The sequence below is a fragment of the Phenylobacterium sp. genome (assembly GCF_030693405.1).
Classification (GTDB): Bacteria; Pseudomonadota; Alphaproteobacteria; order Caulobacterales; family Caulobacteraceae; genus Phenylobacterium.
The window spans coordinates 1-40,594 of record NZ_JAUYAW010000074.1; the positions used below are offsets into that span (position 1 = coordinate 1).

The 40,594-nt window shown below is 67.1% G+C and carries 36 protein-coding genes; 11 read left to right on the top strand and 25 right to left on the bottom strand.

Annotated elements, in window-relative coordinates; translation table 11 throughout:
- Window positions 1–266: 266 nt before the first annotated feature.
- Window positions 267–1,511: a hypothetical protein gene (locus Q8N19_RS15975; protein WP_305592374.1), complete on the bottom strand. Its 1,245-nt coding sequence runs from the start codon at window positions 1,509–1,511 to the stop codon at window positions 267–269.
- A 421-nt stretch (window positions 1,512–1,932) separates the two neighbouring features.
- Window positions 1,933–2,415, bottom strand: coding sequence for a hypothetical protein (locus Q8N19_RS15980; protein WP_305592376.1), 483 nt, complete (start codon window positions 2,413–2,415; stop codon window positions 1,933–1,935).
- A 657-nt stretch (window positions 2,416–3,072) separates the two neighbouring features.
- Between Q8N19_RS15980 and Q8N19_RS15985 the strand changes: the two genes are divergently transcribed.
- Complete coding sequence (locus Q8N19_RS15985; RefSeq protein ID WP_305592378.1) at window positions 3,073–4,692, top strand: Na/Pi cotransporter family protein; 1,620 nt, start codon at window positions 3,073–3,075, stop codon at window positions 4,690–4,692.
- A gap of 174 nt (window positions 4,693–4,866) precedes the next feature.
- Here Q8N19_RS15985 and Q8N19_RS15990 read toward each other — a convergent pair whose 3' ends face one another.
- Entirely contained in the window at window positions 4,867–5,145 is a 279-nt protein-coding gene (locus Q8N19_RS15990; protein ID WP_304752677.1) for an HU family DNA-binding protein, read from the bottom strand.
- A gap of 200 nt (window positions 5,146–5,345) precedes the next feature.
- Between Q8N19_RS15990 and Q8N19_RS15995 the strand changes: the two genes are divergently transcribed.
- The 4 genes from Q8N19_RS15995 to mazG all read left to right on the top strand — a co-directional run bounded on the left by Q8N19_RS15995 (window position 5,346) and on the right by mazG (window position 8,995).
- Window positions 5,346–6,116, top strand: coding sequence for a TIGR00730 family Rossman fold protein (locus tag Q8N19_RS15995; protein WP_305592380.1), 771 nt, complete (start codon window positions 5,346–5,348; stop codon window positions 6,114–6,116).
- 85 nt (window positions 6,117–6,201) lie between these two features.
- Window positions 6,202–6,738 (top strand): hypothetical protein, encoded by a 537-nt coding sequence (locus Q8N19_RS16000; protein WP_305592382.1) that lies wholly within the window; start codon window positions 6,202–6,204, stop codon window positions 6,736–6,738.
- A gap of 66 nt (window positions 6,739–6,804) precedes the next feature.
- Window positions 6,805–8,208: an MFS transporter gene (locus Q8N19_RS16005; protein WP_305592384.1), complete on the top strand. Its 1,404-nt coding sequence runs from the start codon at window positions 6,805–6,807 to the stop codon at window positions 8,206–8,208.
- The gene (gene mazG / locus Q8N19_RS16010) at window positions 8,183–8,995 is read left to right on the top strand and encodes a nucleoside triphosphate pyrophosphohydrolase (RefSeq protein WP_305592386.1); all 813 of its coding nucleotides are present in this window, start codon (window positions 8,183–8,185) and stop codon (window positions 8,993–8,995) included. The genes Q8N19_RS16005 and mazG overlap by 26 nt, the downstream gene beginning before the upstream one ends.
- Here mazG and hflX read toward each other — a convergent pair.
- From hflX to dusB, 8 genes are all read right to left on the bottom strand, one after another.
- Complete coding sequence (hflX, locus tag Q8N19_RS16015) at window positions 8,992–10,329, bottom strand: GTPase HflX (protein ID WP_305592388.1); 1,338 nt, start codon at window positions 10,327–10,329, stop codon at window positions 8,992–8,994. The two genes, mazG and hflX, sit on opposite strands and share 4 nt — an antisense overlap.
- Window positions 10,326–10,571, bottom strand: a complete 246-nt coding sequence (hfq, locus tag Q8N19_RS16020) for an RNA chaperone Hfq (RefSeq protein WP_293318910.1) — start codon at window positions 10,569–10,571, stop codon at window positions 10,326–10,328. The genes hflX and hfq overlap by 4 nt, the downstream gene beginning before the upstream one ends.
- Before the next feature lie 99 nt (window positions 10,572–10,670).
- Window positions 10,671–11,534 carry a D-amino-acid transaminase gene (locus Q8N19_RS16025; protein WP_305592391.1) on the bottom strand — a complete coding sequence of 288 codons (864 nt, stop codon included), beginning with the start codon at window positions 11,532–11,534 and terminating at the stop codon, window positions 10,671–10,673.
- A gap of 2 nt (window positions 11,535–11,536) precedes the next feature.
- The gene (locus Q8N19_RS16030; RefSeq protein ID WP_305592393.1) at window positions 11,537–12,928 is read right to left on the bottom strand and encodes a sigma-54 dependent transcriptional regulator; all 1,392 of its coding nucleotides are present in this window, start codon (window positions 12,926–12,928) and stop codon (window positions 11,537–11,539) included.
- Window positions 12,918–15,158, bottom strand: a complete 2,241-nt coding sequence (locus tag Q8N19_RS16035) for an ATP-binding protein (RefSeq protein ID WP_371133882.1) — start codon at window positions 15,156–15,158, stop codon at window positions 12,918–12,920. The genes Q8N19_RS16030 and Q8N19_RS16035 overlap by 11 nt, the downstream gene beginning before the upstream one ends.
- A 92-nt stretch (window positions 15,159–15,250) precedes the next feature.
- Window positions 15,251–16,672, bottom strand: a complete 1,422-nt coding sequence (locus Q8N19_RS16040; RefSeq protein WP_305592397.1) for a sigma 54-interacting transcriptional regulator — start codon at window positions 16,670–16,672, stop codon at window positions 15,251–15,253.
- A complete protein-coding gene (locus Q8N19_RS16045; protein ID WP_305592399.1) occupies window positions 16,669–17,784 on the bottom strand; it encodes a nitrogen regulation protein NR(II) in 1,116 nt (371 codons plus the stop codon). The genes Q8N19_RS16040 and Q8N19_RS16045 overlap by 4 nt, the downstream gene beginning before the upstream one ends.
- Complete coding sequence (dusB, locus tag Q8N19_RS16050; protein WP_305592400.1) at window positions 17,781–18,788, bottom strand: tRNA dihydrouridine synthase DusB; 1,008 nt, start codon at window positions 18,786–18,788, stop codon at window positions 17,781–17,783. The genes Q8N19_RS16045 and dusB overlap by 4 nt, the downstream gene beginning before the upstream one ends.
- 90 nt (window positions 18,789–18,878) lie before the next feature.
- Here dusB and Q8N19_RS16055 point away from each other — a divergent pair, with 90 nt between their 5' ends.
- Entirely contained in the window at window positions 18,879–20,027 is a 1,149-nt protein-coding gene (locus Q8N19_RS16055; protein WP_305592402.1) for a bifunctional 2-C-methyl-D-erythritol 4-phosphate cytidylyltransferase/2-C-methyl-D-erythritol 2,4-cyclodiphosphate synthase, read from the top strand.
- A 128-nt stretch (window positions 20,028–20,155) separates the two neighbouring features.
- Here Q8N19_RS16055 and Q8N19_RS16060 read toward each other — a convergent pair whose 3' ends face one another.
- Window positions 20,156–22,411 (bottom strand): spermidine synthase, encoded by a 2,256-nt coding sequence (locus Q8N19_RS16060; RefSeq protein ID WP_305592404.1) that lies wholly within the window; start codon window positions 22,409–22,411, stop codon window positions 20,156–20,158.
- Window positions 22,412–22,506: 95 nt separating this feature from the next.
- Between Q8N19_RS16060 and Q8N19_RS16065 the strand changes: the two genes are divergently transcribed.
- On the top strand, window positions 22,507–22,998 hold the full coding sequence (locus Q8N19_RS16065; protein WP_305592406.1) for a CinA family protein: 492 nt from the start codon (window positions 22,507–22,509) through the stop codon (window positions 22,996–22,998).
- A 4-nt stretch (window positions 22,999–23,002) separates the two neighbouring features.
- On the opposite strand, the gene Q8N19_RS16070 is transcribed toward Q8N19_RS16065, so the two are convergent.
- Complete coding sequence (locus Q8N19_RS16070; RefSeq protein ID WP_305592408.1) at window positions 23,003–23,464, bottom strand: type II toxin-antitoxin system RatA family toxin; 462 nt, start codon at window positions 23,462–23,464, stop codon at window positions 23,003–23,005.
- 10 nt (window positions 23,465–23,474) lie between these two features.
- Complete coding sequence (gene lipA / locus Q8N19_RS16075; RefSeq protein ID WP_305592410.1) at window positions 23,475–24,461, bottom strand: lipoyl synthase; 987 nt, start codon at window positions 24,459–24,461, stop codon at window positions 23,475–23,477.
- An 88-nt stretch (window positions 24,462–24,549) separates the two neighbouring features.
- Between lipA and Q8N19_RS16080 the strand changes: the two genes are divergently transcribed.
- Together Q8N19_RS16080 and Q8N19_RS16085 are read left to right on the top strand one after the other, a co-directional pair.
- Window positions 24,550–25,578 (top strand): alpha/beta hydrolase, encoded by a 1,029-nt coding sequence (locus Q8N19_RS16080; protein ID WP_305592411.1) that lies wholly within the window; start codon window positions 24,550–24,552, stop codon window positions 25,576–25,578.
- A gap of 117 nt (window positions 25,579–25,695) precedes the next feature.
- Entirely contained in the window at window positions 25,696–27,252 is a 1,557-nt protein-coding gene (locus Q8N19_RS16085; RefSeq protein WP_305592412.1) for an AMP-binding protein, read from the top strand.
- A 19-nt stretch (window positions 27,253–27,271) separates the two neighbouring features.
- Here the strand turns inward: Q8N19_RS16085 and lpdA are convergent, their stop codons facing one another.
- Genes lpdA through Q8N19_RS16115 form a run of 6 tightly spaced genes read right to left on the bottom strand, consistent with a single transcriptional unit; the run spans window position 27,272 to window position 33,183 of the window.
- A complete protein-coding gene (gene lpdA, locus Q8N19_RS16090; RefSeq protein ID WP_305592414.1) occupies window positions 27,272–28,672 on the bottom strand; it encodes a dihydrolipoyl dehydrogenase in 1,401 nt (466 codons plus the stop codon).
- Between the two features lie 13 nt (window positions 28,673–28,685).
- Window positions 28,686–29,978, bottom strand: coding sequence for a pyruvate dehydrogenase complex dihydrolipoamide acetyltransferase (locus tag Q8N19_RS16095; protein ID WP_305592416.1), 1,293 nt, complete (start codon window positions 29,976–29,978; stop codon window positions 28,686–28,688).
- Window positions 29,975–30,385: a GFA family protein gene (locus Q8N19_RS16100; protein WP_305592418.1), complete on the bottom strand. Its 411-nt coding sequence runs from the start codon at window positions 30,383–30,385 to the stop codon at window positions 29,975–29,977. Before Q8N19_RS16100 ends, Q8N19_RS16095 begins: the two co-directional genes overlap by 4 nt.
- Entirely contained in the window at window positions 30,382–31,785 is a 1,404-nt protein-coding gene (locus Q8N19_RS16105) for a pyruvate dehydrogenase complex E1 component subunit beta (protein ID WP_305592420.1), read from the bottom strand. Before Q8N19_RS16105 ends, Q8N19_RS16100 begins: the two co-directional genes overlap by 4 nt.
- The gene (gene pdhA, locus Q8N19_RS16110) at window positions 31,782–32,810 is read right to left on the bottom strand and encodes a pyruvate dehydrogenase (acetyl-transferring) E1 component subunit alpha (protein ID WP_305592422.1); all 1,029 of its coding nucleotides are present in this window, start codon (window positions 32,808–32,810) and stop codon (window positions 31,782–31,784) included. Before pdhA ends, Q8N19_RS16105 begins: the two co-directional genes overlap by 4 nt.
- Window positions 32,811–32,868: 58 nt before the next feature.
- Window positions 32,869–33,183, bottom strand: coding sequence for a septum formation initiator family protein (locus Q8N19_RS16115; RefSeq protein WP_305592424.1), 315 nt, complete (start codon window positions 33,181–33,183; stop codon window positions 32,869–32,871).
- A 212-nt stretch (window positions 33,184–33,395) separates the two neighbouring features.
- Between Q8N19_RS16115 and Q8N19_RS16120 the strand changes: the two genes are divergently transcribed.
- Window positions 33,396–34,508 carry a sugar MFS transporter gene (locus tag Q8N19_RS16120; protein WP_305592426.1) on the top strand — a complete coding sequence of 371 codons (1,113 nt, stop codon included), beginning with the start codon at window positions 33,396–33,398 and terminating at the stop codon, window positions 34,506–34,508.
- On the opposite strand, the gene eno is transcribed toward Q8N19_RS16120, so the two are convergent.
- The 5 genes from eno to tpiA all read right to left on the bottom strand — a co-directional run bounded on the left by eno (window position 34,505) and on the right by tpiA (window position 39,412).
- On the bottom strand, window positions 34,505–35,785 hold the full coding sequence (gene eno / locus Q8N19_RS16125; protein ID WP_305592428.1) for a phosphopyruvate hydratase: 1,281 nt from the start codon (window positions 35,783–35,785) through the stop codon (window positions 34,505–34,507). The genes Q8N19_RS16120 and eno overlap by 4 nt on opposite strands.
- Before the next feature lie 155 nt (window positions 35,786–35,940).
- On the bottom strand, window positions 35,941–36,123 hold the full coding sequence (gene rpmF / locus Q8N19_RS16130) for a 50S ribosomal protein L32 (RefSeq protein WP_293409299.1): 183 nt from the start codon (window positions 36,121–36,123) through the stop codon (window positions 35,941–35,943).
- Window positions 36,124–36,261: 138 nt separating this feature from the next.
- Window positions 36,262–37,902, bottom strand: coding sequence for a CTP synthase (locus tag Q8N19_RS16135; RefSeq protein ID WP_305592430.1), 1,641 nt, complete (start codon window positions 37,900–37,902; stop codon window positions 36,262–36,264).
- 151 nt (window positions 37,903–38,053) lie between these two features.
- A complete protein-coding gene (secG, locus tag Q8N19_RS16140; RefSeq protein WP_305592432.1) occupies window positions 38,054–38,503 on the bottom strand; it encodes a preprotein translocase subunit SecG in 450 nt (149 codons plus the stop codon).
- Window positions 38,504–38,659: 156 nt separating this feature from the next.
- Window positions 38,660–39,412: a triose-phosphate isomerase gene (gene tpiA, locus Q8N19_RS16145; RefSeq protein WP_305592434.1), complete on the bottom strand. Its 753-nt coding sequence runs from the start codon at window positions 39,410–39,412 to the stop codon at window positions 38,660–38,662.
- A 128-nt stretch (window positions 39,413–39,540) separates the two neighbouring features.
- Between tpiA and Q8N19_RS16150 the strand changes: the two genes are divergently transcribed.
- The coding region (locus Q8N19_RS16150; protein WP_305592436.1) for a peptidylprolyl isomerase at window positions 39,541–40,594 on the top strand (1,054 nt) is incomplete at its 3' end.

Below are 40,594 nucleotides of genomic sequence, written 5' to 3' on the forward strand. Positions count from 1 at the left end.
GGGCGATATCCCCATAGCCGCATCCAGCATCACCAGCGCTCCGCCAGCTGACCGCGGCTTCCTCCCCTGAAGGCTTCCGGACGCCAGCCCGCAGCCGGACCCATCAGCATGCGCTGGGGCCGGCATCCGAAACCCTCAACATTAGCGGGTGTTGGCACCGCTCCAGAAACACGACCTTCAGCCTGCGTCCGGCATGCGGACGTTCGGAACCGGAAGTTCGCCAGCTGTGTAGGCAGACGCGCAGCAGGTGGCATTGCCAGTGTGGCCTAGGCTTCCTGGGGTTCATCGCCGAGCGCATCGCCTAGGGCCTCAAGCACCTTGGCGAAATTTACCGACGGGTCGGCCATGGCGGGCGTGAAGTCGCGATGGGCCAAAAAATCGTCCTGAGCGGCTTCGATCAGGAGCTGGGATATGGCCCTACCAAGAGCAGAATCGGCGGTATGGGTAAAAGGGACCACCCGCTTTTCCTCCTCCTTGGCTGCCAGGGTGACGAAACATTTCGTCGGCGTCAGCGGGACGATCAGGCGATGTTCGCCGTCGATCGAGCCGCGTGCACAGAAGGTGTCCGGCAGAACAAAGACCGGCTCTTGCGCCGTCAAGATCGCCCACTGGCTCCACATGATTGGGCGCGAGTAGACGTCGTAGATTTGGTTTTCCGTGAAGAGGGTCGCGTAAGCGCGGCGCGCCATCTCATCGAACTCGATGCCGGCCCCGCGAGCGGCTTCGTCGAGCATATCGCGCATCGACACCCGAAGCTGGCCGATGAAGCGCGGACTTCGCAGCAGATGGATCACGAGATAGCCGACGAATGCCCGCTGCTGAGGCTGGTTGAGTGGGATGGTCTGCAGCAGCATCTCGATTGGCTGCTTGCCGTCTTTCTCCAGCAGAGCGAAATAGGCCTCGACGCGGTCGTCCCATAGGCCGGTGCGATGGCCCCATTGGGCGAACAGGATCGCGTCCCTCGCCCATTCCCCGTCCTTGCGTTTCCACCGCGTCGCGGACGGGCCGTCGGCCCAAAAGTCGCGAATGAACCAGCGGCTAATGAAATGCTTGTGCGTGACGGGCTTGACCGCGAGCTTTCCTGGCGGGCGCGGCATCTTCTCAAGCTCAAGGGCTTTTCGCGACTTGGGCGTCCACCGCTCGTCCATCTTCTTGGACCAGATCTGCTCGTGGCCGATCCGAGCGGTCTCCAGGATGATCCCCTCGCCCTCCGGGCCAAGGCATTCCGCCCGCTCGGCTTCCGGGTCAATGTCCTGCAAGCAGCGTTCGCCGACGCGCTTGTCGACGACCCGCTCGCTGTAGAACAACATCAGCCGGGCCAGTTCGAACGCCATCTCGGCTTTTATGTTGATATGCAGTTCGCGTTCGACTGCCTTTTCGAGATCGAACAGGGCTTTAATGATCCGCTGGACAACCTCGTCCCACACCGCGGCCAGCGCCTGGACCTGGGCTTCGGCAAGGGTCGGATCCCTCTTGCGGATCAGGGTTTCGGTGTAGAGGTTTGCTGGCATGGTTCGCGCGGGGATGACGGGCCAAGCCTAGCACCCACCCCGAATTGGCTCAGCAGAAAATGCGGTTTCGACTCGCCCGGGTCATCTCGTCGGCGTCCGCGCCGCGAGCTTGCAGACCACCAAGAACCGCATTGCGATCCTGGAGCTTGTAGGGGACCAAGTGAAGCAATCTCACCATCACGCTAGAGGGGCTACCGCCCCCGACTAGGCGGTCTGGCTGTGCAAATCCCAGGCATCGCCACGCGGATCTGCGTCGCGCCAGAAGCGGGCGTCGCCGCCCCTCCGGAACAGCGACCTTCACTTGATAGGCATGAGTGTCGGTGCCGTTTATATTGTCTTCTAGTGATAGGTGTCACCAACGTCTTTGTGGCCGCCCTAGACCAACACTCTGGATTCGTCGTCCCAGCCTGAGGCTAATCTGTCAGGCGTCCGGCGTCTCGGGCGGCTTCTGATAGTCCGACGCCACCTTCAGCAGCTTCTCGACCTCTTCGACTGAACGACCCTCGGCCTCCAGTGCGCCGATCTTCAGACGGACCTTCCGCCCATAGCGCGTCTGGACCCAGGCTCCGGCCGCAAGAGCGACTGCACCGATCGCTGGCCCGCCCAAGGTCTTCAGCACGGCAATGAACTCCCCCAGCGGATAGCCTTGGGCATCGACCGAATCCATGGCGATGGCCCTCTGGCTGTAGCGGACGCCATTGGCTTTCAGCGCCGCGCCGAAGGTCGAAAGCCCAACCTGGAAATCCTCGCTGGCCGGCTCGGCGTCTTCCTCGGCCGCCACAAGCTCGATAGAGACCTCGCCGCGGTCGGCAAGCTGCTGGCGATGCAAGGCGTCCTGCCGGGCCAGACTGGCGAGGTAGTTGGCGTAGGCCTCTTCCTTCCAATCCTTCGGTTCCGAGGTCATCGTCGCGTCGTCCTTTCTGAGCCGGCCCCACCCTGGCGCCTGGTGATTGTAGAGGAAGCGGCCTTGCCTTACCCGCCGGAAGTCGTGGAGCAGCTTTTGGAAAATGGGGACACGCACGACTTCTACCGCCAGCTGAACGGAAAGCAGCGCGTGTCGACACTTCCGCGATCATCCAGCGTCACCGGAAGCAGCCCTTCTGAAGGTCGCCTCAGAGCCCAACGCGGTCATAGCGGATTGTGCCCGAGGCGAAGTGCAGCTTCGACTGCCCCGCGGCGCACTGACGGGATAGGAACCGCTAACGAGACGCCGATCTCATCGCCAACCTGACATGGCAGACATGCCCATCCTCGACGCTCAGGAGGCCGCGGAGAGTACCACGCGGTCGAAGGCATACCCATCAACATGCGAATCCGCGCTGCGCCCTAGAAGGAGTCTCTCTCGCGATCTTCGAGATGAACCAGGAAATCCTCATGCGTTTGAGGTGTGCGACAACGAAAATGCTGAAGGATTTCAGGGGCGTGGATTCTCAAAGTCTAAGAGGACCCACAGCTTTGTGACTGACCATCGCCTTGACTGGCCATCGCCTCACCGGACGTTGCGCTGCTAGGCTCATGGTCCTCGGTAGCTGGTCATGGGTGAGACGCCTTGAGTCTGAGTGTGTTGGCTTCCCTGCTTGGCGGAATAGGCCTGTTTCTGCTCGGCATGTGGTTGATGACCGAGGGGTTGAAGCTGGCGGCCGGCGGCGCTTTGCAGACGGTTCTGGAGTCCTGGACCCGTTCGGCGCCACGCGGCTTTCTGGCTGGCGTGCTGATCACGGCCCTGTTGCAGTCCTCCAGCGCCGTGACCGTGGCGACCCTGGGATTCGTGAACGCAGGGCTGCTCAATCTGGCTCAGGCGGTCTGGCTGATCATCGGGGCCAATGTCGGGACGACCATGACCGGCTGGCTGGTCGCCCTGGTGGGCGTGAAGATCGATGTAGGAGCGCTGGCCCTGCCGTTGATCGGACTTGGCATGCTGGGGCGGCTGGCGTTCCGAGGTCGCTCCCGTCTCTATGGCGCCGGCCAGGCCATGGCCGGGTTTGGGGCGTTCTTTCTTGGGGTGGGTGTGCTGCAGGGGGGCTTTTCGGACCTCCTGCATGACGTGGGGCCTCTGGTTCCGAGCGAGGCCACGCTGATCAGTCTGCTGGTCGCACTGTCTGTTGGGGTGGTGGTCACGGTGCTGACCCAGTCCTCCAGCGCCGCCATCGCCTTGACCCTGACCGCCGCGGCCAGTGGCGAGGTTCCGCTCCCTATCGCCGCCATGGCGGTGATCGGGACCAATATCGGCACCACTTCGACGGCGATTCTGGCCGCCCTCAGCGCAACGCCTGCGGCGAGGCGGGTGGCGGTGGGGCACGTGATCTTCAACGCCGTCGCTGCGCTGGCCGCCCTGGCGCTGCTGTCCCCGCTCCTTTGGCTGAGCGCGTGGTTGACCGCAAGTATCAACCCGCACGGTGAGACCCCGGCCATCCTGGCCATGTTCCATACCCTGTTCAATCTGCTGGGCGCCCTGATCATGGCCCTGATGGGATCGAGGCTGATCGCCTTCCTGCAGGGTCGTTTCGTGACCGCCGAAGAAGATCTGGCCAGGCCCAGATACCTCGACGCCACCCTCGCCTCGGTGCCCGCTTTGGCCCTGCGGGGCGTGGTTCTTGAGGTGGAGCGCATGCGGGACGCCGCCTTCGAGATGGTCGCCCATCGACGTCGCCTAGGGCCTTCCGGGGGCGCGGCGGCCGGAGGCCAACTCCTGCCGCTTGGGCGAGCCATCCGGAGCTTTTTGGGGGAAATGAGCGCCGGTCCCCTTCCCGCTCCCGTAACGGAGGCGCTGCCCGACGTGATTCGCGCTGTCCAGCACCTGGAGGAAATCGAGCGGATGAGCCTGCGGCTGAGGGCGCCGCCCGCAGACGCAGAGGGGGCATCCCAGAGCTGGAGCGAGTTAAGGCGGGCTTTGGCCGATAGCCTGGAGGGGCCTGGCGCTGAGGTCTCCGACCTGGAACTCGCCTACGCAAATTTGATCAGCGACGCGGAGCGCGCCTATCAGCAGGTCAAGACCGATCTGTTGCAGGCCACCGCCAGGGGCGTCCTGCCCGTCGGCCATCTCGACAGCGCTCTTGAGCTTGCCGACGCCCATCGGCGATGCGCCGAGCTGGCGGCGAAAACCCATCGACGCCTGGGGCCTTGGGAGGGCCATCCCGACGCCGCTCATGCGGAGGCGGAAGGTCACAGGGCCGGGGACTAGAAGGCTCAGGCCGCCCGATCCAGGGCCAGCGCAAGAGGCGCCTGCCAAGCGACGGCTCTGGCCCACCAGGTGGATCAGCCGCTGACATGACAAAGGCCGGCGCCGCTAGGGACGCCGGCCTTGATCGTGATGCTAGCCCATCAGCCGGGCGCAGCGTCTCTGGTCCGTAAGGCCTCAGCCGTTCACAGCGTCCTTGAGGGCCTTGGCCGGCTGGAACGACACCTTCTTGGAGGCGGCGATCTGCACGGCTTCGCCGGTCTGGGGGTTGCGGCCCGTGCGCGCCGGCTTGTTCTGCACCTTGAACTTGCCGAAGCCCGGCAGGGACACTTCCTCGCCGCTGATGGCGGCGTCGCGAATCGCGGCGAAGACGCCGTCCACGATCTGCTTGGCTTGCGCCTTGGTCAGCTTGTCGTCGGCCGCGGCGACGCGATCGATGATGTCGGAGGTGTTCATGGATGGCTCCAGGTTGGGAATCAGCTTTCGACACTGCCAAGGGCGGGCGCCGGTGTCACCTGAGCAAATGGCCCAATCGCCGTCGATTCAAGGGAATTTTGCACCCTTAGGGTGAACGATGGTACACGATGTCCATCAGGCGTCAGGGTTGCGGCGAGGTCAGGTGGACCGCACCGGGCGACTCCCGGCAAGCTTAAGCCATGTCAGAAACCCCGAAATCGCCGCCGAATCCCGACCTCCAACTCGGCTCGCCGTCCTACAGGCTGGCGGCTTTGGACCAGGAATTCCTTCTAGGAGACTCGATGCGTGGGGTGAGGTTTCTCCTGGAGTACTCCAAGGCGGAAGACGCCTTGCGGGCCTGGGGGGTCGTCTCGACGATCGTGGTGTTCGGCAGCGCCCGTGTGGCCCCCGACGGCCCTGGACGCCAGGCGCAATGGTACGACACGGCCCGACGGTTCGGCGCGCTGGCCTCCCTGACCGGCGGCGCCCTGCTCAATGGCCGCGAGGGGCGTCATAACGTCATCGCCACAGGGGGCGGGCCCGGCATCATGGAGGCGGCGAACCGAGGCGCATACGAGGTCGGCGCTCCCTCGATCGGGTTCAACATCACCCTGCCCCACGAACAGGTCCCCAACCCCTACTCCACCCCGGAGCTCACCTTCCAGTTCCACTATTTCGCCATGCGAAAGATGCACCTGGCCATGCGCGCCAGCGCCCTGGTGATCTTTCCCGGGGGGTTTGGCACACTGGATGAGCTGTTCGAACTGCTCACCCTGCGCCAGACGCATAAAAGCCCCCCCATCCCGATCGTTCTCTGTGACCAGGCTTACTGGTCCAGGGTCATCAATTTCGAGGCCTTGGCTGAGCACGGCATGATCTCCCCTCAGGACCTGGACCTGTTCGGGTTCGCCGAAACCCCAGAGGAGATTTGGGCGATGCTGGAGGCCAAGGGCTTACACGCCGTGGATTGAGGTTCCTCGTCCTGAGATAAGCCCCGGCGCCACAGTCGCGCCACGGTCTTGCCTCAACCCTACGGCGATCCAGAGGAGGCTGTTCATGCCCGCCGTTTCACATCTGATCCTCGCCGCGAGCCTGGTCCTGGTCCCTGCCCTGGCTTCGCCCGCCCTGGCGGGCCAGGGGGATGTCCCGACCGTTTCCGCGGCGGCTGCGCCTCTGGTGAGTGTCCGGCTGGCGCCCGCCCTCATTGAGAGCGCGGAGACGACTTATGGGCTGACCGAGGTGAAAGATCAGGCCGAGCGGCTCAAGGCGCTGGTCACCGCCGACCTGGAGCAGATGGGGGTGATGGCGGGGGGCCGAGTTGATCTGGTCCTGGTTGATCTGAAACCCAGCCGACCGACCCGTCAGGAGATGATCTCCCGTCCGGGTCTCTCCTTCCGCAGCGCGTCCCTCGGCGGCGCCCGGATAGAGGGGGAGATGACCACCTTTGACGGTGAAGTGATGCCGGTGAGCTTCACCTGGTACGCCTCTGACCTGACCGATTCCCGGCGGCAGGCGGTCTGGGGCGACGCCCAGTGGGCGTTCGAGCGGTTCAGCCATCGACTGAGCCGAGGTCAGCTTTACGCCCTGCGCTGACCCAGGCTTGCCTTGTGCGGCGGCGCGGGGTCAGATCGGGGACCAGTAGTTCCCGTGAGATTTCGAATGTCGTCTGAGCGCCGCTCTAGCTGGATCCTGGCGGCGCTGGCCGCGCCCTGCCTGCCCCTGGCGGGCCTTGGGCTTCCCCTGGTGGTCTACCTCCCGGAATTCTACGCCAACGAACTGGGCCTGAGCCTCTCAGCCGTCGGGGCCGCCTTCATGGGCGTGCGCCTCCTCGATATCGCCTTCGATCCTTTCATCGGCGGGGTGATGGACAAGACCCGGACCCGGTTCGGACGCTTCCGGCTGTGGTTCGGCATCGGCATCCCGATCCTGATGCTGGCGGCCTATATGTTGTTCATGGCGCGGCCAGGGGTCGGCGTCGGCTATCTCTGGCTGTGGCTGCTGGTCATCTATGGCGGCTTTTCCATCGCCACCCTGGCTCACCTGTCGTGGGGCTCGGTGCTGTCGCCAGGCTATGACGAGCGATCACGCATCTATTCCTGGTGGCAGGGGGGCAATGTGGTGGGGATGATCCTGGTCCTCACCCTACCCCCGCTGCTCGGCCTGCTGGGCGTGCCCGGTCACGCCATGGGCGTGGAGGCCATGGGATGGTTCATCATCCTGCTCCTGCCGCTGACCGGTCTCCTGGCGCTGTGGAAGGTGCCCGAGCCTTTCATCGTGCGGCCTCAACAGAGGTCAGGCTTGAAGGAGTATCTCGGCCTCTTCAAACGCAACAGCGTGCGGCGCCTGCTGGCCGCCGACCTCGCCATCGGCACCGGGCCGGCGATCACCGGGGCGCTGTTCTTCTTCTACTTCGAGCGGATCAAGGCCTTCGACAAGGCCGAGGCCGGAGGCCTGCTGCTGGTCTATTTCATCGGCGGCCTGGTAGGCGGCCCCATCTGGACGCGGCTGTCCTACAAGATGGGCAAGCACCGCGCCCTGGCGGTCTCGACCGTCTTCTACGCCATCGTCACCGCCGGCGCCCTGGTCATCCCTCCGGGCGCCTGGCTGATCGCCGCCGGCTTGATGTTCCTGATCGGCCTGCCCTTCTCGGCCGGCCCCTTCCTTCTGCGGGCGATGATGGCCGATGTGGGCGACGAGGAGCGGCTGGAATCTGGCGCTGATCGTACAGGCCTGCTCTACGCTCTGCTGAGTGGGACGGTGAAGATCGGCTCGGCCGCCGCCATCGGCATCACCTATGTGGGCCTCGACCTGGTGGGCTTCGACGCCCGGGCGGCGGACTCCACCTCCGGCCTCCTGGGGTTGCAGGTGATGTTTCTCGCGGCTCCGGCCGTCCTGTCTCTGCTGGCCGGCTGGATCATCATGAACTACCCCCTGAATGCGGAGCGGCACGCCGAAATCCGGAGCGCCCTGGAGGCCCGGGACCTGGCCGAAGCCGCGCCGGAGTTCGGCGCCGAGCCCAAGACCTCCGAGGAGATCCATGCCGTCATCCGCCCCGCCCAGTGACCTGCCGCCCCTGGAGCGTCTGCTGGCCATCATGGCGCGGCTGCGCGACCCGGTGGATGGCTGTCCCTGGGACCTTGAGCAGAGCTTCGCCACCATCGCCCCCTATACGGTGGAGGAGGCCTATGAGGTGGCCGACGCCATTGAGCGCAACGATCTGGCGGACCTGAAGGAAGAACTCGGCGACCTGCTGCTGCAGGTGGTGTTCCACGCCCGCATCGCGCAGGAGCAGGGGGCCTTCGCCTTCGAGGACGTGGCCCGCGCCATCAATGACAAGATGATCCGCCGCCATCCCCACGTCTTCGGCGAGGAGACCTATGCCACCGGCGAGGCGCAGACGGCGGCCTGGGAGGCGATGAAGGCGCAGGAGCGGGCCGGCAAGGGCCGCGACCGCAGCCTGCTGGACGATGTGCCCGCCGGGCTTCCGGCCATGACCCGGGCCGTGAAGCTGACCAAGCGCGCCGCCCGGGTGGGCTTTGATTGGCCCGAAGTGTCCTTTGTGCTGGAAAAGCTGCGCGAGGAGATCGGCGAGATGGAGGCCGAGATCGCCACGGGCGACAGGGACGCCCTGCGCGGGGAGATCGGCGACGTCCTGTTCGTCATGGCCAATCTGGCCCGCAAGCTCGACATCGAGCCCGAGGACGCCCTGCGGGCCACCAACGCCAAGTTCGCCCGCCGTTTCCACTTCATCGAAGCCGCGCTGGCCGAACGGGGCCGAACGCCTGAGGAGTCCGACCTCGCCGAGATGGACGCCCTTTGGGACGCCGCCAAGGCCACTGAGCGCGGCTAGAGGTCGTCCGCGCCCGGCGAGACGGCGCCAAGGTCGATCCGCGGGAACAACTGCTCGAACTGTCCGAGGGCCTTGGGCGTCAGGCGCACGGCCATGCGTACGGCGCCGTCATCATCGGTCTGGCGATCGACCACCCGGCCGTTCTGATAGAGCCAGGCGATCGCCGCCCCCTCCCCGGCCGGCAGATGGGCCTCCACCGCGGGCGACTCGTCCACCAGGTCGGCCACGGCGAGCAGCAAGGGGGTGACCCCCTCCCCGGTCACCGCCGAGACCAGCAGGGCCGGCGGATGGGCGCGCCGCGCGTCCCCCTCCAGCATCGGCCGGTCCTCTTCGGGCGTCAGGTCGATCTTGTTCCAGACCTCAAGGACGCGGCGCTCATCCATATCGACGCCGAGACGTTGCAGCACTTCGCGGACATCGGCGGCCTCAGCCGCGCTTTCCGGGCTGGCGATGTCGCGGACGTGCAGGATGACGTCGGCTTCTTTGACCTCTTCCAGGGTGGCCCGGAAGGCTTCCACCAGTTCGTGCGGCAGGTCTGAGAAGAAGCCCACCGTATCCGACAGGATGGCCGGCCGTCCGTCGGGCAGGTTCAGCATCCGCAGGGTCGGGTCGAGGGTGGCGAACAGCATATCCTCGGCCATGACCTTGGAATCGGTCAGGCGGTTGAACAGGGTGGACTTTCCCGCATTGGTGTAGCCGACCAGGGCCACCACCGGATAGGGCCGGCGCTTGCGGGCCGAGCGCTGAAGGGTGCGGGTGCGGCGCACCTCCACCAGCTCCTTCTTCAGGCGGCCGATCTTTTCAGCCAGCAGGCGGCGGTCGGTCTCGATCTGAGTTTCGCCAGGCCCGCCCATGACCCCGAAGCCGCCGCGCTGGCGTTCCAGGTGGGTCCAGGTGCGGACCAGGCGCGAGCGCTCATAGGACAGCCTGGCCAGCTCCACCTGAAGCCGACCCTCCCGCGTGCGGGCCCGCCTGGCGAAGATCTCCAGGATCAGGCCGGTGCGGTCGATGACCTTCACCTTCCAGGCCTTTTCCAGATTGCGCTGCTGGACCGGCGTCAGGGCGTCGTCGACGACCGCCACATCGATCTCGAGCTCTTCGCAGAGCTCGCCGATCTCGGCCACCTTGCCCTTGCCGAACAGGGTGGCGGGCATGCGCTTGCGCACCGGGGCGACCATGCCCCGGCGGATTTCGAGATCAAGAGCCAGGGCGAGACCTTCGGCCTCTTCCAGGCGCGCCTGGGAGGACCGGGCGCCGCCACGGCCCTCGCGTTCGGGATGGATGATGAGCGCGCCCTGGACGGGCGTCTCATGGTCGATGGATGGGGAACTCAATCGGTCTCGTCTTCCGCCGGCTCATACAGCTGAACAGGCTGGGCCGGCATAATGGTGGAGATGGCGTGCTTGTAGACCAGCTGGGACTGGCCATCGCGGCGCAGGAGCACGCAGAAATTATCGAACCAGCTGACCACGCCCTGCAGCTTGACGCCGTTGACGAGGAAGATGGTCAGGGGGGTCTTGGCCTTGCGGACGCTGTTGAGGAAGGTGTCCTGCAGGTTCTGCTTTTTTTCGCTCATGGCTTTTCGCCCTTTTCTCCGATTGAGGGGCCACGCGCCCCCACACACATAAGGCAAGCTAGTCCAACCTTGAGCCGCCGTGCAATCACGGTCGGCTACTCAGACGGCGGTCTGCTTCGCCCGCTCGATATAGAGGCTCCGCAGGCGCTTCGCCACAGGACCCGGCGCGCCGCCGCCGATGGGCTGTCCGTCGATGGCGATCACCGGCAACACCAGCGAGCCGGCTCCGGTGATGAAGGCTTCCTTGGCCTGGGCCATGTCTTCGGGCGTGAAGGGCCGTTCCTCCACCTTCAGGCCGGCCTCGGCGATCACGTCAAGCAGGGTGCGTCGGGTGACGCCGCGCAGGATGTTGGCCTGGGTGTCGCGGGTGCGCAGCACGCCATTGCCGTCGAGAATCCAGGCGTTGGCCGAGGCGCCCTCGGTGATCAAACCCAGATCATCGACGAACAGGGCCTCCCCCGCCCCGCGCTCCCGGGCGGCCTGTCTGGCCAGGACATTGGGCAGCAGGCCCACCGTCTTGATGTCGCAGCGGCCCCAGCGGTTCTCCGGGGTGGTGATAACGGCGATGCCCTTGGCCGCCTTGGCCTCTGAGGCGGCGCGGTCGAGACTCTTGGCGGTGATGACCACTGAGGGACTGAGGTCGCCCTCAGGGAAGGCGTGGTCACGGGGCGCCACACCACGGCTGATCTGCAGATAGATCAGGCCTTCACGAACCAGATTTCGCCGCAGCACCTCGCGCAGGACGATGGTCAGGGCCGCCCGCGACATGGGCTCGGGGATCTGCAGCTCGCCAAGGCTGCGGGCCAGGCGGGCGAAGTGGCCCTCGGCGTCGGCGAGCTTGCCGCCAAACACCGACCAGACCTCATAGACCGCGTCGGCCAACTGGTAGCCCCGGTCCTCGATATGGACGGCGGCGTCGGCGTGCCGCTGATAGCGGCCATTCACATAGGCGATGCGCCCCATGGCTATTCGACGCCCTCCTCGAGCGCGCGCGCCCCGGACAGACCCAGGGACTTGAGTTTACGGTGCAGGGCCGAGCGCTCCATGCCGATGAAGGCCGCGGTCCGAGAGATGTTGCCGGAGAAGCGCATCATCTGGGCGCTGAGATACTCCCGTTCGAAGGTCTCGCGCGCTTCGCGCAGCGGCAGGGCGATGATCTTGTCGGCGCCCAGCAGACCGCCCCCGTCGGCAGGCTGTGCGTCGGAGGGCACCATCTCTGCGGTGATCGGTTCCTTGGGGTCGCCGGAGCTCAGGATCAGCATGCGCTCCACGACATTGCGCAGCTGGCGCAGATTGCCGGGCCAGGGGCGGACCTGCAGGGCGCCGATGGCGTCTTCAGACAGGATCCGTCGGGGCATGCCGCTGGCCTCGCAGATGCGCTCGATGAAGTTCTCCACCAGCTCGGGGATATCCTCCCGCCGCTCCGAGACCCCGGGCACCGCCACGGGCACCACGTTCAGGCGATGGAACAGATCTTCGCGGAACCGCCCTTCGGCGATTTCCTGGCGCAGGTTCCGGGAGGTCGAGGAGATCACGCGGACATCCACCTGGACATCGGCGTCGCCGTTCACCCGGCGGAAGCGCTGCTCCACCAGGACGCGCAGGATCCGGCTCTGGGTCTCCCGCGGCATGTCGGCCACCTCGTCGAGATAGAGGGTGCCGGCGTGGGCGCGTTCAAAGACGCCGATCTTGCCGGGACGGCCGCCCTCGCCCTCAACCCCGAACAGCTCCACGTCCATGCGCTCAGGCGTCATGCCGGCGGCGCTGATGGCCACGAACTCGCCCTTGGCCCGGGGGCTGGCCGAGTGGATCAGCCGCGCGACGGTCTCCTTGCCCGACCCCGGGGGGCCAGCGATCAGCACACGGCTGTTGGCGGCGGCCAGCTTGGCGATCATCTGGCGCAGGTGCTGGGCCGGCATGGACTTGCCGATCAGCCCTTCGGGCATGATGGCCTGGGTCCTCAGGCGGCGGTTCTCCCGGCGCAGATTGGCCGCCTCCAGGGCGCGGTCGACCACCAGCAACAGCCGGTCGGACTTGAAGGGCTTCTCCAGGAAGTCGTAGGCGCCGCGCTTGATGGCGCTGACCGCCGTCTCGATATTGCCGTGACCAGAGATCATCACCACCGGCAAGTCGGGGTCCAGGGACTTCAGGAGGTCAAGAAGCTCCAGCCCATCCATCCCGCCGCCCTGCATCCAGATGTCCAGGATCAGCAGCGAGGGCCGCCTGGCGCGCACGGCGGCCAGGGCGCTCTCGGAGTCCGAGGCGGTGCGGACCTCATAGCCCTCGTCGGACAGGATTCCGGCCACCAGATCACGGATGTCGGCCTCGTCGTCCACCACCAGCACATCAGCGGCCATGGGCTTCTCCTTCGAACATCAATGCAGACTCCACGGTGGCCACCGGGCGATGGGCGACCGGCAGGCTCAGGATCACTCGGGCGCCACGCCCCCGCGAAGCATCGGTCAGGACCAACTCGCCGCCATGGTCCTCCAGGATCCGCTTGACGATGGCCAGGCCCAGCCCGGTGCCCTTTTCACGGGTGGTGATATAGGGCTCGGTCAGGCGGTCGCGGTCCTTCTCCGGGAGCCCGACGCCATTGTCCTCAACCACGATCGTCACCGTCTCATCGGCGAGCGTCATCCGCACATTGATGCGGCCGGCTGGGCGGGGCGTGGTCTCTGTCCGGGCATGCACCGCCTCGGCGGCGTTCTTGAGGATGTTCGTCAGGGCTTGGGCCAGCATCCGGCCATCGGCCATGACCGACACCTCCGGCGCGGGCTCGGCGAGCACGATCTTCAGGCCCGGATTGGCGACCCCTTGCGCAAAGACCTGAGCCCTCACCAACTCCGCCAGATCCTGCGGTGAGAACCTGGGCGCCGGCATGCGGGCGAAGGCCGAGAACTCGTCAACCATCCGGCCGATGTCACCCACCTGACGCACAATGGTGTCGGTGCAGCGGTCGAAGGTCTCTAGGTCGGCGGCGGCCACATCCTTGCGGAACTTCCGGCGAAGGCGCTCGGCCGACAGCTGGATCGGTGTCAGCGGGTTCTTGATTTCATGCGCGATCCGCCGCGCCACGTCCTTCCAGGCGGCGTTGCGCTGCGCGGCCACGAGGCGTGTGATGTCGTCGAAGGTCAGGACCAGCCCGCTCTCGCTCCGGCTGGCGCGCACCCGCAGCCGGTGGCTCTCCCTGGCCCGCTGAATGTCCACCTCGGCTTCCGCCTCTCCGGACACCGCCGCCTCCCCAGCCACGGCGCTAAGCTCAGGGGCGAGTTCGGCCAAGGTCAGCCCGTCGACCGATCCATCGCTCAGCTCAAGAAGCTGGGCGGCCTGCCGGTTGAGGGCCGAGATGCGACCATGACTGTCCAGGCCGATGACGCCAGCGCTGACTTCCGACAGGACGGTCTCGATGAACTCCCGTCGGCCCTCAGCCTCATCGCTCGCGCGCCTCAGCGCTTCCTGCTGCGCCTGAAGATCATGTGTCATGCTGTTGAAAGCACGGGAAAGTACGGCGATTTCCTCAGGGTCATTCCGCGAATCCACCCTGGCGCTAAGATCACCACTGGCGACGCGCCCAGCGGCCTGGACCAGGCGGGCGACGGGGCCGGAAATCGCGTTGGCGGCCGACATGCCAAGCCAGACGGCGCCCACCAGCACCAGAAGGGCGGTCTCGACATAGCTCAGCGCGAAAACCGTCTGGATCCGGGCCCGGCTCTGAGCGGCCTCACGGTAAGAGATCAGGGAACCTTCCGCCTCGATCAGGTGCGTGATGATCCCCGACTCCACCGGCCGCGCCACATAGAGATAGGCGTCCGGATAGCCGTTCAGCCGGTAGAGGGCGCGCATCAGATCGGAGGAGTCGAAGGCCGGCACCGAAATGTCGCCCTCATCGGCGGCCTGGAAACTCGATTCCGGCGGCACCACGAAGGGGGGCGCGTCCGGCGCCTCGGACCGGGCCAGGACCCGCCCTTCCCGATCGATCAGATAGGCGGCGGGAAAGGCGTGATAGGAGGCCTGATAGGACAGAAAGTGGGTGAAGGTCACCGGCGACGTGGCCAAGGCCGGAGCGGCCCGGTTGAGGTCCACCGACATCAGCGAGACGTGCTCGCCGATGTACCGCTTCTGATCCTCCACATAGGATCGCGCCACGGTGGCGGAATTCTCCACCACGGTCTGCACCCGCTCACTGAACCAGTTGTCCACGCCCCGATTGACCAGCACCCCATAGAACAGGGCCACGACGACGGCCGGCGCCACGGCGGCCAGGGCGAATAGGGTCACAAAGCGCAGATGCAGTCGCGCGCCGGCGTCCACCGAGCGCGCGTCCAGAAGGGCCAGCAGGCGGAAACCGACCAGTGCCGCCAGAGTCAGGATCAGCACCAGATTGAGGCTGAGCACCGTCAGGATGGCGTTGGAGGCCGGCCGCAGCGGACCCGCCTCCGGCGGCGAGGCCGCCAGCAGGATCGCCACGGCCGTCAGGATGGCCGCCAGCAGATAGCCGCCGCCGAGCACATATCTCGACTGCATCGCACGCCAGAGTCTGGCGGACGGTCTTGCGGTTTCCAGGCTCCCGACCAGCGACGTCATGATGCCGCAGCCTAGGCTCAACTGTGTCTGGAACTCAACACAGATGTTGCCAGATTACGTCAGGTTGTTCGCCCCTGCGAAATCGCCTGGCGTCATCGGCGTCCGCGGGTCAGGTCCACGCCCAGGTCCTGGATCTTCTTGCGCAGGGTGTTGCGGTTCAGGCCGAGGATTTCGGCGGCGCGGACCTGATTGCCCCGTGTAGCAGCCAGGGTCAGCTGGATCAGGGGCCGTTCGACCTCCTCAAGCACGCGATCATAGAGCCCCACGGGCGGCACCCCATCGGGCTGCTCGGCGAAATAGCCCCCCAGATGGCGCTCCACCAGCTGGGCGAGGGTCAGCGGTCCCTCCTGGCCGGGCTGGCTCGGCTGCTGGTCGGCAAGCTCCTTCTCGACGATGCGCGCCGTGATCAGCTCTTCGGCGTAGAGGGCGCAGACCCGGCGGATCAGGTTTTCCAGTTCGCGGACATTGCCCGGCCAGGCGTGCAGCTTCAGGCGCTCCAGAGCGGCCTGATCGATGGTCTTGGACGGCAGGCCTTCCCGATTGGCCCGCAGCAGGAAGGAGCGCGCCAGATCGGGGATGTCCTCGGTCCGGTCGCGCAGGGGCGGCAGCCGGATCGGCGCTACGTTCAGCCGGAAATAGAGGTCCTCACGGAACAGGCCCTGAGCGATCAGGGCGCGCAGGTCACGGTTGGTGGCGGCGATCAGGCGGGCGTTTGGGCGACGCCCGGTCTTTGGATTGAGGGCGGGCTCAGAGCCGTCGATTACGCGCAGCAGGCGGGTCTGGGCGTCCAGCGGCATGTCGCCGATCTCATCCAGGAACAGGGTGCCCCCGTCGGCCTCCACCAGCTTGCCGCTGTCCCCGTCGGCGCGGCCGAATAGTTCGGCCTCGACCCGCTCCCGGGGCGTGGCGGCCAGATTGATGACCACGAACTTGCCGTCCTTGCGTCGGCCCATGTCGTGCAGGGCCCGCGCCACCAGTTCCTTGCCCGTGCCCGATTCCCCGAGGATCAGGACGGTGAGGTCGGCGCCCACCAGCCTGGCGATGGTGCGATAGACCTCCTGCATCGGCGCAGACCGACCAATCAGCGGCAGGCGTTCATCGCGCATGGCCCGCGCCTGGGCCCTGGAGGCTTCCGGGTCGGCCGGCCGCGCCAGGGCGCGCCTTGCGAGCGCGGTCATGTCATCGAGATCAAAGGGCTTGGGCACATAGTCGAAGGCGCCGATCTCGGCGGCGTTGACGGCGGTCAGCAGGGTGTTCTGCGCGCTCATGATGATCACGGGCAGCTTGGGCCGCTCCTTGCGGATCCGCGGCAGCACGTCGAACACGTTCTCGTCGGGCATCATCACATCGGTGATGACCAGGTCCCCCTCCCCTTCGGACACCCACTTAAGCAGGGTGGAGGCGTTGCCCGTGGCCCGCACCTGGTAGCCGAGCCGGGTGAAGGACTGGGACAGGACGAGCCGGATGGAGGCGTCATCGTCGGCGATCAGGATCTTCTTTCCGGCGGCGCTCATGCCGTAACGTCCTTTTCAGTCACAATGGGAAGCAACACCCGGAACACAGTCCGACCGGGCTCGGATTCGAAGTCGATCAAGCCGCCATGGCCGGCCACCAGCTTGGAGACCAGGGCAAGGCCCAGGCCCGCCCCCATGGGCTTGGTGGTCACGAAGGGCTGGAACAGGCTCTCGCGTAGATGGGCCGGCACGCCCGGCCCATTGTCCTGGATGCGAACCTCCAGAGGCGCGCCGCGCAGCGGGCGATTCTTGGCCGAGCGTACCCGCACCCCATGGCGGAACGCCGTGGTGATCAACACCTCGCCGCGACCGTCCCCGCGCATGTGGGCGGCTTCGGAGGCGTTCTTCACCAGATTCAGGAAGACCTGGATCAGCTGATCCTCGTCCCCAGGAGTCGGCGGCAGGGACGGGTCATATTGTTCGCGCAGCAGCAGGCCGTCGGCCACACCGTTGACCGCCAACGCCCGCACACGGTCGAGAACCTCGTGGATGTTGACCGGATCCCTTGCCGGCGGGGCGTCGTCGGCGAAGACTTCCATACGATCCACCAGGCGCTTCACCCGGTCGGTTTCATCGACAATCAGCTGGGCCAGGGGAACGTCGTCGGCCCGGGCGCCGGCCTTCAGCAGCTGGGCTGCGCCCCGAATGCCGGCCAGGGGATTCTTGATCTCGTGGGCCAGCATGCGCCCCAGGCCCATGATCGAACGGAGACCTGCGGCATCCCCGCCGAACTCGGAGAAGACGCCGCCCTTCACCTGCAGCGACAGCAGGATTGATCCGTCCCCCAGGGGCGCGGCCGCGCCATCGGCCTCAAAGGTTGGCTGGCCGAACAGACTGATCTCAAGGCCCCGCTCGCGCACCGCGCCACCTTCTTCAAGGGCCCGGTTGAGCAGCGCCACCAGGGGCGAGTCCGGCGGCAGGGCGGCGCGGAACCGTCCCCGCGCCAGCAGCCCCAGCCCCTGGCCAAACAGGGCCTCGGCCGCCTCGTTGGCGGCGATCAAGGCGCCTTGGCCGTCGATCACCAGGGCGGGTTCAGGGCTCAGGTCGAAGGCCGCGGATTTGAGGGCGTTCAGATCGACGCCGGCGGGAGTGGTTCTGATCCGACTGGTCATGCGGCCAACCTTGTCTCGGGATCGCGCCACAGCGCGATCAGCTCCAGTTTCACCTGGGACGAATCCTCCAGTCGGCAGATCCGCCCACGGGCGGCTCGCCTGGCCTCGGCCTGCGTGGGCCAGGGCGCGTTGTCGATGTAGGCGGCCAGATGCTTGCGGAAGATTCGCAGGCCCAGGCGTTCGCCATAGAAGTCGAGACTGTCGTCGAGGTGCGCCAGCACGATCGCCAGGCGGGTCTCGATGTCAGGGCTTTCGAAAGCCTCACCCGACAGCGACGCCTCAATCTCAGCGGCGATCCAGGGGCGGCCATACACGCCGCGGCCGACCATCACCCCATCGGCGCCGGATTGATCCAGCGCCGCCCGAGCCGTGGCGCCATCGACGATGTCGCCATTGACGATCACCGGGATATCCACGGCGGCCTTCACCGGCGCCACGGCGGCCCAGTCGGCGGCGCCGCGGTAGAACTGGCTGCGGGTGCGGCCATGGACCGTGATCGCCTGGACCCCGCGACTCTGGAACCGGACCGCGAGGTCGGGCGCATTGAGCGAGGCCTCATCCCAGCCGAGGCGCATCTTGGCGGTCACCGGAACCTCGGCGGCCTCCACCACGGCCGCGACGATGGCTTCGGCGAGTTCGGGTTCACGCATCAGGGCCGAGCCGCAGGCGACACCGGTCACCTCCCGCGCTGGGCAGCCGAAGTTGAGATCAATGATCTGGGCGCCGGCCTGAACCGCCAGCCGCGCGCCCTGCGCCATGGTGGCGGGATCCTTGCCCACCAGCTGAACGACCATGAGGGGCAGGCCCTCGCCGACCGCGGCACGACGGACCACGTCGGGCCGCCCCCTGGCGAATTCGTCCGAAGCCACCATCTCGGTCGCCACATAGGGCGCTCCCAGGCGGCTGGCTATACGACGGAACGGCAGATCAGACACGCCGGTCATAGGCGCAATCCACACGCGCCCGCCCACCTTCACCGTACCGACCTTGAGCTGTTTGCTCATTTTATAGTCACCCCTACCGACCGCTTTTTAGGCAATTTGTGCGGCGCCGTAAAGCCTGGACAACATCGTCCGAGCGCCTAAACACACGCCATGAGCTTTTCGGCCATAGTGGTCGCCGCGGGAAGCGGCCTTCGCGCCGGCGCGGGCGCGCCCAAGGTGTGGCGCCGCCTGGGCGGCCGGGCGGTGGCCAGATGGTCTGTTGAGGCCCTGGCCGCAGCCGGCGCAGCGCCCCTGCTGGTCGTTGTCGCCGACGACATGCGCGCTGAGGCCGAGGCGGCCCTGAGCGGTCTGACCGGGATCACATTCGTCACGGGGGGCGCCACCCGGGCCGCCTCGGTGCAGGCGGGCCTGGTGCAGCTCGCTGAGGCGCCGGACGACCATAGGGTCCTGGTCCACGATGCCGCGCGACCGTTTCTCGCCAGACCCCATGTGGCGCGACTGCTGGCGGCTCTGGAGGCGCGCGAGGGCGCAATCCTCGCCCTGCCCCTGGCTGACACCCTAAAGCTTCAGGAAGAGGGACGACTCGGGACGCCGTCGCGAGAGAGCCTCTGGCGCGCCCAGACGCCGCAGGCTTTCGCCCTGGGCGCGCTAAGGCGTGGCTACGCGGCCTGGGACTTCGCCACAGAGCCCACCGACGACGCCCAGGTCGTCTCGAGCACCGGCGGTGAGGTGGCCCTCGTTCCAGGCGACCCTCTGCTCTTCAAGCTGACCTATCCGGAGGATTTCCTCATGGCCGAGCAACTGGCCGGCGGCGCCCGGCAGGTCCGCACAGGAATGGGCTACGACGCCCACCGGTGGGGTCCCGGGGACGCTGTCTGGCTCTGTGGGGTGCGGATCGACCATGATCAGACCCTGATCGGCCACTCCGACGCCGACGCTGGCCTGCACGCCCTGACCGACGCCCTGCTTGGCGCCCTGGGCGCTGGGGATATCGGTGAGCATTTTCCCCCCAGCGACCCGCAATGGCGCGGCGCCGCCTCAGACCGGTTCCTGGCTCACGCCGCCGACCTTGTCCGGGCGCGGGGCGGGCAGATCGTCAATGTAGATGTCACGCTCATCTGCGAGCGACCGAGGATCAGGCCCCATCGTGACGCCATGCGCACGCGCTTGGCTGAAATTCTGGGCGTGGCTGAAGACCAAGTCAGCGTGAAGGCCACGACGACCGAGGGCATGGGCTTCACCGGCCGACAGGAGGGCCTGGCGGCCCAGGCGATCGCGACGATCGAACTGCCCCGCTAGAGCCCCTTCCGATCCGATTGCTTCAATCAGATCGGATAAAAAGGGCTCTAAATCATAAAGTTAGAGCATTTTTGATCCGATAACCGCGTCACACTTATCGGAAAATGCTCTAGGGCGCCCGCGCCGACTTACGGCAGCCAGGTCCAGACTTCCTTCATGCGTGCGTAGAGCGCGCCGGGCAGGTTGGTGTAGGCGTCGGTCCAGGGCGCCGTCAGGCCCCCATCGATCTGATCCCAGCGCCCATCGCTTTTGTAGGGCAGCAGGCCCTCCGAAGTCCGGGTGACGATGATGACGTCTTCCGCCGACTCCCAAAGGACGGGACTGTCATAGGCCGCGGCGTGGCGCTGCAGCAGGCCATGGCCGCCGGCGGCCGCCACCACCGCCATGGCCGGCGAGATCAGGTCCAGATTGCGGTTGGACAGGTGCATCACCAGCACGCCGTCCGGCTTCAGCCTGGCCAGGTACATCTCCACGGCTTCTACCGTGAGCAGGTGGGCCGGGACGGCGTCCGAGGAGAAGGCGTCCAGCAACAGGAGGTCGAAGCGGCCCTCCGACTGGTCCTCCAGGGTCAGCCGGGCGTCGCCGATCACATAGTCGATCGGCCCCTTGGCGCATTCGGTCGTGTAGGAGAAATAGGCCGGGTCGTTGGCGATCTCGACCATCAGGGGATCGATCTCGAAGAAGGTGAGCCGGTCCTCAGCCCGCACATAGCTTGCCACCGTGCCGGTGCCGAGGCCCACTGCGCCGATGGTCAGGCTGGCTTTCTCGGCCCGCTTGGCGGCGAACACCTGCCCGATGGGCGTCTCCGGGGCGTAATAGACCAGCGGCCGGCAGCGGTGCTCAGGCGCCTGGGCCTGGGCGCCGTGCAGGGTCGTGCCATGGGCCAGCATGTGGACAGTCCCGCCGAGGGCCTGAACCGGCATCACCGACTGACGAGCCACCCCGAAGAAACTTCGCCAGGTCTGTCGTACATCCACGCGGTCGCCAGCCATCTGCGCCGACACCAGCAGCATCGACACCGTCGCCAGGAAGAGCAGTGTGCTGCGCCGGATCAGGAAGGCCGAGACCGTGACGACTCCGAGCAGGATCCGCACCACCCCCTCGCTCTGCGCATAGAGCCCCGACAGAACTGGCGCGGCGATCACCGCGACGACGCAGACCGCGAACAGACCCCAGCGCCAGAAGGGGCCAGTCTCCCAGGTCCACGGCCTGGCCAGACAGGACAGGGCCAGGACCAGGGGGTATTCCCAGACATTGGTGAAGATGACCGGGGCGACGAAGGCGTTGAAGCCGCCCCCGACCACGCCGCCAATGGACAGGCAGAGATAGAATTCCGTCAGCCGCGCGGGCGGTGGGCGCCGGGCCACCAGGGCCTGGTGGCAGACCAGAGCCGTGAGGAAAAAGGCGGCCAGATGAACGCCAAGCTGGATGACCAGGTTGGTGGTGTGGAACGGCATGATCACGGCGCAGGCCGCCACGGCGGCGGCCTGGAACATCAGCGCCGTCTCCGGGGAGATCAGCGGCCGCTCCTGGAAGGCGATGATGAAGGTCAGCAGATAGAGGGCGAGCGGCACCACCCAGATGAAGGGGGCTGAGGCCACATCGGTGGTGATATGGGTGGTCACCCCCAGCATCAGGCTTGAGGGGATCGCCGCCAGCCCGATCCAGATCAGCCGTTCACGCCAGGGCCGACCGCTCAGGGCGGCCTCGATCTGGACGGTCGGATGGGGCGCGCTCACCTCGATCCGGGGCGCCCGCGACACCAGCAGGGCGAGGCTGGCCATCAGCACCACAAAGCCCCCATAGGCCAGGCTCCAGATGAAGGTCTGGGCCTGGATGGCCAGACTCGGCTCCACGACCAAGGGGTAGGCCAAGAGGGCGATCAGGCTGCCCAGATTGCTCGCGGCATAGAGGACATAGGGGCCACGCCCCTCCCCTTCGCGAAAGATGCGCGCATGCCAGGCCTGGGTCAGCGGCGCGGTCGCCGACAGCACTGCGAACGGCGCGCCCACCATCAGGGCCAGCGCGGCCAGCAGCCAAAGCGCCGGGTGATCTGAGGTCGGCGGCCCGAGCAGTTCGTGGACCCGAAGGGGCAAGACAAGGGCGGCCAGCAGCAGAGCGCCACCGTGGATCATCGCCTGACGACGCACGGTCCCGACCCGCTGCAGCAGGTGCGCATAGGCATAGCCCGCCAGAAGCGCGGCCTGGAAAAAGGCCATGCTGGTGTTCCACACCGCCGGCGCGCCGCCCATCAGGGGCAGCAGCAACTTGGCGGCCATGGGCTGCACCATGAAGACCAGGGTGGCGCTGGCAAAGACCGTAAGGCCAAACAGGGCAGGCGCGACGGCGGGTTTGGCCTTGGGGAGGGTGTCCTGCAGGGTCATGGCGCCGATTCGGCTTGTAAGGTCAGGGCGGCCAATGGTGTGGTCTGACCGACCCGGCGCCTAGCGCCCTTTCGTACCTGGCATCGGATACAGCCATGTTTTCTTTGGAAATCGAGACCTTGGCGCGGCTTCTCATCGATGAGGCTCGCCAGAAATCCCTGCGAATCGTCACGGCGGAGAGCTGCACCGGCGGGCTGGTAAGCGCGGCGATCTGCGCGATTCCGGGCGCATCTGACGTCCTAGACCGGGGTTTTGTCACCTATTCCAACCGCGCCAAGCAGGACATGCTCGGGGTGCCGGGGGATCTGATCGCCGATCTGGGCGCCGTCTCCGAGCCGGTCGCCCGCATGATGGCCGAGGGCGCGCTGGAGAACTCAAACGCCCATCTGGCTGTAGCCATCACTGGCATCGCCGGACCCGACGGCGGCACGCGGATGAAGCCTGTGGGCACGGTGCATATCGCCACGGCGCGGACCAATCACGGCCTTACCCACCGGGCTGAGCTGTTTGAGTTCGAGACCCGCTTCGAAATCCAGCAGGCCGCCGCTCAGGCCGCTCTGGAGATGCTGCGCGAGCGGCTGACCTGAGGCCTCAGGCGGGATCGGTTGAGGGACCGTAGAGGCTCCTCGCCCTTGCTTCGAAGCAGCCGATCAACCGGTCGACGGCGCTGTGGAAGTTGGCGCTGAGCAGGGCCGCCAGCATCTTCGATTTGAACTCGAAGTCGATCTCGAACTCGATCCGGGTTCCGGCCGGGTCCTCATGGAATCGCCAGCGGTTCTCCAGTCGCTTGAAGGGGCCGGAGATCAGGCTGACCTGAATCACCCGTCCTACGGCGTCGCGCCGCACCCTTGTGGCGAACCGCTCCCTGAGAAACGAGAATCCGACGGCCGCTTCGGCGTCCAGCATGTCGACGCCCTCGCCCACAGGTCGCTGGTTCCAGCTGCGCATGCCTGTGATCCAGGGAACGAAGTCCGGATAGCGGTCCACGTCCCCCACCAGATCAAACAGCTGGTCAGGCCGGTACGGCAGCACCTTCTGAACGCGGTGATACAAGCGGCTCGGCCTAGGCCTGGATCGAGGCCTGGGCGGCGGCGCGAGCCTCCTGAGCCTGCCGCGCGGCCTGCAGCTTGGCGAAGTCCTCGCCGGCATGGTGGGACGAGCGGGTCAGCGGGCTGGCCGAGACCATCAGGAACCCCTTGGCCCGGGCGATCTCCTCATAGGCGCCGAACTCCTCGGGCGTCACATAGCGGTCGATGGCCGCATGCTTGCGGGTCGGCTGCAGGTATTGGCCGATGGTCAGGAAGTCGACGCCGGCCGAGCGCATGTCGTCCATCACCTGCATGACCTCTTCCTTGGTCTCGCCCAGGCCGACCATCAGGCCCGACTTGGTGAACTGGACGGGGTCGCGTTCCTTGACCCGCTCCAGAAGGCGCAGGGAGCTGTAGTAGCGGGCGCCGGGCCGGATCGAGAGATAGAGCCGCGGCACCGTCTCCAGATTGTGGTTGAAGACGTCAGGCCGCGATTCGATCACGGTCTCGATGGCCGAGACCGGCTTGCGCAGGAAGTCCGGCGTCAGGATCTCCACCGTGGCCAGCGGCGCGGCGGCGCGGATTGCGCGCACCACCTCGGCGAGGTGGGCGGCGCCGCCATCGGCCAGATCATCCCGATCGACCGAGGTGATGACCACATGCTTCAGCCCCATCTTGGCCACCGCATCGGCCACGCGGGCCGGTTCGGTCGGGTCCAGGGGGTTGGGCTTGCCCGTCGTCACATTGCAGAAGGCGCAGGCTCGGGTGCAGATCTCGCCCATGATCATCATGGTGGCGTGGCTCTGGGACCAGCACTCGCCAATGTTCGGGCAGGCGGCCTCCTCGCAGACGGTGACCAGCCCGTGCGCCTTCACGACGCTGCGGGTGGCGGCGTAGCCCTCCGAACCCGGGGCGCGCACGCGCAGCCAGTCGGGTTTTCGCAGGAGCGGAGTGTCGGGCCTCGCCTGCTTTTCAGGGTGGCGCGGACGGGGCTTGGCCAGATTGTCGATGACGACGGTCATAGGGTCTAGATCGTCCCTCCGAGGCTCAGGATCAAGCCGCGATTGTGCGCCCTTGCGTAGCAGGCCCCAACTGCGCTGAAACTGCCCTATGCGCCCATGGCTCGCCCTCCTCGCCGCCCTCGTTCTGACGGCCTGCGATTCCGGCGGCCCCCGGCCGGCTCTCCTGGACAGCCGATCGCCGCCCGGGCTCGCCCCGCGGTTCCTGCCGCCAGAGGGCTGGGCCTGGGGCGCAATCCAGCCGCCCAGCGGACCAGAACTGCGCTACGGGGTGGCCACGCCGGTGGCAACCGCAAGGCGGGCCCAGGTGCTGATCCTGCCCGACAGTGACGAACCGGCCGAGGTCTGGTTCGAGACGGTCGCAGGCCTGACCAAGGCCGGCTACGTGGTCTGGACTCTGGAGTGGGCGGGGTTCGGCGGATCGGGCCGCCTCCTGCCCCCCTACGACATGGTTCATTCAGGCCCCGCAGGCTCAGCGCCGTCGGCTGTAGACGCACTGATCGCCCAGATCATCCGGCCGAACCCTGACCGCCCGCTGACCTTGATGGCCTCGGGCGACGCGGCTGCCGTCGCCCTCGGCACCTTGGTGGTCCTCGACACCCCCGTGAGTTCTGTCATCCTGACCGCGCCTGACCTGTCGCAGGGCCCGCCGCTGCGACCTTGGGAACAGTTGGCCGTCCGGGCTGGTCTTGGCCGCTTGCCGAGCCCGGACTGGCGGCCGTGGTCCCGGAGCGTATCCGAAGCGGCGACGTCCCCCGGGGCCGATCCCTGGCGGGGCCGGGTCGCCCATGGCTGGCGCCTGGCCAATCCCGACCTGCGGCAGAGCGGAGAAAGCCTGGCTTGGCGCGCATGGCAGGCCCAGCCCCACGATGACCACGCCTCGGCGATCAGGAACCGCCCTGCCCTTGTCCTGTCGGAAAACACCCGGGGACTCGCCTCGGCGGACGCCTGCCGCGCCGAGCTGGACTGTCGAGCGGTGATCCAGCCGCAGCATGGTACGGCGCCACACCTTGCCCCCGACGCGGTGCGGGGGGCCTGGCTCGGGGCGGTGACGACCTTCCTGGATGCGCAGGTTCCGCCGGCCGAGCCAGCTGCGGACCAGCCCGACGCCATTGAATAGCCGCGGGCCGATCACGAACTGTCACATATCTTTTCATCGGCTAGCGGCGCCTCTAGGGTCGCGAGCTCAATAAGACGCCCGACAGAATGGCGTCTGGGACCAGGGAGGCCCTCGCCCGTGACCGCCGCATACGATCCCCGCGACAGCCAGATTTCGATTTTCGACGCCCTGATCGCCGCCCGCGCGCGCTTCGGCGCCAAGAAGCCCATTCTGGAAGATCAGGAACGCAATCCGCTCACCTATACGGGCTTGATCCAGGCCTCCTTCGCGCTCGGCCGCAAGATCGCCGGCTTCACCGCCAAGGGCGAACGGGTGGGCGTGATGCTGCCCTCCAGCGCCGGTGGCGTGGTGACCTTCTTCGCCCTGCACGCCTTCGGTCGCACCCCGACCATGCTGAATTTCACGGCCGGTATTCGCAACCTGAAGGCCGCCTGCGAACTGGCCGGGGTGAAGACTGTGCTGACCTCCCACCGGTTTATCGAACAAGGCAAGCTGCACGACCTGATCGACGCCCTCGAGCCGATCGCCAATGTGGTCTATCTCGAGGAGGTGCGGGAGAAGGTCGGGCTGGCCGACAAGCTGTTCGCCGCCGCCGGCGGGGTGATGACCCGGCAGTTCCGGGCCAACAGCAAGCCCAGCGATCCGGGCGTCATCCTGTTCACCTCCGGCAGCTTCGGCGCGCCGCGGGGCGTGGTGCTGAGCCAGGCCAATCTGGTGGCCAATGTTCAGCAGATCGCCGCCCATATCGACCTTGATCCCGACTGGGTGATGTTCAATCCCTTGCCGATCTTCCACTGCTTCGGCCTGACTGGCGGCGTGCTGCTGCCGATCCTGACGGGCATGAAGGCCTTCCAGTACCCCTCGCCCCTGCACACCAAGCAGATTCCGCCGCTGATCCGCGACTCTCAGGCCTCGATCCTGCTGGCCACCGACACCTTTGTGAATCAGTACGCCCGGGCCGCTGAGCCCGGGGAGCTCTCAGGGCTGAAGTTCGTGGTCTGCGGCGCCGAAAAGGTCCGCGAGGAGACCCACAATCTGGTGGCCGAGCGCTTTGGTCCCATCCCGCTGCTGGAAGGCTACGGGGCCACTGAGGCTGCGCCCGTGATTGCGGTGAACAAGCCCCTCGACAATCGTCGTGGCACGGTCGGCGGCCTGTTGCCGGGGATCGAGACCCGGCTTGAGCCGGTCGAAGGCATTCCCGGCGGCGGGCAGCTTTTCGTTCGCGGCCCCAACATCATGGCCGGCTATCTCGCCGCCGACGGCACGATCGAGGCGCCGGTCGATGGCTGGCACGATACGGGCGATGTGGTCAGCATGAGCAATGACCAGTGGATCAAGATCCAGGGTCGGGTGAAGCGCTTCGCCAAGGTGGGCGGTGAGATGGTCTCCCTGACCGCCGCCGAGGATATCGCCGTGGCCGTGTGGCCGGAGTGCCGGCACGCCGTCATCGCCGTTCCCGACCCGCGCAAGGGGGAGCGCCTGATCCTACTGACCGATCGTCGCGGGGCGGAGGTTGACGCCCTTCTGGCGCACGCCAAGGCCATCGGCGCGCCGGAGCTGACCGTTCCCCGCAAGATCCTCAGCGTGCCGGAGATCCCGGTGCTGGGCACGGGCAAGACCGACTATGTGGCCATCCAGCGCATGGCCGAGGCGGAGCTGCGCCGGGTCGCCTGAAGCGACCACAGGAGACGGCTCAAGCGTGCAGGACGAGGCCGTAGGCGTCGAGGGCGGATTCGTGCATCGCTTCGCTCATGGTCGGATGGGGGAAGACCGTCGCATGCAGCTCGGCCTCCGTGGCCTCGAGCGTCATGGCCAGGGCGTAGCCCTGGATCATCTCGGTCACCTCGGCCCCAATCATGTGCGCGCCCACCAGGGCGCCGGTCTCGGCGTCAAACAGGGTTTTCACAAAGCCTTCGGTTTCGCCGGCCGCAATGGCCTTGCCGTTGGCCCGGAAGGCGAACCTTCCCACCTTCACCTTTCGCCCCGCCGCCTTGGCCGCGGCTTCGGTCAGTCCCACTGAGGCGATCTGCGGGTTGGCGTAGGTGCAGCCCGGGATTGGGGCGTTCAGGTTCTTAGGCGGCTGGCCGGCGATGTGCTCGACGCAATGCACCCCCTCATGGCTCGCCTTGTGGGCCAGCCAGGGCGGACCGGCCACGTCACCGATGGCGTAGAGACCCGGCACGCCGGTCGCGCCATGGGCGTCGGTGATCACATGGGTCTTCTCGATCTTCACGCCCAGGGCCTCAAGCCCAAGGTCCTCGACATTGCCGACGATGCCGACGGCGACGATGGCGCGCTCGGCCTCCAGGGCCTCGGTCTTGCCGCCAGTCTCGATTTCCACCACCACCCCGGTCTTGGATTTGGTCAGCTTCTTGACGGTGGCCCCGATGCGGAACTTCAGGCCCCGACGCTCGAAGGCCTTGCGCGCGGCGGTGGAGACCTCTTCGTCCTCCACCGGCAGGATGCGCGACAGGGCCTCGACCACCATCACCTCGGCGCCCAGGGCGCGGTAGAAGCTGGCGAATTCGATGCCGATGGCGCCTGAGCCGATGACGATCAGCGACTTGGGCGCGGCCTTCGGGACCATGGCCTCGCGATAGGACCAGACCCGGTCCCCGTCCGGCTCCAGCCCGATCTGCGGCAGGGTGCGGGCCCGGGCGCCCGTGGCCAGGATGACATGCTTGGCCTGGAGGGTGCGCTCGCCGCCGCGCTTCTGGGCGATCACGACCTTGGGGGCTGGAGTCCCCTTCTCGAGCCGGGCGGTCCCCTCGATCACCTCGATCTTGTGCTTGCGCATGAGGAAGCCGACGCCGGAGTTCAGCTGCCCGGCCACCTTGCGCGAGCGCTCCACAACCTTGGCGAAGTCAAAGCGGGGTTTGTCGGCGGCCAGGCCGTAATCGGCCAGGTGATGCAGCTGCTCATAGACCTCGCCGGACTTGAGCAGCGCCTTGGTGGGGATGCAGCCCCAGTTCAGGCAGACTCCGCCCAGCGCTTCGCGTTCGACGATGGCGGTCTTCAGGCCCAGCTGGCTGGCCCGGATGGCGGCCACGTAGCCGCCAGGGCCTGCGCCCACGATGATGACGTCAAAATCCATGTGTCTTGGCCCCTCAGACCATCATCGCCAGAGGCTCTTCGATCAGAGCCTTGAACGCTTCCAGCCAGCGGGCGCCGGTCGCCCCGTCTACGACCCTATGGTCGCAGGTCATGGTCACCGACATCACCGTGGCGATGGCCAGCTGGTCGCCGCGGACCACGGGCTGTTTGGTCCCGGCCCCCACCGACAGAATGGCGCCCTGCGGTTCGTTGATGATCGAGCCGAAGGACTTGATGCCGAACATGCCGAGGTTGGAGACACTGAAGGTGCCGCCCTGGAACTCCTCGGGCTTCAGCTTGCGGGTGCGGGCCCGCTCGGCCAGGTCCTTGGTCTCCGCCGCGATCTGCGCCAGGCCCTTGGTCTCGCACTTGCGGATGATCGGGGTGATCAGCCCGCCCTCCACGGCCACCGCCATGGCGATGTCGGCATGGTGGTGCAGGGCGACGCCCTCAGGGGAATAGGAGGCGTTGGCCTCGGGCACCCGCTTCAGGGCCACGGCGCAGGCCTTGAGGATGATGTCGTTGACGCTGACCTTCACCCCGTCCTTTTCCAGCATCTTGTTGATGCGGCCCCGGGCCTCAAGCAGGCGGTCGATCTCCAGGTCGATGGTCAGGGGGAAGTGCGGTACGTCTCGGAAGGAGTCGGTCATCCGCCGGGCCACGGTCTTGCGCATGCCGTCCAGCGGAATGAGATCGTAGCTGCCCTCGGGGATTCCCATCTGCTGCAGAGACTGGACCGGACGGGTTTCGCCGCGGCGCTCGGTGGACGCGGCCGCCGCCGTCGCTGCGGGCTTCGCGCCCGGCTTGGCGTCCTTGACGTCCCGCTCGATGATCCGGCCGTGGGGGCCGGAGCCCGTGAGGGTCGAGAGGTCCAGCCCCTTCTGCTCTGCGATCCGGCGGGCCAGGGGCGAGGCGAAGATGCGTTCGCCGGCCCCGCTCTTGGCTGACGCAACCTTGGCCGGCGCGGGCTCGGCCTTGGCGGCCGGCTCAGATTTGGCTTCGGCCTTTGAGGGCGCGGGCTCCGGCGCGGCCTTTTCGGCGGCCTTGGGCTCGGGCGCCTTGGCCTCGGTCCCGCCTGACAGACGGGCGATGGGCGCATTGACCTTCACGCCCTCGGTGCCGGCCTCGACCAGGATCTCCTCGACGACGCCCTCATCGACCGCCTCGACCTCCATGGTCGCCTTGTCGGTCTCGATCTCGGCGATCACGTCGCCAGCTGCGACGGTGTCCCCCTTCTTGACCAGCCATTTGGCGAGGGTGCCCTCCTCCATGGTGGGCGACAGCGCCGGCATCAGGATGTCGGTCATGCGGATTCCTTGGAGAGGTGCGCGAGGCCCGCGGCGTGGGCCTCCCAGTTCTGGCCGTCAAAGGGCTCGATATCGAAGTTCAGGTCCTCGGCCGGGTCCAGGCAGCGGACATTGACCGACCAGCCGTCCGGGTTGGACCGGGGACGGTAGAAGCTCTTCACCCCGCACACCTTGCAGAAGGTGTGCTGGGCCACGCGGGTGTTGAACACATAGGTGGTGATCTGATCCTGGCCCTTGACCAGGCGGAACCGACTGGCCGGGACGATGGCGTGGATGAACCCCGTCATGGCGCAGATGGAGCAGTTGCAGGCCTGGGCGGTCACCCGGGACGGCAGGGCGGCCTCGAACCGCACCGCCCGGCAATGGCAACCGCCGCTGCGCCAGGTCAGGTCAGCCGTCGCGGTCATGAGCGATAGCAGACCGCCTTGGCGGCTTTCACGATCTTCTCCACAGACGGCAGCGAGGCGGCTTCCAGATTGGCCGCATAGGGCAACGGCACGTCTTCCTGGCAGACCCGGGCAGGCGGAGCGTCGAGATAGTCGAAGGCATGCTCGATCACCCGAGTGATCACCTCTGCGCCGACGCCCATGGGCCCCCAGCCTTCCTCGACGGTCACCAGGCGATGAGTCTTCTGGACGCTCTCGACGACGGTGTCGTGATCGAGCGGGCGGATGGTTCGCAGGTCGACCACCTCGGCCTCGATCCCCTCGGCGGCCAGCTCCTCGGCCGCCTTCAGGGCCAGGCCCACCATGCGCGAATAGGCGGTGATGGTTACATCGGCGCCGGCGCGACGCACCTTGGCCAGGCCGATGGGCAGGACATGGTCCTCACCCTCGGGGACATCGAACTCCTGGCCATAGAGCATCTCGTGCTCCAGGAAGACGACAGGGTTGGGGTCGCGGATCGCGGCCTTCAGCAGACCCTTGGCGTCGGCGGCGTCATAGGGGGCGATGACCTTCAGGCCCGGCACGTGAGCGTACCAGGCGGCGAAGTCCTGGCTGTGCTGGGCCGCCACGCGGGAGGCTGCGCCGTTAGGACCGCGGAACACCATGGGCGTGGTGATCTGGCCGCCGGACATGTAGTGGGTCTTGGCCGCCGAATTGATGATGTGGTCGATGGCCTGCATGGCGAAGTTCCAGGTCATGAACTCCACGATGGGTTTAAGGCCCGCCATGGCCGCGCCGACCCCGAGGCCCGCAAAGCCGTGCTCGGTGATCGGGGTGTCGATCACCCGGCGCTCGCCGAACTCCTCCAGCAGACCGCGGCTGACCTTGTAGGCGCCCTGATACTGGGCGACCTCCTCGCCCATCAGGAAGACGGTGTCATCCCGGCGCATCTCCTCGGCCATGGCGTCGCGCAGGGCGTCGCGCACGGTCGTCTTGACCAGCTTGGCGCCCTCCGGGATTTCCGGGTCGGCTAGGGCTTCTTTCGGCCGAACAGCAGCTGGTCCGTCGCCCTCGGGCTGCTCCGCCTTGGCTTCGGTCGGGCTGGTCTTTTCCGGATCCCCGGAGGCTTGGGCCTCTGCGGCCTTGGGCTCATCGGCAGTTGGCGCAGACTTCGCCGACGCAGATCCGCCCGACAGGCGAGCAATGGGGGCGTTGACCTTCACCCCTTCCGCGCCCGCCTCGACCAGCAGTTCCTCAATCACGCCCTCATCGACGGCTTCGACCTCCATGGTCGCCTTGTCGGTCTCGATCTCGGCGATCACGTCGCCAGAGGCGACGCTGTCGCCCACCTTCACGTGCCACTTGGCCAGCGTCCCCTCTTCCATGGTCGGAGACAGGGCCGGCATCAGGATGTCGGTCACTGGGCGGCCTCCACATAGACCTCGGTATAGAGCTCGGAGAGTTCCGGCTCGGGGGACGTGCGGGCGAACTCGGCGGCGTCGGCGACGATGCGCTTCACCTCGGCGTCGATGGCCTTCAGCGTCGCCTCATCGGCCACGCCATCCTTTTCGAGCTTTTCCCGCAGATGCTCGATGGGATCGCGGGTCTTGCGGACCTCGTCGACCTCTTCCCGGGTGCGATACTTGGCCGGATCACTCATGGAATGGCCGCGATAGCGATAGGTCTTCATCTCCAGGATGAAGGGCCCCTCGCCGCTGCGGGCGTGGGCTGCGGCGCGCCTGGCGGCGTCGCGGACGGCCAGAACATCCATGCCGTCAACCTCTTCGCCCGGAATCCGGAAGGAGGCGCCGCGCTTGTACATGTGGGTCTCAGAGGACGACCGCTCCAGGGACGTGCCCATGGCGTACTGGTTGTTCTCGATCACATAGACGACCGGCAGCTTCCACAGGGCGGCCATATTGAAGCTCTCATAGACCTGGCCCTGATTGGCGGCCCCGTCGCCGAAATAGGTGAAGGCCACCTTGCCGTTGTCCCGGTAGCGGTTGGCGAGCGCGAGGCCCGTGCCCAGGGGCGCCGGGGCGCCGACAATCCCGTGACCGCCGTAGAACTCCGCCTCGCGGGAGAACATGTGCATCGACCCGCCCTTGCCCTTGGACGAGCCGCCGGACCGGCCTGTGAGCTCGGCCATCACCTCGTTGGGCTCCATGCCGCAGGCCAGCATGTGGCCGTGGTCCCGATAGGCTGTGATAACCTGGTCGCCCTTCTCCTGGATCGACTGGACGCCGACGGCGATGGCTTCCTGGCCGATATAGAGGTGGCAGAAGCCGCCAATCAGACCCATGCCATAGAGCTGGCCGGCCCGTTCTTCGAACCGGCGGATGAGCAGCATGTCGCGATAGAAGCCCAGCAGCTGATCCTTGCCGAGGCCCTCGACCGTCTCGGCCGACGATGCGCCGGTCTTGGCAGCCTGTTTGGCGCGCGCCATGTCTGTCTCCCGGGTCGTGTTTGCGTTCAGGCACCCTAACCCAGAGCCGGCCGTCCCGTCAGCCGCCCGCCGAGTCGTCGTGCTGGATACGGATCACATAGTCCCTGGGGTCGCTGTAGCCTAGGAGGGACCGGGCCCGTTCTTCCAGCAGATCGGCCGAAAGTGAGGTGTCGCGCAGAAGCTTGGCTCGGGTCTCCAGGTCCCGCCGCTGGGCGGTCAGCTGCTTCAGCTCCGCCGACTTCACCGCCAGGGTCTGGTCACGCTGGGCCGAGGTCAGCAGGCCTTGCTGACCGGTGAAGGCGTGATAGGCGAAATAGACGATCAGGAGCGCGAGGAAGGCGGTCGAGATGTAGGGGCGGACTGCGTTGAGCACGGCGATTCTACGTTAAGGATGAGCCAGACTCGGCAGGTCTGCTTAATTTTGCGTTGCAGCTCAGCCGTTTGCCGTGAAAACTCACGGCCATGGATCGCAAGCACCCGCCCAATTGATCTGAGGTCCTCGCCGCCCGGCTGAAGCGCGCCGCCAATTGGGCGCTGCCGCCGCTCGCCCGTGCGCCCTTCGCCCTGACGGCGGCCCTGCTGCTGGTGGGGTTCGCCGACGAGTGGTTCACCTTCCTGCCTGCCGGCGTCCTTGAGGGGCTGCGGCAGGATGTCGGGCTAAGCTACGCTGAAGCTGGCCTTGTCCTGGCGGCGCTGAGCCTGGGCGGCATAGTGGGTGTCGTCTTTCAGGCCGCCGCCGACTATGTCAGCCGCCGCGCCCTGGCGGCGCTGGGCGCCCTGGCCTATGGCGCGGCCATGATCGCCTTCGGGCTGGCCGACAGCTTCTGGATCCTGTTCGCGGCGGCCTTTGTCTGGGGCGCGGCCAGCGACGCCTTCATCCATGGCTGCGAGGTGGCCCTGGTCGACCTGGCCGGACCAGACCTGCCCCGGGTCCTGGCGCGGGTGAACGCCTGGTCAGCAGTGGGCGATCTCGTGGCGCCTCTGACCCTGATCGCCGGCGCCGCCCTGGGCCTCGGCTGGCGCGGCCTGTTCCTGGCCGGCGGCGGCCTGATGCTGGCCTATGGCGTGTGGCTGGCCAGCCAGCGGTTCCCGCCGCCCCATCCCCGAGACGAGGACGCCCACGCCGGCCGCGACCTGCTGGCGGTGCTCACCGACGGGCGGGTGCTGCTGATGGCGGTGATGATGGGGCTCTTCGCCCTGCTGGACGAGCCGCTGCTGGCCTTCCTCATCGCCTATCTGGAGGAGGTCGCGGGCCATGGCGCCGGCATGGCGGTCGCCTTGTCCACAGGCGCCCTGGTGGGCGGCCTGATCGGCTATGGCCTGGCCGAGCGGCTGATCCCGGAGGAGTCCCCCGGCGCCGTCCTGGCCCCCTCGGCCCTGGTCGCGGCGCTGAGCCTGCCGGTCCTGGCCTTCGCGCCACAGGCCTGGTTCGTGGTCGCCGGGGGGCTGGTCTTCGGCGTCAGCGGCGCGGTCTTCTACACCGCGCTGCAGAGTCTGGTCCTGACCCTGCGACCTGGTCAGGCCGGATCGACGGGCGCGGCGGTGTCGATCATCGGCCTGGCCGGCGCGGGCTTCCCCGCCCTGGTGGGAGGGGTGGCGGACGCCTGGGGATTGGGCGCGGGGCTTGGCCTCTACGCCGCCATCCCCACGCTGCTCCTGGCCCTGACCCTGGTCCTGCGCCCAGGGGGCCGGCCCTAGATGTGCTTGAGCGCCTTGCGGCCGATATAGAGGGCCTGGTCGCCGAGCTCCTGCTCGATGCGCAGCAGCTGGTTGTACTTCGCCGTCCGGTCAGAGCGCGCCAGAGACCCGGTCTTGATCTGCCCGCAGTTGGTGGCCACGGCCAGGTCGGCGATGGTGGAGTCCTCGGTCTCGCCCGAGCGGTGGCTCATCACGGCGGTGTAGCCGGCCCGGTGCGCCATATCGACCGCGTCCAGGGTCTCCGACAGGGTGCCGATCTGATTGACCTTCACGAGGATGGAGTTGGCCAGGCCCTGACCGATGCCGTCCGACAGGCGGGCCGGATTGGTGACGAACAGATCATCGCCCACCAGCTGGACCTGGCCGCCCAGCTTGTCGGTCAGCAGCTTCCAGCCGGCGAAGTCATCCTCGGCGCAGCCGTCTTCGATCGAGACGATGGGGAACTTGGCCACCAGAGCCGCGAGATAGTCGACCATGCCGGCCGGATCGAAGGTCTTGCCCTCCCCGTCCAGCACGTACTTGCCGTCCTTGAAGAACTCGGTGGAGGCCACGTCGAGGCCCAGGTGGAAGTGGTCGCCGCAGCGATAGCCCGCCGCCTCGCCGGCCTTGACGATGAAGGCCAGGGCCTCTTCGGCGCTGCCGATATTGGGGGCGAAGCCGCCCTCGTCGCCCACATTAGTGTTGTGGCCGGCGTCCTTCAGGGCCTTCTTCAGGGCGTGGAAGATCTCGGCCCCCATGCGCAGACCCTCGGCAAAGGTGTCGGCGCCGGTGGGCAGGATCATGAACTCCTGGATGTCGATGGGATTGTCGGCGTGCGCCCCGCCATTGATGATGTTCATCATCGGCACCGGCAGCACCCGGGCCGAGACCCCGCCCACATACTTGTAGAGCGGCAGGTTGGCGCTGATGGCCGCGGCCTTGGCGGTCGCCAGGCTGACGCCCAGGATGGCGTTGGCGCCCAGGCGCGACTTGTTGGCCGTGCCGTCCAGCGCGATCAGGGTGGCGTCCAGCCGACGCTGGTCCTCGGCCTCGAAGCCGGCCAGGGCGTCATAGATCTCGCCATTGACCGCCTCGATGGCGCCCAGCACGCCCTTGCCGAGATAGCGCCCCTTGTCCCCGTCCCGCTTCTCGACCGCCTCGTGAGCGCCCGTGGAGGCGCCCGAGGGGACGGCGGCGCGGCCGAGCGCGCCGTCTTCCAGGATCACGTCGACCTCGATGGTCGGGTTGCCGCGGCTGTCGAGGATTTCGCGGGCGGTGATGTCGACGATCTCGGTCATGGCGGTCCTCAATAGGCTTGGCGGCGCAGGGTTGCAGAAAGGCCCGGGAGGCTTAGCCACCTTCGCGCGAGCGGGCAATCGGCCACGCAAAAGGCCCCGCCCGGTCCGGGCGAGGCCTTGATGTCTTGCGACGAAAGACGGGCTCTGAAAGAGCCTTAGTCTTCCTTCGGCGTCAGGACCTGACGGCCCTTATACATGCCGGTCTTCAGGTCGATGTGGTGGGGGCGCTTCAGCTCGCCGGTTTCCTTGTCTTCGACAAAGGAGTTCTTGCCCAGCGCATCGTGGGAGCGCCGCATGTTGCGCCGCGAGGGCGATACTTTTCGCTTAGGAACGGCCATGGGAATCTCGCAGGCGTATAAAAATTGAGACGGCGGCCGCGGGGGCCGCCGACATGAGCGCGCGTGTATGACGCAATCCGCCCGGAGTTTCAAGCGGCCTTGGGCGCCAGAACGACGTTGGCGCCAAGGGATTGGCCATCAGACCAACCGGCTCCGTTCCTTGGCCGCGCCGATGAAGCTGGCGAAGAGGGGGTGGGGTTCGAAGGGGCGGCTCTTGAGCTCAGGATGGAACTGGACGCCGACGAACCACGGATGGTCGGCGCGCTCGCAGATTTCCGGCAGGACGCCGTCAGGGGACAGGCCAGAGAAGGTCAGGCCCGTGCCCTCGATGGCCTCGCGGTAGCCGATATTGACCTCATATCGGTGCCGATGGCGCTCGCTGATCGCCTGGCCGCCATAGATGTCCGCCACCCGGGACCCCGGTGTCAGGACCGCGTCATAGGCGCCCAGGCGCATGGTGCCGCCCAGATTGTCGCCCTCGCCGCGGGTCTCCCGCTCGTTGCCGCGCACCCACTCGGTCATCAGGCCGACGACAGGTTCCGACGTCGGGCCAAACTCCGTGGATGAGGCGTCCTTCAGGCCGGCCAGATTCCGGGCGGCTTCGATCATGGCCATCTGCATACCGAAGCAGATGCCGAAATAGGGGATTTCGTGTTCCCGGGCGAAGCGGACCGCCTCGATCATGCCCTCAGAGCCCCGCTGCCCGAAGGCGCCGGGCACCAGAACCCCATGCACCCCGGTGAGGCGTTCGGAGATCAGGCTCTCGTCTCCGCCCTCGAAGGCCTCGCCCTCGACCCAGTCGAATCGGACCCGGACATTGTTGGCCACGCCCCCGTGGACCAGGGCTTCGACCAGGGACTTATAGGCGTCAGTCAGGCCGGTATACTTGCCGACGATGGCGATGTTCACCTCGCCGTCGGGGTGGGTCAGGGTGTGGCCGATGGTCTCCCAGCGCGACAGGTCTGGCGCTGGCGCATCGGTGATGCCGAACACTTCCAGCACCTCGGTGTCCAGGCCCTGGCGGTGATAGTCCAGCGGCACGGTGTAGATGCTGGAGGAATCCTGAGCCTCGATCACCGCGCTTTCGCGGACATTGCAGAACAGCGCGATCTTGCGCCGCTCCCCGGCCGGGATCTCAGTCTCGCAGCGGCAGAGCAGGATGTCGGGCTGAATGCCGATGGATCGCAGCTCCTTGACCGAATGCTGGGTCGGCTTGGTCTTCATCTCGCCGGCGGTCTTGATATAGGGCAGCAGGGTCAGGTGGACGAAGCACACATGGCCGCGGGGCAACTGCTGGCCAAGCTGGCGGATGGCCTCGAAGAAAGGCAGGCCCTCGATGTCGCCAACCGTGCCGCCGATCTCCACCAGGACGAAGTCGACCCCCTCGCCGGGATCGGACAGGACGAAGCGTTTGATCTCGTCGGTGACGTGGGGAATGACCTGGACGGTGGCGCCCAGATAGTCGCCGCGTCGCTCCTTCTCCAGGATGGTCTTGTAGATCTGGCCCGTGGTGACGTTGTCGCCGCGGGTGGCGTTGACGCCCGTGAACCGCTCGTAGTGGCCCAGGTCCAGGTCGGTTTCAGCCCCGTCCTCGGTGACGAAAACCTCCCCGTGCTGATAGGGGCTCATCGTGCCCGGATCGACGTTCAGATAGGGGTCGAGCTTGCGCAGGCGGACCTTATAGCCGCGAGCCTGCAGGAGCGCGCCAAGGGCGGCGGAGGCGAGACCTTTTCCCAAGGAGGAGACCACGCCGCCGGTGATGAAAATGTACCGGGTCATGGGCGATCAACCTACCATCGATTCGGGGCGCCGCCCCCCATGGGAGGTGCGCCATAACGTCTGACCGGGCCAAGGTCGGCCCAAGACTGGGAGCTCATGGTCCGCGACCCTTGGGCTCAGCGGACCGATTGCGGGTTCTTCAGGGCGCCGACTATGGCGCTGGCGTCGCTGGCGTCGTCGGCGCGGTCGCCGCGCCTTCAGCCGGCGCGGTCTCGCTATCGAGGAAGGGGTTGCGAATCTGGGCCGCCGGGGCGTCGAGGCCACCCGTGCTGGTTTCAGCCGGAATGGCCGGGGCCGGCGCCACGGGGGCGGTGTTCAGCTGGCTAGGATCAATGGCTTCGATATTCAGCCGGTCCACCGCTGAGCCGCCGCTGACGCGGCCCGACACCAGGGTGATGGTCAGGCTGAGCGCAAAGAAGACGCCGCCCAGGATCCAGGTGAAGCGCGACAGGAAATCGCCGGCGCCCCGGGCGCTCATGAAATTGCCCGAGCCGCCGCCGCCCATGCCGAGCGCACCGCCCTCCGAGCGCTGCAGCAGCACGAGGCCGATGAGGGCCAGGCAGACCAGGATCTGAATACCGAGCAGAATGCTGAGAAGCATGGACAAGTCCAAAACGTCTGGGCGCGGGGCTCCGTCAGGAAACCCGCGCCGAAAAACCAAGCGCGCGCTCTATCATCCCGAAGACCGCAAGGCCATAGGGCCAAGATCGGGCTGCGGCGGATCGAGGGGGCTGTTGAGAGACCCGCCGTTCAATAGCTAGGCCCTCGGCGCGCCCGCGACAATGGCCAGGAAGTCGGCCGCCTTCAGAGACGCACCGCCCACCAGCGCCCCGCCCACCTCGGGCAGGGCCAGGATTTCCGCGGCGTTGCCGGGTTTCACCGAGCCGCCATAGAGGATGGCGGGCGCCGCCCCGGCCTCGCCAAACATGTCCATCAAGGTCGCGCGGATGGCGTGGTGGACCTCAGTGATATCCTCCAGGGTCGGCGTCAGCCCTGTGCCGATGGCCCAGACCGGCTCATAGGCGACGGTGAGGGCCTTGCCCGACAGCTCGGCCGGCAGAGATCCGCGGATCTGACGGGTGACCACAGCCAGGGCCCGGCCCTCCTCCCGCTCGGCGCGGGTCTCGCCAACGCAGATGATCGGCTCCAGGCCCGCCCGCAGGGCCGCGCTGCCCTTGGCCGCGACGACGGCGTCCGTCTCACCATAGCCGGCCCGGCGCTCGGAATGCCCGAGGATGACAAGCTGCGCTCCGGCCTCGGCCAGCATCTCGGCAGACACATCCCCGGTGAAGGCGCCCGAAGCCTCGGCATGGCAGTCCTGACCGCCGATCTCCAGCTTTGATCCCGCCACCTCGCGGCTCATCCGCTCAAGCAGAGTGGCGGGCGGACAGAGCGCCAGGCGGACGCCAGCAGCGTCTGCGGCCCCAGCGATGGCGCGCGCCTCGACCAGGGCCTGCCCCGTCCCGTTCATCTTCCAGTTGCCGGCGATCAGGGGGGTGGGTGGGGTCATCTGGGCCTCTCCGTGGGATGGGTCTGGCCGATAAGCCAAGCGATCGTCGCTGTCACGTGCTTGCGGGGGGGAAGCCGCCTCCACTATACCCGCCCCTCTGGACTTCGCGCCCGAGGAAGGGTCCTCCCATGATCTCCGCTTTTCGCGCCTTCGCCAAATCCTGGGTGGCGGCCATTCTGATCGGCCTGCTGGTCATCAGCTTCGCCGTGTTCGGCATGTCCGACATCCTGCAGGGACAGATCTCCTCCTCTGTGGTGAAGGCGGGCGACCGCAGCTTCAGCGACCAGGATTTCCGCCGAGCGTATGACCAGTGGCGCCAGAACGCCGAGCAGCAGATGGGCCAGCCGATCACGCCCCAGATGGCGGCGGACAACGGGGTGATCGCCGGCTTGCTTGAGCAGGTCGCCACCCAGGAATCCCTGGCCGAGATGCTTGATCGCATGGGCCTGCGCCCCGGCGACAACCTCGTCACCGATCAGCTTCGTCAGATCCCCGCCTTCTTCGATCCCATCAGCGGACGGTTCGACAAGAACCTGATGGAGCAGCGACTGGGGGAGACCAATCTGACTTCGGATCGCTTCATCGAAGTGCTCAAGGATGAGATCGCTCAGCAGCATTTCGCGTCCGGCCTGGTCAGCGGCCTGCGCGCGCCCCGCGCCTATGGCGCCCTGGCGGCCCTGGTCGACCTGGAAGAACGGGATCTCGGCTACTTCCAGGTCGGCGTGGCCTCGGTGCAGGCGCCCGGCGCGCCAACCGACGCCCAACTTCAAGCCTTCATGGAGGAGAACGCCGACCAGTTGCGCATGCCGGAATTCCGCGTGCTGTCGCTGGTCCGCTTCGCGCCCCGTCCGCAGGATCTTGCGGCGCCTGTGACTCAGGCGGCCCTCGAAGAGCGCTTCGCCTTCCGTCGTGACACCCTGTCCCAACCCGAGACCCGGACCCTGGTCCAGGTTCCGGCGCGGGATCAGGCGACGGCCGCCCGGATCGTCCAGCGTCTGCGTCAGGGCGAGGCCCCCGCCGCGGTGGCCCAGGATCTCGGGGTCGAGCCGGTGACCTATGACGCCCGTCCCCGCAGCGCCATCGCAGACCGCAAGGTGGCTGAAGCCGCCTTCGCCCTGGCCCAGGGCGCGGTCAGCGATCCGATCACCGGCGATCTTGGCCTGTCCGTCGTCAAGGTGATCA

Bases quoted from the DNA above. Each gene is read 5' to 3' on its own strand.
- Q8N19_RS16030 (WP_305592393.1), bottom strand. From the start codon at position 12,928: ATGGCCGCTGATGTGCTGGTGGTGGACGACGAGGCCGACATCCGTGAT.
- Q8N19_RS16055 (WP_305592402.1), top strand. From the start codon at position 18,879: ATGAGCTTTTCGGCCATAGTGGTCGCCGCGGGAAGCGGCCTTCGCGCC.
- Q8N19_RS16000 (WP_305592382.1), top strand. From the start codon at position 6,202: ATGCCCGCCGTTTCACATCTGATCCTCGCCGCGAGCCTGGTCCTGGTC.
- hfq (WP_293318910.1), bottom strand. From the start codon at position 10,571: ATGAGCGAAAAAAAGCAGAACCTGCAGGACACCTTCCTCAACAGCGTC.
- Q8N19_RS16005 (WP_305592384.1), top strand. From the start codon at position 6,805: ATGTCGTCTGAGCGCCGCTCTAGCTGGATCCTGGCGGCGCTGGCCGCG.
- rpmF (WP_293409299.1), bottom strand. From the start codon at position 36,123: ATGGCCGTTCCTAAGCGAAAAGTATCGCCCTCGCGGCGCAACATGCGG.
- Q8N19_RS15975 (WP_305592374.1), bottom strand. From the start codon at position 1,511: ATGCCAGCAAACCTCTACACCGAAACCCTGATCCGCAAGAGGGATCCG.
- tpiA (WP_305592434.1), bottom strand. From the start codon at position 39,412: ATGACCCCACCCACCCCCCTGATCGCCGGCAACTGGAAGATGAACGGG.
- Q8N19_RS16060 (WP_305592404.1), bottom strand. From the start codon at position 22,411: ATGACCCTGCAGGACACCCTCCCCAAGGCCAAACCCGCCGTCGCGCCT.
- Q8N19_RS16065 (WP_305592406.1), top strand. From the start codon at position 22,507: ATGTTTTCTTTGGAAATCGAGACCTTGGCGCGGCTTCTCATCGATGAG.
- Q8N19_RS16040 (WP_305592397.1), bottom strand. From the start codon at position 16,672: ATGAGCGCCGCCGGAAAGAAGATCCTGATCGCCGACGATGACGCCTCC.
- Q8N19_RS16100 (WP_305592418.1), bottom strand. From the start codon at position 30,385: ATGACCGCGACGGCTGACCTGACCTGGCGCAGCGGCGGTTGCCATTGC.
- Q8N19_RS16095 (WP_305592416.1), bottom strand. From the start codon at position 29,978: ATGACCGACATCCTGATGCCGGCGCTGTCGCCCACCATGGAGGAGGGC.
- secG (WP_305592432.1), bottom strand. From the start codon at position 38,503: ATGCTTCTCAGCATTCTGCTCGGTATTCAGATCCTGGTCTGCCTGGCC.
- dusB (WP_305592400.1), bottom strand. From the start codon at position 18,788: ATGAGCAAACAGCTCAAGGTCGGTACGGTGAAGGTGGGCGGGCGCGTG.
- Q8N19_RS16045 (WP_305592399.1), bottom strand. From the start codon at position 17,784: ATGACCAGTCGGATCAGAACCACTCCCGCCGGCGTCGATCTGAACGCC.
- lipA (WP_305592410.1), bottom strand. From the start codon at position 24,461: ATGACCGTCGTCATCGACAATCTGGCCAAGCCCCGTCCGCGCCACCCT.
- Q8N19_RS16025 (WP_305592391.1), bottom strand. From the start codon at position 11,534: ATGGGGCGCATCGCCTATGTGAATGGCCGCTATCAGCGGCACGCCGAC.
- mazG (WP_305592386.1), top strand. From the start codon at position 8,183: ATGCCGTCATCCGCCCCGCCCAGTGACCTGCCGCCCCTGGAGCGTCTG.
- eno (WP_305592428.1), bottom strand. From the start codon at position 35,785: ATGACCGAGATCGTCGACATCACCGCCCGCGAAATCCTCGACAGCCGC.
- Q8N19_RS15980 (WP_305592376.1), bottom strand. From the start codon at position 2,415: ATGACCTCGGAACCGAAGGATTGGAAGGAAGAGGCCTACGCCAACTAC.
- lpdA (WP_305592414.1), bottom strand. From the start codon at position 28,672: ATGGATTTTGACGTCATCATCGTGGGCGCAGGCCCTGGCGGCTACGTG.
- Q8N19_RS15990 (WP_304752677.1), bottom strand. From the start codon at position 5,145: ATGAACACCTCCGACATCATCGATCGCGTCGCCGCGGCCGACGACAAG.
- Q8N19_RS15995 (WP_305592380.1), top strand. From the start codon at position 5,346: ATGTCAGAAACCCCGAAATCGCCGCCGAATCCCGACCTCCAACTCGGC.
- Q8N19_RS16035 (WP_371133882.1), bottom strand. From the start codon at position 15,158: ATGACGTCGCTGGTCGGGAGCCTGGAAACCGCAAGACCGTCCGCCAGA.
- Q8N19_RS16080 (WP_305592411.1), top strand. From the start codon at position 24,550: ATGCGCCCATGGCTCGCCCTCCTCGCCGCCCTCGTTCTGACGGCCTGC.
- Q8N19_RS16135 (WP_305592430.1), bottom strand. From the start codon at position 37,902: ATGACCCGGTACATTTTCATCACCGGCGGCGTGGTCTCCTCCTTGGGA.
- pdhA (WP_305592422.1), bottom strand. From the start codon at position 32,810: ATGGCGCGCGCCAAACAGGCTGCCAAGACCGGCGCATCGTCGGCCGAG.